The sequence below is a fragment of the Mycolicibacterium pyrenivorans genome (assembly GCF_025821625.1).
GTDB lineage: Bacteria > Actinomycetota > Actinomycetes > Mycobacteriales > Mycobacteriaceae > Mycobacterium > Mycobacterium pyrenivorans.
Map to the genome: position 1 here is coordinate 57,672 of NZ_JACKSH010000089.1, position 57,671 is coordinate 115,342.

General features: G+C 68.6%; 51 protein-coding genes and 1 pseudogene (2 of these 52 cut by a window edge). 24 read left to right on the forward strand and 28 right to left on the reverse strand.

The window, feature by feature from the left end:
• From H7I57_RS11135 to H7I57_RS11145, 3 genes are all read right to left on the reverse strand, one after another.
• Positions 1–275 carry the 5' portion of a beta-class carbonic anhydrase gene (locus H7I57_RS11135; protein WP_264023545.1) on the reverse strand. Its footprint begins 226 nt before the window's first position, so 275 of the gene's 501 nt are visible here — the first part of the coding sequence; its start codon is at positions 273–275; its stop codon lies off the left edge, out of view.
• Positions 276–444: 169 nt separating this feature from the next.
• Positions 445–2,058, reverse strand: a complete 1,614-nt coding sequence (locus H7I57_RS11140) for a sensor histidine kinase (RefSeq protein ID WP_264023546.1) — start codon at positions 2,056–2,058, stop codon at positions 445–447.
• On the reverse strand, positions 2,036–2,740 hold the full coding sequence (locus tag H7I57_RS11145; RefSeq protein WP_264023615.1) for a response regulator transcription factor: 705 nt from the start codon (positions 2,738–2,740) through the stop codon (positions 2,036–2,038). The genes H7I57_RS11140 and H7I57_RS11145 overlap by 23 nt, the downstream gene beginning before the upstream one ends.
• Positions 2,741–3,017: 277 nt before the next feature.
• On the opposite strand from H7I57_RS11145, the gene H7I57_RS11150 reads away from it, so the two are divergent.
• From H7I57_RS11150 to H7I57_RS11170, 5 genes are all read left to right on the forward strand, one after another.
• Entirely contained in the window at positions 3,018–3,191 is a 174-nt protein-coding gene (locus H7I57_RS11150; RefSeq protein WP_264023547.1) for a hypothetical protein, read from the forward strand.
• 81 nt (positions 3,192–3,272) lie between these two features.
• Complete coding sequence (locus tag H7I57_RS11155) at positions 3,273–4,250, forward strand: oligopeptide ABC transporter permease OppB (RefSeq protein WP_264023548.1); 978 nt, start codon at positions 3,273–3,275, stop codon at positions 4,248–4,250.
• Positions 4,247–5,155 (forward strand): oligopeptide ABC transporter permease OppC, encoded by a 909-nt coding sequence (locus tag H7I57_RS11160; RefSeq protein WP_264023549.1) that lies wholly within the window; start codon positions 4,247–4,249, stop codon positions 5,153–5,155. Before H7I57_RS11155 ends, H7I57_RS11160 begins: the two co-directional genes overlap by 4 nt.
• Entirely contained in the window at positions 5,152–6,990 is a 1,839-nt protein-coding gene (locus tag H7I57_RS11165; RefSeq protein WP_264023550.1) for an oligopeptide ABC transporter ATP-binding protein OppD, read from the forward strand. Before H7I57_RS11160 ends, H7I57_RS11165 begins: the two co-directional genes overlap by 4 nt.
• A gap of 11 nt (positions 6,991–7,001) precedes the next feature.
• Positions 7,002–8,726, forward strand: coding sequence for an oligopeptide ABC transporter substrate-binding protein OppA (locus H7I57_RS11170; protein WP_275081149.1), 1,725 nt, complete (start codon positions 7,002–7,004; stop codon positions 8,724–8,726).
• Here H7I57_RS11170 and H7I57_RS11175 read toward each other — a convergent pair.
• The 4 genes from H7I57_RS11175 to H7I57_RS11190 are packed head-to-tail and all read right to left on the reverse strand — an operon-like array spanning position 8,690 to position 15,397.
• Entirely contained in the window at positions 8,690–9,967 is a 1,278-nt protein-coding gene (locus H7I57_RS11175; RefSeq protein WP_264023551.1) for an alpha/beta fold hydrolase, read from the reverse strand. The genes H7I57_RS11170 and H7I57_RS11175 overlap by 37 nt on opposite strands.
• 29 nt (positions 9,968–9,996) lie before the next feature.
• Positions 9,997–11,535: a GMC family oxidoreductase gene (locus H7I57_RS11180; protein ID WP_264023552.1), complete on the reverse strand. Its 1,539-nt coding sequence runs from the start codon at positions 11,533–11,535 to the stop codon at positions 9,997–9,999.
• Between the two features lie 44 nt (positions 11,536–11,579).
• Positions 11,580–14,234 (reverse strand): AAA family ATPase, encoded by a 2,655-nt coding sequence (locus H7I57_RS11185; RefSeq protein WP_264023553.1) that lies wholly within the window; start codon positions 14,232–14,234, stop codon positions 11,580–11,582.
• Complete coding sequence (locus tag H7I57_RS11190) at positions 14,231–15,397, reverse strand: metallophosphoesterase family protein (RefSeq protein ID WP_264023554.1); 1,167 nt, start codon at positions 15,395–15,397, stop codon at positions 14,231–14,233. The genes H7I57_RS11185 and H7I57_RS11190 overlap by 4 nt, the downstream gene beginning before the upstream one ends.
• Positions 15,398–15,500: 103 nt before the next feature.
• Here H7I57_RS11190 and H7I57_RS11195 point away from each other — a divergent pair, with 103 nt between their 5' ends.
• Entirely contained in the window at positions 15,501–16,055 is a 555-nt protein-coding gene (locus H7I57_RS11195) for a SixA phosphatase family protein (RefSeq protein ID WP_264023555.1), read from the forward strand.
• A 63-nt stretch (positions 16,056–16,118) separates the two neighbouring features.
• On the opposite strand, the gene H7I57_RS11200 is transcribed toward H7I57_RS11195, so the two are convergent.
• The gene (locus tag H7I57_RS11200; RefSeq protein ID WP_264023556.1) at positions 16,119–16,667 is read right to left on the reverse strand and encodes a DUF3558 domain-containing protein; all 549 of its coding nucleotides are present in this window, start codon (positions 16,665–16,667) and stop codon (positions 16,119–16,121) included.
• Positions 16,664–17,251, reverse strand: a complete 588-nt coding sequence (locus H7I57_RS11205; protein ID WP_372510187.1) for a DUF3558 domain-containing protein — start codon at positions 17,249–17,251, stop codon at positions 16,664–16,666. The genes H7I57_RS11200 and H7I57_RS11205 overlap by 4 nt, the downstream gene beginning before the upstream one ends.
• Positions 17,252–17,369: 118 nt before the next feature.
• Between H7I57_RS11205 and H7I57_RS11210 the strand changes: the two genes are divergently transcribed.
• From H7I57_RS11210 to H7I57_RS11220, 3 genes are all read left to right on the forward strand, one after another.
• The gene (locus H7I57_RS11210; protein ID WP_264023558.1) at positions 17,370–19,112 is read left to right on the forward strand and encodes an ABC transporter ATP-binding protein; all 1,743 of its coding nucleotides are present in this window, start codon (positions 17,370–17,372) and stop codon (positions 19,110–19,112) included.
• A gap of 26 nt (positions 19,113–19,138) precedes the next feature.
• The gene (locus tag H7I57_RS11215; protein WP_275081150.1) at positions 19,139–21,013 is read left to right on the forward strand and encodes an ABC transporter ATP-binding protein; all 1,875 of its coding nucleotides are present in this window, start codon (positions 19,139–19,141) and stop codon (positions 21,011–21,013) included.
• A gap of 87 nt (positions 21,014–21,100) precedes the next feature.
• Entirely contained in the window at positions 21,101–23,293 is a 2,193-nt protein-coding gene (locus H7I57_RS11220; protein ID WP_264023561.1) for a molybdopterin-containing oxidoreductase family protein, read from the forward strand.
• 7 nt (positions 23,294–23,300) lie between these two features.
• On the opposite strand, the gene abmR is transcribed toward H7I57_RS11220, so the two are convergent.
• Complete coding sequence (gene abmR, locus H7I57_RS11225; protein ID WP_264023562.1) at positions 23,301–23,876, reverse strand: ATP-binding transcription factor AbmR; 576 nt, start codon at positions 23,874–23,876, stop codon at positions 23,301–23,303.
• Between the two features lie 75 nt (positions 23,877–23,951).
• Entirely contained in the window at positions 23,952–24,155 is a 204-nt protein-coding gene (locus H7I57_RS11230) for a hypothetical protein (RefSeq protein WP_264023563.1), read from the reverse strand.
• A gap of 73 nt (positions 24,156–24,228) precedes the next feature.
• Between H7I57_RS11230 and H7I57_RS11235 the strand changes: the two genes are divergently transcribed.
• Complete coding sequence (locus H7I57_RS11235; protein WP_264023564.1) at positions 24,229–25,134, forward strand: AIM24 family protein; 906 nt, start codon at positions 24,229–24,231, stop codon at positions 25,132–25,134.
• Position 25,135: 1 nt separating this feature from the next.
• Here H7I57_RS11235 and dtd read toward each other — a convergent pair whose 3' ends face one another.
• Together dtd and H7I57_RS11245 are read right to left on the reverse strand one after the other, a co-directional pair.
• On the reverse strand, positions 25,136–25,567 hold the full coding sequence (gene dtd / locus H7I57_RS11240; protein WP_264023565.1) for a D-aminoacyl-tRNA deacylase: 432 nt from the start codon (positions 25,565–25,567) through the stop codon (positions 25,136–25,138).
• Between the two features lie 95 nt (positions 25,568–25,662).
• Positions 25,663–26,166, reverse strand: coding sequence for a hemophore-related protein (locus H7I57_RS11245; RefSeq protein WP_264023566.1), 504 nt, complete (start codon positions 26,164–26,166; stop codon positions 25,663–25,665).
• A 778-nt stretch (positions 26,167–26,944) separates the two neighbouring features.
• Here H7I57_RS11245 and H7I57_RS11250 point away from each other — a divergent pair.
• Positions 26,945–27,409, forward strand: a pseudogene (locus H7I57_RS11250) (ATP-binding cassette domain-containing protein); the annotation flags it as partial.
• 233 nt (positions 27,410–27,642) lie between these two features.
• On the opposite strand, the gene H7I57_RS11255 reads toward H7I57_RS11250, so the two are convergent.
• From H7I57_RS11255 to H7I57_RS11285, 7 genes are all read right to left on the reverse strand, one after another.
• Complete coding sequence (locus H7I57_RS11255) at positions 27,643–28,809, reverse strand: beta-propeller fold lactonase family protein (protein ID WP_264023567.1); 1,167 nt, start codon at positions 28,807–28,809, stop codon at positions 27,643–27,645.
• Between the two features lie 185 nt (positions 28,810–28,994).
• The gene (locus tag H7I57_RS11260; protein ID WP_264023568.1) at positions 28,995–29,951 is read right to left on the reverse strand and encodes a M56 family metallopeptidase; all 957 of its coding nucleotides are present in this window, start codon (positions 29,949–29,951) and stop codon (positions 28,995–28,997) included.
• A complete protein-coding gene (locus H7I57_RS11265) occupies positions 29,948–30,334 on the reverse strand; it encodes a BlaI/MecI/CopY family transcriptional regulator (protein ID WP_264023619.1) in 387 nt (128 codons plus the stop codon). Before H7I57_RS11265 ends, H7I57_RS11260 begins: the two co-directional genes overlap by 4 nt.
• Positions 30,335–30,559: 225 nt before the next feature.
• A complete protein-coding gene (locus H7I57_RS11270; protein WP_275081166.1) occupies positions 30,560–32,782 on the reverse strand; it encodes a heavy metal translocating P-type ATPase in 2,223 nt (740 codons plus the stop codon).
• An 85-nt stretch (positions 32,783–32,867) separates the two neighbouring features.
• Positions 32,868–33,800 carry a DUF8832 domain-containing protein gene (locus tag H7I57_RS11275; RefSeq protein ID WP_264023570.1) on the reverse strand — a complete coding sequence of 311 codons (933 nt, stop codon included), beginning with the start codon at positions 33,798–33,800 and terminating at the stop codon, positions 32,868–32,870.
• Between the two features lie 5 nt (positions 33,801–33,805).
• Positions 33,806–34,012 carry a heavy-metal-associated domain-containing protein gene (locus H7I57_RS11280; protein ID WP_264023571.1) on the reverse strand — a complete coding sequence of 69 codons (207 nt, stop codon included), beginning with the start codon at positions 34,010–34,012 and terminating at the stop codon, positions 33,806–33,808.
• Positions 34,013–34,329: 317 nt separating this feature from the next.
• Positions 34,330–35,457, reverse strand: a complete 1,128-nt coding sequence (locus tag H7I57_RS11285) for an adenylate/guanylate cyclase domain-containing protein (protein ID WP_264023572.1) — start codon at positions 35,455–35,457, stop codon at positions 34,330–34,332.
• 36 nt (positions 35,458–35,493) lie between these two features.
• On the opposite strand from H7I57_RS11285, the gene H7I57_RS11290 reads away from it, so the two are divergent.
• Positions 35,494–35,988, forward strand: coding sequence for a DNA-deoxyinosine glycosylase (locus H7I57_RS11290; RefSeq protein ID WP_264023573.1), 495 nt, complete (start codon positions 35,494–35,496; stop codon positions 35,986–35,988).
• Here the strand turns inward: H7I57_RS11290 and H7I57_RS11295 are convergent.
• Positions 35,978–36,817: a helix-turn-helix domain-containing protein gene (locus H7I57_RS11295; RefSeq protein ID WP_264023574.1), complete on the reverse strand. Its 840-nt coding sequence runs from the start codon at positions 36,815–36,817 to the stop codon at positions 35,978–35,980. The genes H7I57_RS11290 and H7I57_RS11295 overlap by 11 nt on opposite strands.
• A 27-nt stretch (positions 36,818–36,844) precedes the next feature.
• On the opposite strand from H7I57_RS11295, the gene H7I57_RS11300 reads away from it, so the two are divergent.
• From H7I57_RS11300 to H7I57_RS11310, 3 genes are read left to right on the forward strand one after another with little or no spacing between them, the layout of a single operon-like run.
• Positions 36,845–37,318, forward strand: coding sequence for a VOC family protein (locus H7I57_RS11300; protein ID WP_264023575.1), 474 nt, complete (start codon positions 36,845–36,847; stop codon positions 37,316–37,318).
• A gap of 10 nt (positions 37,319–37,328) precedes the next feature.
• On the forward strand, positions 37,329–37,766 hold the full coding sequence (locus tag H7I57_RS11305; protein ID WP_264023576.1) for an HIT family protein: 438 nt from the start codon (positions 37,329–37,331) through the stop codon (positions 37,764–37,766).
• A 4-nt stretch (positions 37,767–37,770) separates the two neighbouring features.
• Complete coding sequence (locus tag H7I57_RS11310) at positions 37,771–38,226, forward strand: nitroreductase family deazaflavin-dependent oxidoreductase (RefSeq protein ID WP_264023577.1); 456 nt, start codon at positions 37,771–37,773, stop codon at positions 38,224–38,226.
• On the opposite strand, the gene H7I57_RS11315 is transcribed toward H7I57_RS11310, so the two are convergent.
• Positions 38,223–39,272, reverse strand: a complete 1,050-nt coding sequence (locus H7I57_RS11315; protein WP_264023578.1) for an LLM class flavin-dependent oxidoreductase — start codon at positions 39,270–39,272, stop codon at positions 38,223–38,225. The two genes, H7I57_RS11310 and H7I57_RS11315, sit on opposite strands and share 4 nt — an antisense overlap.
• Before the next feature lie 72 nt (positions 39,273–39,344).
• Complete coding sequence (locus H7I57_RS11320) at positions 39,345–40,178, reverse strand: uracil-DNA glycosylase (RefSeq protein WP_308204346.1); 834 nt, start codon at positions 40,176–40,178, stop codon at positions 39,345–39,347.
• 85 nt (positions 40,179–40,263) lie between these two features.
• Here H7I57_RS11320 and tap point away from each other — a divergent pair, with 85 nt between their 5' ends.
• A complete protein-coding gene (gene tap, locus H7I57_RS11325) occupies positions 40,264–41,532 on the forward strand; it encodes a multidrug efflux MFS transporter Tap (protein WP_264023579.1) in 1,269 nt (422 codons plus the stop codon).
• Between the two features lie 12 nt (positions 41,533–41,544).
• On the opposite strand, the gene H7I57_RS11330 is transcribed toward tap, so the two are convergent.
• Complete coding sequence (locus tag H7I57_RS11330) at positions 41,545–42,189, reverse strand: HxlR-like winged helix-turn-helix transcriptional regulator (protein WP_264023580.1); 645 nt, start codon at positions 42,187–42,189, stop codon at positions 41,545–41,547.
• 97 nt (positions 42,190–42,286) lie between these two features.
• Here H7I57_RS11330 and H7I57_RS11335 point away from each other — a divergent pair, with 97 nt between their 5' ends.
• Genes H7I57_RS11335 through H7I57_RS11350 form a run of 4 tightly spaced genes read left to right on the forward strand, consistent with a single transcriptional unit; the run spans position 42,287 to position 46,027 of the window.
• Positions 42,287–42,766 carry a DUF3237 domain-containing protein gene (locus tag H7I57_RS11335; RefSeq protein ID WP_264023581.1) on the forward strand — a complete coding sequence of 160 codons (480 nt, stop codon included), beginning with the start codon at positions 42,287–42,289 and terminating at the stop codon, positions 42,764–42,766.
• 28 nt (positions 42,767–42,794) lie between these two features.
• Positions 42,795–44,159 carry an FAD-binding oxidoreductase gene (locus H7I57_RS11340; RefSeq protein ID WP_264023582.1) on the forward strand — a complete coding sequence of 455 codons (1,365 nt, stop codon included), beginning with the start codon at positions 42,795–42,797 and terminating at the stop codon, positions 44,157–44,159.
• 45 nt (positions 44,160–44,204) lie between these two features.
• Positions 44,205–45,446 carry a cytochrome P450 gene (locus tag H7I57_RS11345; RefSeq protein ID WP_264023583.1) on the forward strand — a complete coding sequence of 414 codons (1,242 nt, stop codon included), beginning with the start codon at positions 44,205–44,207 and terminating at the stop codon, positions 45,444–45,446.
• Complete coding sequence (locus H7I57_RS11350; RefSeq protein WP_264023584.1) at positions 45,446–46,027, forward strand: TetR/AcrR family transcriptional regulator; 582 nt, start codon at positions 45,446–45,448, stop codon at positions 46,025–46,027. The genes H7I57_RS11345 and H7I57_RS11350 overlap by 1 nt, the downstream gene beginning before the upstream one ends.
• Here H7I57_RS11350 and H7I57_RS11355 read toward each other — a convergent pair.
• The 3 genes from H7I57_RS11355 to H7I57_RS11365 form a co-directional block, all read right to left on the reverse strand.
• Entirely contained in the window at positions 46,012–46,728 is a 717-nt protein-coding gene (locus H7I57_RS11355; protein ID WP_264023585.1) for a siderophore-interacting protein, read from the reverse strand. The two genes, H7I57_RS11350 and H7I57_RS11355, sit on opposite strands and share 16 nt — an antisense overlap.
• A 77-nt stretch (positions 46,729–46,805) precedes the next feature.
• Positions 46,806–47,981, reverse strand: a complete 1,176-nt coding sequence (locus H7I57_RS11360) for an acyltransferase family protein (RefSeq protein ID WP_264023587.1) — start codon at positions 47,979–47,981, stop codon at positions 46,806–46,808.
• 13 nt (positions 47,982–47,994) lie between these two features.
• Positions 47,995–49,686: a DEAD/DEAH box helicase gene (locus tag H7I57_RS11365; RefSeq protein ID WP_264023588.1), complete on the reverse strand. Its 1,692-nt coding sequence runs from the start codon at positions 49,684–49,686 to the stop codon at positions 47,995–47,997.
• 87 nt (positions 49,687–49,773) lie between these two features.
• On the opposite strand from H7I57_RS11365, the gene H7I57_RS11370 reads away from it, so the two are divergent.
• The 4 genes from H7I57_RS11370 to H7I57_RS11385 all read left to right on the forward strand — a co-directional run bounded on the left by H7I57_RS11370 (position 49,774) and on the right by H7I57_RS11385 (position 56,649).
• Positions 49,774–50,358, forward strand: coding sequence for an LppP/LprE family lipoprotein (locus H7I57_RS11370; RefSeq protein ID WP_372510188.1), 585 nt, complete (start codon positions 49,774–49,776; stop codon positions 50,356–50,358).
• A gap of 48 nt (positions 50,359–50,406) precedes the next feature.
• Positions 50,407–53,835, forward strand: coding sequence for a TM0106 family RecB-like putative nuclease (locus H7I57_RS11375; protein ID WP_264023590.1), 3,429 nt, complete (start codon positions 50,407–50,409; stop codon positions 53,833–53,835).
• On the forward strand, positions 53,832–55,190 hold the full coding sequence (locus tag H7I57_RS11380; protein WP_264023591.1) for an FAD-binding oxidoreductase: 1,359 nt from the start codon (positions 53,832–53,834) through the stop codon (positions 55,188–55,190). The genes H7I57_RS11375 and H7I57_RS11380 overlap by 4 nt, the downstream gene beginning before the upstream one ends.
• Positions 55,191–55,284: 94 nt before the next feature.
• Positions 55,285–56,649 (forward strand): NAD(P)/FAD-dependent oxidoreductase, encoded by a 1,365-nt coding sequence (locus H7I57_RS11385; RefSeq protein ID WP_264023621.1) that lies wholly within the window; start codon positions 55,285–55,287, stop codon positions 56,647–56,649.
• A 145-nt stretch (positions 56,650–56,794) separates the two neighbouring features.
• Here the strand turns inward: H7I57_RS11385 and nudC are convergent, their stop codons facing one another.
• Positions 56,795–57,671, reverse strand: the 3' portion of a protein-coding gene (gene nudC / locus H7I57_RS11390; protein ID WP_264023592.1) for an NAD(+) diphosphatase. It continues 56 nt past the right edge of the window; only the last 877 of its 933 coding nucleotides appear in the window; its start codon lies beyond the right edge, outside the window — the gene reads right to left on this strand; it ends in the stop codon at positions 56,795–56,797.

Genomic DNA, 57,671 nt, shown 5'->3' on the forward strand with positions numbered 1-57,671 from the left:
GTGTGATGGATCAGGATGATCTCCCTGGTCCCGAGCAGCCGCTGACTGATCGCGAGCGAGCGGATCTCGTCATCGGTGACGACACCGCCGGCGTTGCGGATGACGTGCGCTTCGCCGTCCCCGAGTCCAAGGATCCGGTACACGTCCATCCGGGCATCCATGCATGCCACGACGGCGACGTGCTTGCTCGGCGGCAGTGGCAACGGCTTTCCCGGCCCCTGGAACGTCTTGGCGTATTCCTCGTTGTTCTTCACGTATTCGTCTGTCACCGACATGTCGACCTCCTGCTTTCCTGCCGAAGCGCTGCGACGATAACAACACCTGGCCGCGTCGTGGCGGATGAGAATCAGCCAGATTCCGGGGCGCCGAAACTGAACTCCTGTGCGAAGTCTGGAGAGTTTCTCGCACAAGCTCAGTCTCGACCGAAGATCAACGGCGTCCGCGCTAGGGGTCCGATTGGCCTCCGCTGTGGCTTGGCTGTGGATCGCCGGGAAGCCGGACCACGAACTCCGTCCTGCCCGGCACGCTGCGCACCTCGATGGTGCCACCGTGCGCCCGCACCACCGCCTCGACGATCGCCAGACCCAGGCCGGTGCTGCCGCCGCGTCGCGAGCGCGACGAATCACCGCGCGCGAACCGCTCGAAGACGTCAGGCTGCAGCCAGGCCGGGACACCGGGGCCGTCGTCGAGGACCGTCAGCGCCACGTCCGCTCCGTCGACGGTCAGCGAGGTGGTGACGGACGTGCCGGGCGGCGTATGGATGCGGGCATTGGCCAGCAGATTGGACAGCACCTGGTGCAGCCGCGCCTCGTCGCCGGGGACCACGACCGGCTCGTCGGGGAGGTCCAGTTCCCACGTGTGCTCCGGGCCCGCGATGTGCGCGTCGCTGACCGCGTCCACCACGAGCCGTGTCAGATCGACCGATTCGCGTTGCAGCGGCCGCCCGGTGTCGAGCCGGGCGAGCAACAACATGTCCTCGACCAGCTGGGTCATCCGCTCGGTCTCGGACTCGACACGGTTCATCGCGTGGGCCACGTCGCCGGGAAGGTCGGCCCGCTTACGCTGCGCCAGCTCGGTGTAGCCACGGATCGCGGCCAACGGTGTGCGCAACTCGTGGCTGGCGTCGGCCACGAACTGCCGCACCCTGGTCTCGCTGGCATGGCGCGCCGACAGCGCCCCGGCGATGCGGTCGAGCATGCGATTCAGCGCACCGGCGAGCTGCCCGATCTCGGTGTGGGCGGCCACCGGATCGACCTTGACGATCGGGGTCGGCAGCCGCACCTCGCCGCGGTCGAGCTCCAGGTCGGCGACCTGCTGCGCGGCCGCGGAAACCCTTGCCAGCGGCGCGAGTTGGCGTCGCACGATGACGATGCCCGCCGTCGCGGCGGCCACCAGTGCGACGGCCGCGACGACACAGAAGATCACGAGCACCCACAGCAGCGTGTCGTCGACGTCGGCGGTGGGCAGACCGGTGACGACGGTCTCGCCCGGGTGGTGGGCGGGTGAACTCACGACGCGGTAGCGCCCGAGGCCGTCCAGGTCGACCGTTCGCGGGCGCATGTCCGCGGGAACGTCGGCGAGTTGGTCGGCTGCGGCGGCCGAGATCTCGGCGCGGGCACCGTCGGCGGTGATGACACCGGCCGCCACCGGTGTGCCTTCCAAAACCACGGCACCGACCGTGCGGATCGCCTGCCCCGGCGCGTTCAGGAAGGCAGGACCCGGTCCCTCGTCGTCGCGGATCACCAAGCGGCGAGTCGACCCCTCCTGCGGCGGCGGGCCCATGATCACGCGGGGCGGTCTCATCACCCGCGGCCCCATGTCCGGTGGCGGCGGGCCGAAGTCGAAGATCACCGCCGAGCGCCTACCGGCCTCGACCACCTGCTCGTCGAGCTGGTTCATCAGGAAGCGCTGCAACGCGAACTCGGTCGCGACGCCGATACCCGCACACACCACCGCGAGCAGGAGCACCTGGGTGACGAGCAGGCGGGTCCGCAGCGACCACCCGCGCGGAGAGCGGACCACGGCCCGCAGGCGCTCAGCGCGCGGGCTTGAGGACATACCCCGCACCACGCAACGTGTGGATCATCGGCTCTCGTCCGTTGTCGATCTTCTTGCGCAGGTAGGACACGTACAGCTCGACGATGTTCGATCGGCCGCCGAAGTCGTAGCTCCACACCCGGTCGAGGATCTGCGCCTTGCTCAACACGCGTTTGGCGTTGCGCATCATGAAGCGCAGCAGTTCGAACTCCGTCGCGGTCAGCGAGATGACCTCGCCGGCGCGCGTCACCTCGTGGCTGTCCTCGTCGAGCACGAGGTCCCCGACGACGATCGTGGCGCCGCCGGTGTCGGTGGCGACCCCGGTGCGCCGCAGCAGGGCCCGCAACCGCAGCACGACCTCTTCGAGGCTGAACGGCTTCGTCACGTAGTCGTCGCCGCCGGCGGTCAGGCCCGCGATGCGATCCTCGACCGAATCCTTGGCGGTGAGCAGCAGCAGAGGCAGGCCGGGAATCTGCTCGCGCAGCTTGCGCAGCACCTCCAGCCCGCTCATGTCCGGCAGCATCACGTCGAGCACCACCACGTCCGGCGGATTCTCCCGGGCCATCGCGATGGCGGTCGCCCCGTCGCCGGCGGTCGCGATGTCCCAGCCCTCGTATCGCAATGCCATCGACACGAGCTCGGCCAGCACCGGTTCGTCGTCGACGACGAGGACGTGGATGGGGCTGCCGTCGGCACGGCGCATCACCACGCGCGCAGTGTCACCACCGCCGCCGGAGGATGCAGGGGTGTCGGCCACCGCCCCATTATGTGTCCGCGTCCTAGGGGTTCCCTGTGCCGTTCCTATGTGCGGACTGTGAATATCCGGGCACACCCGATGCTGAGTCGGCTCACAGCACGCACCCAGCGACCGGGTGCAGGGTGGTCGTCATGAGCACCGACCCCGTGACCTTCGACGATCCGGTTGGGGCAGACCCGGGCCGACTCCACGGCGATGGGGCACGCGGGAGTCCGCGGTCGCCGTGGCCATCGCCGCGGTCATCGCCTGCCTCGGCGGCGCTGCGATCTACGCGGCGACCGACCAACCCACCCCCGCCATCGGCCCTCCCGGCCACCATGCCTTCGACCCGGCAAGCGGCGCCGGACCGGCGGGCCCGGGGCACCCCGGCGGCCCACCCCGCCAGACACCCCCCTAGCCACGCCGGGAGGCATGAACGGGCTGTGTCAACACATTTCTCATAACCTGTGCCCATGCAGCCCCGCCGCGGACCCACCGCATGACCCGCTTTCTTGCGCGTCGGCTGCTCAACTACGTCGTGCTGCTGGGGCTGGCGTCGTTCTTCACGTTCGGCCTGACGTCGCTGACGTTCGAGCCGCTCGACAGCCTGCTCGAACGCAATCCGCGACCACCGCAGTCCGTCATCGACGCGAAGGCCGCCGAACTCGACCTCGACAAACCGATCCCGCTGCGGTACGCGAACTGGCTGTCCGACGCCGTCCGCGGGGACTTCGGGACCACCGTCACCGGGCAGCCGGTCAGCGACGAGCTGTGGCGGCGCATCGGTGTCAGCCTGCGGCTGGTGGTCATCGGCTCGGTGGTCGGCACCGTCGTGGGCGTCGTGGTGGGCGCCTGGGGAGCGATCCGCCAGTACCGGCTCTCCGACCGCGTGATCACGGTGCTGTCGCTGCTGATCATCAGCACGCCGACGTTCGTGGTGGCCAACCTGCTGATCCTGGGAGCGCTGAAGGTCAACTCGGTGCTCGGGCTGCAGGTGTTCGAGTACACCGGCGAGACGTCACCGGATGCGGCCGGCGGTGCCTGGGACCAGTTCGTCGACCGAATGCAGCACCTGGTGCTGCCCACGTTCACCCTCGCGTTGGCGTCCATCGCGGGGTTCAGCCGCTACCAGCGCAACGCGATGCTCGACGTGCTGGGCCAGGACTTCATCCGGACGGCACGGGCCAAGGGCCTGACCCGCCGCCGGGCGTTGTTCAAGCACGGGCTACGTACCGCCCTCATCCCGATGGCCACGTTGTTCGCCTACGGCGTCAGCGCGCTCGTGACCGGCGCGGTGTTCGTCGAGAAGATCTTCGGGTGGCACGGCATGGGTGAATGGGTGGTGCAGGGGGTCACGACGCAGGACACGAACATCATCGCCGCGATCACCGTATTCTCGGGTGCGACGATTCTGCTGGCCGGGTTGCTCTCCGACGTGATCTACGCAGCGCTCGATCCCCGGGTGAGGGTGTCGTGAGCGTCACCGAGTACCAGTTCGTGTCCCGGCGCACCCTGGTGTTGCGCCGGTTCCTGCGCAACAGGGCCGCGGTGGCGTCGCTGGTCGTGTTGGCCGTGCTGTTCATCGGGTGTTACGCGCTGCCGCCGCTGCTGCCGTACTCCTACACCGAACTGGACTACTACGCGCTGCAGCAGCCACCGAGCCCGACACACTGGTTCGGCACCAACGCGTTGGGCCAGGACCTGCTGGCGCAGACGCTGCGCGGTATGCAGAAGTCGCTGCTGATCGGTGTCTGTGTGGCCTTCATCTCGACGGTCATCGCGGCCACCGTGGGTGCGGTCGCCGGCTATTTCGGCGGGTGGCGGGACCGGACGTTGATGTGGATCGTCGACCTGCTGCTGGTCGTACCGAGCTTCATCCTGATCGCGGTCGTCACCCCGCGCACCCGGCAGTCGGGCACCATCCTGTGGCTCATCCTGCTGCTCTCGGCGTTCAGCTGGATGATCAGCTCACGGATCGTGCGCGGGCTGACGATGAGCCTGCGGGAACGCGAATTCGTGGTGGCCGCAAGGTATATGGGCGTCAGTAACCGGCACATCATCGCCCGCCACATCCTGCCCAACGTGGCGTCGATCCTGATCATCGACACCGCGCTGAACGTCGGCGTGGCCATCCTGGCGGAGACGGGCCTGAGCTTCCTCGGCCTGGGCGTGCAACCTCCCGACGTCTCGCTCGGCACCCTGATCGCCGACGGCACCCGATCGGTGACGACCTTCCCGTGGGTGTTCCTGTTCCCCGCCGGGGTTCTGGTGCTGATCGTGTTGTGCGCCAACCTCGTCGGCGACGGGCTGCGCGATGCGCTGGATCCGTCGGCGCGTCCCGCCCCGAGCCGCAGCAAGCGTATGCGGGCGGAGCAGCCATGAGCCTGCTCGAGGTACGCGATCTGACGGTCGCGTTCCCGACCGACACCGAGCGTGTCGCCGCGGTGCGCGGCCTGAACTACCACGTCGCGTCCGGCGAGGTCGTCGCCCTGGTCGGCGAGTCCGGTGCGGGGAAATCGGCGGGCGCCATGGCCGTCGTCGGGCTGCTGCCCGAGTACGCCGAGGTGTCCGGTTCCGTGCGGTTGCACGGCGACGAGCTGCTCGGGCTGTCCGACCAGCAGATGTCACGCATCCGCGGCAACAAGATCGGGACCGTCTTCCAGGATCCGATGTCGGCGCTGACCCCGGTCTACACCGTCGGCGACCAGATCGCCGAGGCGATCGGTGTCCATCGCAGCGACATCGGCAGGCGGGCCGCACGCACCCGCGCGGTGGAGCTACTCGAACTGGTCGGCATCGCCCAGCCGGAGCGACGGGCCCGGGCGTTCCCGCACGAACTGTCCGGCGGTGAGCGTCAGCGTGTGGTCATCGCGATCGCGATCGCCAACGACCCCGATCTGCTGATCTGCGACGAGCCGACGACGGCATTGGATGTGACGGTGCAGGCGCAGATCCTCGACGTGCTGCGCACCGCACGCGACGTCACCGGCGCCGGCGTGCTGATCATCACCCACGACCTCGGGGTCGTCGCCGAGTTCGCCGACCGCGCGCTCGTGATGTATGCCGGCCGGGCGGTCGAGACGGCGCCGGTCGCCGACCTGTACCGCAGCCGCCGGATGCCCTACACCGCAGGACTGCTGGGGTCGGTACCGCGCCTGGATGCGCCCCAGGGGGCACGCCTGGTACCCATCCCCGGCGCTCCCCCGTCGCTGGTGGCGCTGCCGCCGGGATGCCCGTTCGCGCCCAGGTGCCCGCTCGCCGTCGCGGACTGCCACGACGCTGAACCGGAACTGGTATCAGTCGCGCCCGGCCACCAGGTTGCGTGCATCAGGCATGAACACGTCGGGGATCGCACCGCGGCCGAGATCTACGGCGTTTCCACGGCACCACTGCGGGGGGCCGACGTGGCCGCCGGGGAACCCGTGGTGCTGCGGGTCCGCGACCTGGTCAAGACATTCACGTTGACCAAAGGAGTGGTGCTCCGCCGCCGGATCGGGGAGGTGCGGGCCGTCGACGGTGTCAGCTTCGAGCTTTCGCAGGGCCGCACCCTCGGCATCGTCGGTGAGTCGGGTTCGGGCAAATCGACCACGCTGCACCAGATCCTGGACCTCACCACCCCGCAGGCCGGCACCATCGAAGTGCTCGGCGCCGACGTCGCGTCGCTGGACAGGCGCAGCCGCCGGGCACTCCGGGGCGACCTCCAGGTGGTGTTCCAGGATCCCGTCGCGTCACTGGATCCCCGGCTTCCGGTGTTCGACGTGCTCGCAGAACCGTTACGCGCCAACGGGTTCGGCAAGACCGAGACCGATGAGCGGGTCGGCGAGCTGCTCACCGTGGTCGGGATGCGCCGGGAGGACGCGGGACGATACCCCGCGGAGTTCTCCGGAGGGCAGAAGCAGCGCATCGGCATCGCCAGGGCGCTGGCGCTGCAGCCGAAGATCCTGGCCCTCGACGAACCCGTGTCGGCGCTGGACGTGTCGATCCAGGCGGGGATCATCAACCTGCTGCTGGACCTGCAGGAGCGCTTCGGGCTGGCGTACCTGTTCGTCTCTCACGACCTGTCGGTGGTCAAACACCTCGCCCACCGGGTGGCGGTGATGCACAAGGGCAGGATCGTCGAGCTCGGCGACAGCGAGCAGGTGTTCGCCCACCCCGGCGACGCGTACACGCGCAGGTTGCTCTCAGCGGTGCCGCGGCCGCTGGCGGACGGCGGTTAGAGTCAGTCCGCATGACCCACCTGACACCGCGAGCAGTCACGAAGTCGCATGCATGGACGCCGTCGCGTGCGATTTCGCGTCTGCTCGGCATAGGACTGGTTACCTGCCTGGTCGTGACCGGGTGCTCCAGCAGCGACACCGAGGTTCCGTCGGCAGGCGGCAACGCCGAGATCGGCGCGACCGCCGACATCAACCCGCAGGACCCGGCCACGCTGCGTGAGGGCGGCAACCTTCGGCTGGCGCTGTCGGGGTTCCCCCCGAACTTCAACAACCTGCACATCGACGGCAACCTCGGCGAGATCGGCGCCATGTACAAGCCGACGTTGCCGCGGGCGTTCGTCATCAAGCCCGACGGGGAGATGACGGTCAACAGCGACTACTTCACCAGCGTCGAACTGACCGGCACCGACCCGCAGGTCGTCACCTACACGATCAACCCGGAAGCGGTCTGGACCAACGACAGGCCGATCACGTGGGAGGACTTCGCGGCCCAGATCAACGCTCTCAGCGGAAAGGACGACAGGTTCCTGTTCGCCGCCCCCAACGGCAGCGAACGCGTGGCGTCGGTGACCAAGGGCGTCGACGACCGGCAGGCCGTCATCACCTTCGCGAAGCACTACGCCGACTGGCGCGGGATGTTCGCCGGCAACGGGATGCTCTACCCCAAGGAGATCACCCAGGATCCCGAGGCGTTCAACAAGGGCTTCCTCAACGGTCCGGGACCGTCGGCGGGACCGTTCATCGTCACCACCATCGACCGTGCCGCGCAGCGGATCGTGTTGGGCCGCAACCCGAAGTGGTGGGGCGCCCCACCGCTTCTGGACACGATCACCTACACCGTGCTCGACGACGCGGCCAAGATTCCCGCGCTGCAGAACAACGCGCTCGACGCGGTCGGATTGGCGTCGCTGGACGACCTGGAGATCGCCCGACGGACGAATGGCATCTCGATCCGGCGGGCGCCGGCGGCGAGTTGGTATCACTTCACGTTCAACGGCGCGCAAGGGTCGATCCTCGCCGACCCGGCCCTGCGTACCGCGATCACCAAGGGCATCGACCGGCAGGGCATCGCCGCGATCACGCAACGCGGCCTGGTCGACAACCCGGTGCCGCTGAACAACCACATCTTCCTCGCCGGCCAGGAGGGCTACCAGGACAACGGGATCGGCTTCGACCCCGAGGCGGCCAAGCGCGACCTCGATGCGCTGGGCTGGCGCCTGAACGGCCAATTCCGCGAGAAGGACGGCCGCAGGCTGACCATCCGTGATGTGTTCTACGACGCCTCGAGCACTCGGCAGATCGCCCAGGTCGCCCAGAACAACCTGGCCCAGATCGGCGTCAACCTCGAACTGCTGCCCGTTGCCGGCGGCACGCTGTTCAGCGACTACATCACGCCGGGCAACTTCGACATCGCCCAGTTCGCCTGGGGCGGTGACGCCTTCCCGTTGGGCGGACTGACCCAGATCTACGCGTCCAACGGCGAGAGCAACTACGGCAAGATCGGTAGCCCCGAGATCGACGCCAAGATCGAGGAGACGCTCTCGGAGCTGGATCCGGCCACATCGCGCACCCTGGCCAACGAACTCGACACGATGATCTGGGATGTCGGCTTCAGCCTGCCGCTGTTCCAGTCGCCCGGCAACGTCGCGGTGCGCAGCAACCTGGCCAACTACGGGCCCGCCGGGATCGGGGACCTGAACTACACCGCGATCGGCTTCATGAAGGAAGTGGCCTGACGTACCACGCGCGGCACCGCGTCGGGCACCACGGCCTCTGCCCTCGCCGCGATCGCGATTCCCCGGACCAGGAGCCGCATCGTCAGGTTCGCGGGCAACGCATCCAACTCGGCTGAGCGGGAAGACAATTGACCGGCCGCGCCGGTGCTCACCGCCCTGCAGATCTGCAGGGCAGCCTGTTCGCGGGTGTCGAGGATGCTGTGCCCGGCGGTCGGGAGCTCGACGAGCGCCGAGTTGGGTATCAGGTCGGCGATCCGCCGCGCCACCGCGGGCGGCGTCGTCAGATCGCGACCCCCCGAGATCACCGCGGTGTGCCAGGTGAAACCCGGCATGGCCGAGATCAGGTCGTAGGGCTCGGCGGCGAAGTCGACATCTCCGATGGCGATCTCACGCAACGCGAGGGCCGGGTCGATCGGCCCACCGTCCGGCTCGGCACCGTAGTTCAGCTCCCGGTAGGCGATGCGTTCGACGAGATCGGGTTCGTGGTGGTACGGGGTCTCGCGTTCCAGCAGGAGCCGGGTTCCCAGACCCACTGCGGCCCAGAGCCAGTCGTGGCCGGCCAGGAGCAGATCCAGCTGGCGCCGCAGCACCTGTGGGCCCGCGATGCCGTAGATTCCGGCGGCCCGCAACACGGCAGGCGGGTCGAAGAGCCCCTCGGCGACCAGGCGGCGCACCTTTGCCGCGAGTTCGGCGCCGTCGCCGTCGGTGCCGTCCCACAGCACCCGGCGAATCTGCGCCCGGACCTCGCTGATGTCGGCGTCGGCCGACAGCAGGGGTGAGTCCAGCACCATCGCGTGGACCCGCGCCGGGTGGCGCACCCCCACGCCTGCGGCCAGGTAGGTGCCGTACGACGTGCCGTAGATGATGGCCCGGTCCACCTGCGCGTCGTCGAGCACGGCGGCGATGTCGTCGACGACCGCCTCGACGCTCAGCGCCTCCGGTGGCAGGTCACGGCCGGCATCGTCGTGGCGGGACAGGCCCACGCCGCGGTGCTCGACCATGATGACGTCGAGGCCGGCGATCGCGGCGTGCCGGCGAAACGCCCGGTAGAGCGCGATCGATGCCGCACCCGGGCCGCCCGGGATGATGACCAGCGGATGTGCGGACTTGCGACCGGTGCGCACGTAATACAGGTCGAACTGTTCGGCGCCGTCGCGGAGCACCGGCCTCCGGAGCGGCCGCACCCCGGCCAGCGCGGCGAGCTTGTCATGCGCCCGGCGACGTGAGGCGGTCATCGTCATCACGTTCATTGTGCCCCGCGGGCCGGGTGTCAGGCGCGGCGGATGAGGTCGGCGGCCTTCTCCCCGATCAGCACACTCGGCGCGTGGGTGTGGCCGCGGATGATCGTCGGCATCACCGACGCGTCGGCCACCCGCAGCGACCGCACGCCGCGGACCCGCAACTGCGGGTCGACTACGCTGGCGTCGTCGCCGCCCATGCGGCAGGTGCCGACCGGGTGGTAGAGGGTGTGAGACACGGATTCGATTGCCCTGGTGAGGGTTTCGTCGTCGAGCTTGTTGGCGTGCAATGGCCGGGCGATCCGGCCGATGGTGCCCTGCAGCGCAGGGGCCCTGGCGATGTCGGCGCACATGCGCAGTCCCGCCATCAGCGCCTCGCGGTCCGCTCCGTCGGCGTCGGTCAGATACCGGGGATCGATCAGCGGTTTGTCGTGGGGATCGGCGGTCCGCAGCGTGATCGTGCCCCGGCTGCGCGGCTTGAGCAGGATCGGGCCCATCACGACGGCATGGCCGATGTAGGGGTCACCGATGCCCTCGTCGAAATACGGTGCGGGAGCGAAGATCAGCTCCAGATCCGGCAATGCCAGGTCCGGACGGCTCTTGACGAAGCCGTAGGCCTCACCGATGTTCGACGTCAGCATTCCGCGACGCCGGAGGAAGTAGTTGATCAGTTCCAGTGGCTTCTCGGCGGCCGACAGGGAGTCGTACGGGACCTCGAAACCGAGTGGTACGACGAGATGGTCGAGCAGATTGGCGCCCACCTCCGGCGAGTGGGCGACCCCGACGATGCCGTGCCGGGTGAGCTGGTCGCTGTCACCGATCCCGGACAGCATCAGCAGTTGCGGGGTGTTGATCGCCCCCGCGCACAGCACCACCTCGCGGCGGGCGGACACCACCGTTCGACCGTCCTTGCCGTCGTACTCGACGCCGACGGCGCGGTCGCCGGCGAACACCACCTTGGTCGCGGTCGCCTCGGTGAGCACGGTCAAGTTCTTGCGCTTGCGGACCGGCTTGAGATAGGCGTCGGCGCTACTCCAGCGGGAGCCACGCCGCTGCGTGACACGTGTCTCGCAGAACCCTTGCGGCTCAGCGCTGTTCGGCTCCTCGACGCGCTGGCCGCATTGCTGGACCGCGGTCAGCCACGCCGCGGTCGACTCGCGCGGACTGCGCTGGCGCGAGATCACCAGGGGTCCCGATTCGATGGCCCGTAGGTAGGGCTCGAGACGGGCGTGGTTCCAGTCCTCACCGGCGTGCTCGCCCCACTCGTCGTAGTCGGCGGCGAACCCGCGCACCCACATCATCGCGTTCATCGAGGACGAACCGCCGAGCATCTTGCCCCTCGGCCAGTAGATGCGCCGACCGCCGAGTCCCTGCTGCGGCTCGGTCCGGTAATCCCAGTCCAGCGGGCCGCGCATCAACTTGGAGAAGCCGGCGGGAATGCGGACGAACTTGTCCTTGTCGCGCGGGCCAGCCTCGAGCACGACGACCCGCACCGAGGGATCGGCGCTGAGCCGGTTGGCCACGACCGCCCCGGCCGAGCCTGTCCCCACGATGACGTAATCGGCGTCCACCAGCGGAGTGTAGACACGGGGCGACCGCTCAGCGTTCAGCGGGACTACGCACTCACCTCGATGTGCTGGGCACAGCTGATGCCTGCATAACGCTGCGGGCTGCACGTCAGGACGATCACCTGACCGTCGCCGGCGGCCGCGTCGAACACCTCGGCCATCTTGGTGAGCCGTTCGGCGTCGGTGAAGCCGAGCGCGTCGTCGATCACGACCGGCACGCTGTCCTCCTTGGCGACCAGCGCGGCGCCCGCCAGCCGGGCCACGATGCCCAGCTGCTCCTTGGCTCCGCCGGACAGCGACTCGTACGGCACCGTGCGCCCCGACAGCGTGCGGTGACCGATCCGCAACTCGCTGTCGACGTCCACCTCGAAGCTCTCGCCGAACACGATGCGCCCCAACCGTTCCACCTCGCCACGGAACGGGTCGACGTAGCGCAGCCGCATGGCGTCACGGTGCCGCCCCATGACCGTCCTGAGCAGGTCGGCCGCCCGCGCCCGGCGCTGCACGCGCCGGAACTCGCCCTCGGCGCGCTCACGCTCGGTCTCGGCGGCGTCCAGCCGGCCCTTGCGGCCCTCCGTGCCGTACACCTTCAACTGCGTGGCGACCTCGCGCAGTGCCTCGGAGGCCTCGTCGAGACGCGCCTGGACACCGACGGCGGCACGCTCGGCGTCCTCCAGCTCGGCCGCGACCACCTCCGGCTGATGGCCGGCCAGTTCCTCGCCGATGCCGGCCACCAGCGTCTGAGCCCTGGTGGCGACCTCGGCGTCGGCCTCCGCCTTGACGGCGAGCTGCTCGTCGCCGACGGCGGCGCGCTGCTCGGCCAGACGCTGTCCCGTGGCCGCCAGCTCCGTCTGCGCGGCCTGGAGCTTCTCCTTGGCGCGGGCCGCGCGCATGCCTCGCTCGGCGAGCCGCTTGGCCGCCTCCTCGGCGACCTTTCGGTGCGTCTCGCAGTCGCGGACGGCCTGCTGATGTGCCGCCGTGGCGGCCTCGAGTTCGGCGCGCAGCGCCGCAGGATCCTGCGGCCCACCCGCCGCGGAATCCCACAGTCCGTCCTCGGCGGGCATCCCGGCCTGCAGCGCGGACAGCCGTGACCTCAGGTCCTCGACACCGTCGTCGGCGGTCAGCGCATCGAGGATGCCTCGCAGCCGTTCTCCCGCGTTGAGCAGGGCACGGCGCCGCTCGTCGAGGGCGCGCGCGGCGACGACGTCGGCGACACCGGCCCGTGCCAGCGCGGCCTTCAGCGCCGCCTCGGCGGTGTCGAGCGCGGCCTGGGTGGTGGTCGCGGGGGCACCGGGGGTGACCTGCACCGAGAGCACGCCGGGAACGTCGAGCCCGGTCGGGCCGGTGAGCGCCGCCGACCAGGTATCCCCGGCAAGCAGGGTGACCGGTTCACCGCCGATCCGCACGTCGAGGTCCGCCGCGGCCAGCAGTTCGATGTGCGCGGAGGCCTTCTCGGCGGCGGCCGCGGCACGGTCGACGGTGCTCGCAGCGTCGTCGATCGACTTCATCAGCTGATCGGTGAGCGTGATCTCCGCGAGGTCACGCTGCACGGAGTCGAGTTCGCGTTGATGGGACTCGATCGCGCCGATCCGACTGACGAGCCTGTCGACCTGGTCGCGGTCGGCCAGCAATTGCACGGCCCTGCGCGCGGCGTCGACACGGGCCTGGCCGGCCTCCACTGCCGACCGCGCCTGCACCGCGGCCTCCTCGGCTGCGACCTGCACCTCACCGGCTGTGACCAATTCCTGGGCTGCGTCGTCGGACGCGGTTCGCAGCACGGCGATCGACGCGGTCCTCTCGTCGATGTCCGCGCGGGCACGCCGCCGCTCGGTGAGGGCGGCCAGCGTCGCCGCGTGCGTCGACTTGGCGGCGTCGGCGACGACGGTGGCCCGGTCCAGTTCACCGCGCAGCGTCGCGACCGTCTGGGCCGCGGTGCGGGCGGACCCGAGTCGCTCGGCGGCGGCGGCGTTCTCGACACGGAGCGCCGCCAGCTCGGCGGTCAGGGTGGCGTGGCTGCGCACTGCCTCGTCGACCTCGGCGATCGCCGCCGCGCACCTGGCCACCTCCTCATCCGCGGTGCGCAGCCTCGTGGTGGCCGCGGCCCATTCGCCGGTGGGCCGTCCCGTCGAGGTGAAGTAGCGCCGGTACTCCTCGTCGATCCGGTCGATCAGCAGCGCATCCACGCTTCCGGCTGCGCCGGCCGGTGCATTCTCGACCTCACCGGCCGCCACGTCGAGCGCCCGGGACAGGGCGTTGCAGCCCGACAGCTCGGCGGCCGCCGTCGACGCCGACTGCAGCACCCGCTGTGCCCGCCACAGGTCCAGGTCGACGGTCTCGGCGAGCATCGCCCGAACCCTGTCGTGCGCCTCATCCCCGGTGAGCTGCTCGCGCCGCGGCGCGAGCATCGTCAACTCCGTCTCGGCACGCTTGTGAAACCGTTTGCGGTACACGAATCGGTAAGGGCCGGTGGAGATCTCGGCTGTCACCTCGGCACCCACATCGGCGTGGGTCGGCTTGACCTGCTTGACCTCCTTCTTGGTGGAGCGGTCCTTGGCCTCCAGTAGCAGATCGAGCGCCTCCAGCATCGAGGTCTTGCCTGCCTCGTTGGGGCCGCTGACGATGACGACCCCGTGATCGGGGAAGTCGATGTCGCGGTGGGTGACGCCGCGATAGTTCGTCAGGGTGAGCCGGTGCAACTTCATGCCGCACCACCCTCGTGCAGGCGCAGCAGCAGGGCCAGCGCCGCCCGCGCGTCCTCGGCGTCCTCACCCGTGGCGCGCGCGGTGGCGACCAGTTCGTCGACCGCGGCGGCCGCGAACCCACCGATGCCGAGGTCGTCGAACTCTCCGTCGGCGGGCATCACGGCGATGTCGGTCTGCCTGTCCCACGGAACCAACGCGGCGAACAGCCGCGCGTAGCGGTCCAGGCAGGCGTCCAGGGCGGCCCGGTCGGTGACCGTCAGCGAGCCGGTGAGACCCAGTCGGATCACCGTGCGCTCCTTGTCGGGCATCAGGTCGAGATTGATGTCGAGGTCGGCGATGTCCCTGCCGTTGTCCACCGGGCGGCGCAGTGAGACGAATCGCCAGTCACCGATGCGGCGGGCGTCGACCCGCACTGGCCGCAGCGGATCGGTTTCGTCGATGTCGACGACGAGCACCTGCCCGGGGTCCGGCTCGATGTCGTCGTAATTCGTCACCTCGGGCGAGCCCGAATACCAGATGCGGCCGGTGGCGCCGACGCTCATCCGGGAGTGCTTGTCCCCCAACGCGACGTAGTGGACGGCGCCGCGGGCGATGGCGGCCTCCAGCGCCGCGAGCCGGATCAGCGACGCCCTTTCCTTGTCGGGGACGAGGATGTCGACCGCACCGTGGCCGACGACGACGCGGGTGACGCCGTCGGCGGGGAGGTCACCGAGGGACTCGAGGGCACCGACGGCGTCGCCGACGAGATCGGTGGTGGGCGCCTTGGAGTACCACGGCGCCGCGACGAGCTGCAGGCCCGGCCGCACGTCGTGGACGCCCGGCCGGTCCAGGACGATGACGTTGTCGGGTCGTTCGGCGGTGAACAGCGCGCTCGTGTACACCGACGACGCGTCGAGCGGGTCGTGGTTGCCGGGCAGCAGGTAGACGGGCACACCGATGCCTCGCATCGCCTCCAGCGATTGGCTGACGTCACGGGGCGCGAGCTGGTTGTGCTCGAACACGTCGCCGGCGACCACGACGAAATCGGCGCCGACCTCGTCGGCGAGCGGACCGAGCGCGGCGACGGCGGCCCGGCGGGCTGCCGAATACCGCGGCTGCGCTTCGCCGTTGAGGAAATGACGGGTCATGCCGAGTTGCCAGTCGGCAGTGTGCAGAAACCGCATCTCAACCCGTCCTCTCCGTCGGTGGTCATCCAGGCAACGCGAGTGTAGGGCGGGCCGCCGACAACTCCAGGGACGCGCACCGGCATGGCCTACCGTTATTCGGATGAGCCCCACCACTGACCCGAGCGACAGGTACCGCACGCTGTTGCTGCTTCGCCACGCCAAGTCGGACTATCCGTCCGGTATAGCCGACCACGACCGGCCCCTGGCGCCCCGGGGCGTCCGGGAGGCCGCGCTGGCCGGTGACTGGATCAGGGCGAACGTCGGCGACGTCGACGCGGTGCTGTGTTCGACGGCCATGCGCACCCGCCAGACGCTGGAGCGCACCGGGGTCCGCGCGCCGGTGCACTACGTGGATCGCATCTACGAGTCGTCGCCCGGCATCGTCATCGACGAGATCAACGAAGTGCGATCACGGTTCGCAGGCGATATCGGCGGGCACGGCGAACTCGCGATCCTGATGGTGGTCGGCCACGAACCGGTGATGTCGTCGCTGGCGCTGAACCTGGCGAACGACGAGACCAGCAACGGCGCTGTCGCCCAGGAGATCTCGGCGAAGTTCCCCACCTCGGCGATCGCGGTGCTGCGCACCACCGAGCCGTGGGATCAGCTGGCGCTGGGCAGCGCCGAACTCGTCGCGTTTCACATCGCGCGCTGAGCGCGCAATCCAGCGTGGGCGCGCTGAGCGCGCAATCCAGCGTGGGCGCGCTGAGCGCGCAAGCTACGCGCGGGTGGCCAGCGTCAGTTCCATCAGCTTGATCGCCATCCCGCAGGCGTCGATGCCGGGCGTCTGAGGATTGACCCACCAGCCCACCACCCCGGCGGCGTCGCTGGCGACACCGCAGGCGCCATTCGGATCGCTCGGGCGCATCACGATCGATTGGATGCCGGCGATCGACCGACTCTCGATCTGGTACTCCAACTGCTCGGCGACCGTGCGTTCGTTGTCGAGGCTGCCCTGCTCGAACCAGAAGCGGGTGATGTCGACAAGGCCCGCGGGATTGGCCGCCTGCCACCGGCAGACCGCGCCGACGAAGGTGCTCTGGATGTCCAGCGGGTCGGCGCCGACGGTCTCGGCGAGGATGTCCTCGGTCAGCACCTCGCATTCCTTCAACAGGTTCGGGTACTGGCGCTGCGAGTCGTCGTTGCGGGGCACGCTTCCCGTGCCCGACTTCGCCGCGGTGCCCTCGACCGTCTGCGTGCACCCGGTCAGCACGACCAGACCGGCCAGAGCCGCGGCCGCACCTGCCAGTGCGCGGCGGGCGCTCACTTGGAGTTCACAATCGACTGGCGGGTCAGTTCTTTGGCGACGTCGCACGCGTCGGGAAAGGGCTCATCCGCGTAGCTGATCGACCACTCGATGAAGTCGTCTCCGAACTGGACGCCGATCTCGCAGAGGTTCACGCCGACCGTCGGGTCCTCGTTGATCCCTATGAAGCCGTCGTGGCCCTCGATGCTGATGTCCTCGACGCTGGTGCGGGACAGTTCCATGGTCTTGCGTTCCCGGCCGATGGGACTGCCGCGGAACCAGGTGAACGAGAAGTGCGGGCCGAGGATGCTGCCGCCGGCCAGCCACTGACACCCCACCGATGTCTTGGCGGTGTTGACCAGCCCGGGCACCCGCGTCTGCTTGATGACCTCCTCGTCACTGACTCCTCCGCACTGAGGAAAGAAGGGTCCGTGCGAGACCGCCTGCTGCGGCTCCTCGGTTGACGGCACTTCAGGGGACGCGGGCTCCGGTTCGGAGCACGCGGCAAGAACCGGGAGCATGGCCGCGGCCACGACGGCCAGCGCCCTGCGCACGCGAGGAGCAGATGTAGCCTGCGCCGACTTGCTGGGTGTCACGCCATGCACTGTAGCGGCAGCCCACCGGGCGGACCACCGACATGCCGACTGACCTGGTTATTTAGGGAATTCTCAGGCGGGGCAGCCGAACACGCGTCCCGCGGCCAGGGTATGCGACAGTAGCGGGATGCTCTGGAGGCTGCTCCGACAGCACGTGCGGCCGTACCGGTCGCTGCTCGCGGTGGTGGCAGCGCTCCAGGTCATCAGCACTCTGGCGACGCTGTACCTGCCGACCGTCAACGCCGCGATCATCGACGAAGGCGTCGCTCAGGGCGACCTGGCTCGCATCGTCGAGCTCGGGGCGGTGATGCTCGCCGTGACCGCACTTCAGGTGCTGTGCGCCGTGGGGGCGGTCTACTTCGGGTCGCGGGCCAGCATGGGCGTCGGCCGGGACCTGCGCTCGGTGATGTTCCATCATGTGACCGGCTTCTCGGCCGAGGAGACCGCACGGTTCGGCGCCCCGTCGCTGCTGACGCGGACCACCAACGACGTCCAGCAGATCCAGTTGCTGGTGCAACTCACAGCCACGATGCTGATCACCGCCCCGATCATGTCGGTCGGGGGCATCTTCATGGCGATCCACCAGGACGCGGGTCTGTCGTGGCTGCTGGTGGTCAGCGTGCCGGTGCTCGCGCTCGCCAACTACTGGATCGTGTCGCATCTGCTGCCGATCTTCCGGCGGCTGCAACGCCAGATCGACGCGATCAACCGCGTGATGCGCGAGCAGCTCACCGGCCTTCGGGTGGTGCGGGCCTTCGCGCGGGAGCCGTTCGAGCGCAACCGTTTCGCAGAGACCAACAACGCGCTGTCCGGTACGGCGCTGGAGGCGGGCCGGTGGCAGGCGCTGATGCTGCCCGTGACGACGCTGGTGATCAACGTGTCCAGCGTGGCGCTGATCTGGTTCGGCGGCCAGCGCATCGACGCGGGTCAGATGCAGATCGGCTCGTTGATCGCGTTCCTGTCGTACTTCATGCAGATCCTGATGGCGGTGCTGATGGCGACGTTCATCCTGGTGGTCATCCCGCGCGCGTCGGTGTGCGCGGAGCGCATCACCGAGGTGCTCTCCACCCAGCCGGCGATCACCAGCAGCCCGGAGGCGCTGTCGCCGCCGGGCATCAGGGGCGAGATCCGCTTCCAATCAGCGACATTCAGCTACCGTGGCGCCGAACGCCCGGTGCTCCAGGATGTTTCGCTGACGGCACAGCCCGGGACGACGACGGCGATCGTCGGGTCGACGGGGTCGGGCAAGTCCACGCTGCTGTCGTTGGTCTGCCGGATGTACGACGTGACCGGCGGCTCGGTGAGCGTGGACGGGATCGACGTGCGCGACTTCGACATCGAGGCGCTCTGGTCGGCCATCGGGCTGGTCCCGCAGCGCGGCTACCTGTTCTCGGGCACGGTCGCCGACAACCTGCAGCTGGGCGCGGCCCCCGGTCATGTGGCCACCGAGAAGGAGATGTGGGAGGCGCTTCGAGTGGCCGCCGCCGATGATTTCGTCGGCGCGCACCCCGACGGCCTCGACATGCGGGTGGCTCAGGGAGGCATGAACTTCTCCGGGGGGCAGCGCCAGCGGCTGGCGATCGCCCGGGCCGTCATCCGCCGGCCCTCGATCTACCTGTTCGACGATGCGTTCTCGGCGCTCGACGTGCACACCGATGCGCGCGTGCGCACCGCCCTGCGGGAGGTTTCGGCGGCGGCGACGGTGGTGATCGTCTCGCAACGCATCTCGACGGTCGCCGAGGCCGACCACATCGTCGTCATCGACGACGGGCGCGTGGTGGGCGCCGGATCCCATGAACAGCTGCTACGGAGATGTGACCCCTACCGGGAGTTCGCGGACTCCCAGTCGGTGAACGCGGGCCGGCCGTGACCGGACCGATGGCGCGAGGGATTCGCATGTCCGAACCGCCGGAGGTTCGGTCCCGGGACTTCAAGGGCTCGGCGATCCGGCTGCTCAGACGTCTCACCCCGCAGCGCGGCGTGACCGTCGCGGTGATGGTGCTCGGTGTCGGCGGCATCGCGATCGGGGTGGTCGGTCCCCGGATTCTCGGCCATGCCACCGATCTGCTGTTCAACGGCGTGATCGGGCGGCAACTGCCTGCGGGCCTGACCAAGGAGCAGGCCGTCGCGGCCGCGAGGGCCCGCGGCGACGGCACCTTCGCCGACCTGCTGTCGGGCATGAACGTCGTTCCCGGTCAAGGCGTCGACTTCGGCGCCGTCGGCCGCACCCTCGCCCTGGCCCTTGCCCTGTATCTGGTTGCCGCCCTGCTGGTCTGGGTGCAGGCGCGGCTGTTGAACGTCGCCGTGCAGCGGACCATGGTGTCCCTGCGGTCCGATGTCGAGGACAAGGTGCACCGACTGCCCCTGCGGTACTTCGACTCGCGGCAGCGCGGCGAGGTGCTCAGCCGGCTGACCAACGATGTCGACAACGTGCAGACGTCCCTGCAGATGTCGATCACCCAACTGCTGACCTCGGTGCTGACCGTGTTCGCGGTGCTGGTGATGATGTTGACGATCTCCCCGCTGCTGACACTGCTCACCGTGGTGACGGTGCCGCTGTCGCTGTGGATCACGCGCTCGATCGCGCGGCGCTCACAGAAACTGTTCGTCGCCCAGTGGCGCAACACCGGCAGGCTCAACGCCCACATCGAGGAGACCTACAGCGGTTTCACCGTCGTCAAGACCTTCGGGCACCGGGCCCACGCCGAGGAACAGTTCGGCGAGCTCAACGACGACGTCTACCAGGCCAGCTTCGGCGCCCAGTTCCTGTCGGGACTGGTGTCACCGGCGACGATCTTCGTCGGCAACCTGAGCTACGTGGCGGTGGCGGTCCTCGGCGGTGTGCAGGTGGCGACGGGCCAGATCACCCTCGGCAGTATCCAGGCGTTCATCCAGTACGTCCGCCAGTTCAACCAGCCGCTGACCCAGATCGCGGGCATGTACAACACGCTGCAGTCCGGTATAGCGAGCGCCGAGAGGGTCTTCGATCTGCTCGACGCCGACGAGGAACCGCCGGAGCGCGCCGAGGTGCTGCCCGCCGGAGACGAGTCGCGCTCCGGGCGCGTCGAGTTCGACCACGTCTCGTTCGGCTACCAGCCCGGCACCCCGGTCATCGAGGACCTGTCGCTGGTTGCCGAACCCGGCACGACGGTCGCGATCGTGGGTCCGACCGGCGCAGGCAAGACCACGCTGGTGAACCTGCTGATGCGGTTCTACGACGTCGACTCGGGGCGGATCCTGATCGACGGGGTGGACATCTCGTCGGTGAGCCGCAGTTCGTTGCGGTCGCGCATCGGCATGGTGCTGCAGGACACCTGGCTGTTCGCGGGGACGGTCCACGAGAACATCGCCTACGGCCGCCCAGAGGCCACCGAAGAAGAGGTGCGGCAGGCGGCCAGGGCCGCGTACGTCGATCGCTTCGTGCACACGTTGCCCGACGGATACGGCACCCGCATCAACGACGGCGGGACGAACATCAGCGCCGGCGAGAAGCAGCTCATCACGATCGCTCGCGCGGTGCTGGCCCGGCCCCAGCTGTTGATCCTCGACGAAGCCACCAGTTCGGTGGATACGCGCAGCGAGGTGCTCATCCAGCACGCGATGGCGCAACTGCGCCGCGACCGCACGAGTTTCATCATCGCGCACCGGCTTTCGACGATCCGCGACGCCGACGTGATTTTGGTGATGGAGGCGGGCAGGATCGTGGAGCGCGGCAGCCACGCCGAGCTGCTGGCCCGCCGCGGCGAGTACTGGACGATGACGCAGGCCTAAGCTGCGCTGCCCACCGCCGCGGCCGCGAGCGCACGGTTTCTGATGGATTCCGCCGGTGGATTCGTCACAAACCGTACGCTCAGCGTGATGACTTCTCCGGCCACGACATCACGGACCGTTCACACGTTCTGCAGGTACTGCCTGGCCTCGTGCGGAATCGAGGTGACGGTCGAGGGCAACCGGGTCACGAAGATCTCCGCGGACAAGAAGAACCCGCACACCTGGCACGACTTCTGCGCCAAAGGCCGCACCGCCAATCAGCTCGTCGAGCACTCCAGGCGAATCCTCAACCCGATGCGTCGAGTCGGCGATTCCTACGTCGAGGCCACCTGGGAGGAGGCCATCGCCGACATCGCGGCCAGGATGAACGCCGTCATCGACGCCGACTGTCCGGACGCGGTCGGGGTGTACTACGGCAATCCGGCGGGGTTCTCGTCGTCGAACATCATCTTCATGAACGGCTGGCTGGACGCGATCGGCACCCGCAGCCGGTACTTCGTCGGCTCGATCGACCAGAACGCGATGCATGTCGTGGCGGCAGCGATGTACGGGTCGATCCTGATGGCGCCGGTGTCCGACATCGACGACTGCGACTACTTCCTGCTCGTCGGGACCAACCCCGCGGTCAGCGCCTGGAACTGGCTGGAGACCGTGCCGGGCGGATGGCGGCGCGCGCTGGAACGCCAGGCCGGGGGCGCCCGGATCGTCGTCGTGGATCCGTTGCGCACCGAGTCTGCGGAGAAGGCCGACCGCCACCTGGCGGTGCGCCCCGGCCAGGACTGGGCGCTGCTGCTGGCGATGGTCAAGGTGATCCTCGACGAGGGGCTCGAACACCAGCAGGACTGCTCCGAACTGGCCACCGGCATGGACGACCTGCGCACCTTGGTCGCCGAGGCAGACATCGACGACCTGGCACGGCGGTGTGACCTCGACCGCGCTCAGATCCTCACCGTGGCAAGAGAGTTCGCATCCGCAGAACGCGCGATGGTGGTGACGCGCACCGGGGTCTCGATGCACCTGGCCGGCACGGTCGCGGAGTGGCTCGGCCACGTGCTCAACGTGATCACCGGACGGATGGACCGCCCCGGCGGCCGCCGGTACGAGCCGGGTTACGTCGACGCGATCCGGATGTCCGGCATGGTCAAGACGAGCCCGCACCGCAACCGGCTGTCGGGTCGCGAGATGGTGGCGGGAGCGCACGCGCTGTCCGAACTGCCCGAGGAGATCACCACGCCGGGCCGCGGCCAGATCCGCGCGATGGTCATCAACTGCGGCAACCCCGTGGTATCCGGACCCGACGGAGCCAGGCTCGACGAGGCGCTGGCCCAACTGGACCTGTTGGTGGCCGTCGACTTCGTGCAGCGGGAGAGCCACCGCCATGCGCACTGGTTGTTGCCCGCGGTGCACTGGCTGGAGCGCGACGACCTGCTGGCGTTCACCAGCAACATGCACGACGAGCCGTACCTGCAGTACGGGGCCAAGGCCGTCGAACCGCCGCCCGGCGTGCGTCAGGAATGGCGGATCTTCGTCGACCTCGCCATCGCGATGCGCAAACCGCTGTTCCGCGCCAAAGGGCTCAACGGATTCATCAAGGCCACCCGCAGGGCCGCCGGGCTGACGCGAAATCCCCGTCTCGAGTTCACCCCGCACTGGGTCGACCGGCTGGTGGTCGCCACCGGGCGAAAGGTCAACGGCCGCAGGATCAGATGGCGTGACGTCATCGCGCATCCGCACGGCTGGGTGCTGGGACCGCGCGAGTTCGGGCACTTCAGGGAGGCGCTGCGCACCCCCGGCAAACTGGTGCGGGTGGCACCGGACGAATTCGTCGCGCGCACAAGAGAACTCCTTGGTGAGCCGCATCCCGAGGCGCCAGCAGGGTATCCATTCCTGATGGCCAACCGGCGCCACCGGCACTCGATGAACTCCTGGCTCAACGAGCTGCCCGGGCTCCACCCGGCGGGCAAGCGCAACGAGGTCCTCATCCACCCCGACGACGCGGCCGTCCTCGGCGTCGGCGAGGGTGATCGGGTCAGCGTGTTCTCGCCGGTCGGCGCGATCGAGTTGGCGGTGACGTTGAGCGAACGGCCCCGTCGTGGCGTGGTCGTGATCGACCATGGTTGGGGCTCAAGGGTCTTTGACCCGCGCGGAGGCGCCGAGCCGCTGTCTTTCGGCGCGAACCGCAACCTGCTCGTCGACGCAGGCCCTGTGGACCCGCTGTCGCAGACCTCGGCGCTGAACTCGTCCTACGTCGCCGTCGAGCGGGTCGCCCCGGCCGGATGACGGTCCATCAGACCTGCGGACCCTGCGCCCGTAGGTCGTCGACGTTGCGCATGGCGTCGCGCAGCTTGCCGAGCCACTCGTCGGCGTGCTCGCCGACCAGCCGGACCGACCACGCGAGCGCGTCGGACCGGGACCGGGCGACGCCGGCGTCCACCAGGGTGTCGAGCACCTGGCGCTCCGACTGCCGCAGCCGGGTCATCACCGGCACCGAGAGGTGGGTGAACAGGATTCGCTCCGGCTGATCCTCACCGACCGCCGGTATCTCCACGCCCCAGGCGACCTTGCGGCCGTAGCGTGCCTCGGCTTCGTCGGCGATGCGCATCCGTTCGGCGCGCGTCTGCTCACGGAACCGCGCCGCCCGGCCCGACGCCCGGGCCTCGCTCTCGTCGCCGTCGGAATCCGGCAGCCGGCCGATCACGGTGATCTCTTCGCGGTCGACGATGACCTCGGGGTCGCCGTCGAACCAATCTTCGGGTAGTCGGCCGGCGAACCAGTCGGGGGCGTCTGTCGCATCGGGTTGGTCGGCCTGCTGCCAGCCGCCGGAGCGGCCCGGCCGTCGGCTGTGGGGATGATGATGTCGCATAATTACATGCTTACACCGTTGCAAGCCTGCTGGGCGCGTGTTCACCAGCGGCGAAACGATTCGTGACGTCGCCCGTCAGCCGCGCTTCATCAGCACTGCCGCGCCGCCGCCGACGACCGCCGCGATCAGCAGCACCGCCGCCCAGCCCGCACCGAACAACCACCACACGACACCGAACGCCAGCAGGACGGGCGACAGCGCGAACAGCACCATGCCGGGATGCTGCTTGATGACCGCGAGGGCGCCCTGCGCCCGCTGGCGGTCGATTTCCTTTGCCATCTCCCAAGGATGCCAGTCCGGGTGCTGATCCCGGCATACTGTGTGAACCCGGCGCGAGGCCAAGGAGGCAGCGGTGACAGGACCTGGACAAGGTAGTTGGCAGCCCGATCCCGAGGGCCGCTACGAATACCGGTGGTTCGACGGACAGCAGTGGACCGATCAGGTGTCCCAGCACGGACAGGTGAGCCGATCTCCCCTGGGAGGCGCTCCCCCGCCGCAGGCCGCGGCACCGGGTCAGGCCGCGGCACAGGGTCAGGGGCAGTACCAGGGCGGTCAGGCGCAGCCCGCCTCCGGCGCGGGTGACGGATTCGCCGGCATCAGCGGTGACCTGGTCGACGGTCGTTTCAGCGAAAAAGAATCCAAGGCGATCGCGAATCAGAACTCGAGGTTGCTCCGGGTGCGTCTCGGCGAGCCGTTCATGGCCCGGCAGGGCTCGATGGTCGCCTATCAGGGCAACGTGGAGTTCTCCTTCGAAGGCGGCGGGGCGTCGAAGTTCATCAAGAAGGCCCTCACCGGCGAGGGCCTGCCGCTGATGCGCTGCTCCGGCCAGGGGGACGTCTTCCTCGCCGAGCGGTCCTATCACGTGCACCTGCTCAACCTGACCAACTCCGGGCTGTCGATCAGCGGCAAGAATGTGCTGGCGTTCTCGTCGAACCTGGACTGGAACATCGAGCGGGTCAAGGGCGGCAGCATGGTCGCCGGCGGCCTGTTCAACACCACGCTGCGCGGCACCGGCTGGGTCGCCCTGACGACCGACGGCCCCCCGGTGGTGCTCAACGCGGCAGAGGCGCCGACGTTCGCCGACACCAATGCGGTGGTGGCGTGGTCGGCGAACCTGCAGACGCAGCTGAAGACGAGCTTCAAGGCAGGCGCTTTGATCGGGCGCGGTTCCGGCGAGGCCGTGCAGGTGTCGTTCTACGGCAACGGGTTCGTCATCGTGCAGCCGTCCGAGGGCGTGCAGTTCACGGCGGCGCAGTAGGTCACAGCTCGAGCAGGACCGTCACCGGTCCGTCGTTGACGAGTTCGACGGCCATGTCCGCACCGAAGACCCCGGTCTGCACCTCGGCGCCGAGGGCGGACAGGGCTGCGGCGAACGCGTCGACCAACGGCTCGGCGACCGCACCCGGCGCCGCGGCGTTCCACGTCGGGCGTCGCCCCTTGGTCGTGTTCCCGTACAGCGTGAACTGACTCACCACCAGGATCGGCGCACCGACATCGCTTGCGGATTTCTCGTCGTCGAGAATCCTTAGCTGCCAGAGCTTCTCGGCCAGCCGCTGCGCTGTGGCGACGTCGTCGGTGTGGGTGACGCCGACCAGTGCAAGCAGCCCCTGACCTTCGGGCCGGATAGCGCCGACCACCTGACCGCCGACCACTACGGAGGCCGACGTGACTCGCTGCACCAGAACACGCATGGCCGCGGATGCTGCCACGTCGGCGGGCGTCACCGGATCGTGTCCGGTACCAGTGTGGCAGGTGCTTCCACTGAGGCCAGTGTGATGAGCAGGATCTACTGCCCTGGGGCCATGCTTCCGGGCATGATGCCCCCGGGCGCCATTACGCCGGGCGCCATATCCCCAGGCATCAAGCCCCCGGGCCCCATTTCACCGGGCGCCATACCTCCGGGCATCATGCCCTGGTGCATGGGCAGGCCGCATCTGGCGCTGAGGTCCATGACGGGTTGGTGAATGTCTCGGAACGCAGCCGCGACGTCCGGGTGGGTGTCGACATACGCCCTGATCGTGGCGTGCCGCTCCTGGGGCGTGGCCTTGCTCCTGGCATCGATGAACACCTGTTGGACATCCGGACGGGAGTCCAGATAGTCGGCCATCCGGGTCATCGCGCCGGCGTGCGCCCGCATCACCGCTGCCGGAGAACACGGATCCGGCGGCGGCTGCGCAGTCGCTGCGCCGGCTCCCGCGAATGCCACGATTCCCGCCGCCACCCCGACAGCGGCCGCGCCGAACACGCGCCGTGAAACCCGCCCGTCATGCATACCTTTGATCACTGTCATCACTCCCCTCGAACGGCTGCTTCCTATTACCGCGGAACGCCCCAGTTGGGCCGACGCGCTACCCGAACACTCCCTCAGCCGCATGTCAGGGAGCATCGGCTTGGATCTACGTCCACCGCACGATCGTGATCGCGTTTTCGCAACCTATCTGAAATCTACGCAGTTGGTCCGTACTTCGCCGGAATCACCGCGGCGCCATGGGCCGATCATCAGCGTCGCTGACGATGGCGGGAGGTCCCGACTGCGCCGCAGGCCGTGCTCACGTCCCCTTTCAAGGAGCGCCGGAGCGCCATGCGTGGGCTGCGAACTGGGTGCGATTGAAGCGACGCTGCCAGATTTCGCCGACCACCGCTGGTCGAGATCGGTTGCAGCACCGGCTTGCTCGCCGATCAACTGGCCAGTCGGAGTGCCAGGCTGCGGGGCTCGAAAAGGGCGATCTGAACACACTTCAGGATGATGACAAGGGGCTCTGCGTGTCTGGTGGACTTCGCTGACGTTGCGGGAAGAGTGGCATGCCGATCCCACGGGGACTTTGGTCAATCCAGAATTGTGCCCTTTGTCCTACGGACTAGGTACGTAGGACGGTTGGCACGGCCTGCCGGGGAGTGCAGCGTTAGCCGCACTCCATACGGAAGGAACGTGGGATGAAGCGCAAATCCTTGCCGTGGTACGCACTGGCCGTGGCCGTCGCGTTCGTTGCTGGGCCGTTGCCATCGGTGTTCCCGCATCAACGTCACGATTCCTCCGGACGCTCCGAGGTTGCGGAAACTGATCGATCATGAACCGCGCGGCAAGGAGTTCGACAACATCCGCTGAGCGGGCGACCGGATCGTCCCCCGCATCCGTGCTGACGGCCGAGGGCATCGAGAAGACGTTTCGCCGGGGCGTGTGGCCGCTGTCGCACCGCCAGCAGGTGCTGCGGGGCGCCGATCTAACCCTGTACCCGGGCGAAGTCGTCGGACTGGTGGGCGAAAACGGTTCCGGCAAGTCGACGATGATGAAGATCTTGGTCGGCGAATTATCGCCCGACGCGGGCATCGTGACCCACGCCGGTGTGCTGGGGTATTGCCCACAGCAGCCGGTGGTCTATGAACGACTGACGTGCGACGAGCACATCGAACTGTTCGCTCGCGCCTACCGAATGACCCATGATGCCGAGCGGCGCGCGCGACGAGATCTCTACGAAGCGCTGGGCTTTGAACGGTATGCCGGCACCCGGGCGGATCGCCTGTCGGGCGGCACGTGGCGGTACTGGTTCTTGCGCGGGCGCGCAGAGCTACCCGATGACCGGCCTACACTCGAAGCACCTTGTTGTCGAGTGACTTTCGGTGATCGGTCATACAGAATGACAGGGCCCCACCGTGCTGTCGCGAGGTGCGCACCATGTCACCGGCGATACGGTTACCGCAGGTTGACACCTCGGTGCCCAACTCTCGCTACAAGCTCAGGCGGACCTACGCGAGCCGCGAGTTCCCGCTAGTGCCCGTGGCCGTCACTTGGCTGCTGCCCGGAATCGTCTTCGGCGTGCGGGGGCGGTGCGGGCACATCGAGGGTGGCAGTCGCGGCGGTAGGCGCGGCGGGGGGCCGGGGCGAATAGCTGATGCCATTGGGCTCCTTGCCCACAGCCACTGTCGCGGGTGCCGACAGATTCGATAGGTCGATGACAGACACCGTGTCGTCGAAAGTATTGGTCACCCACGCCCGCGCGCCGGAAGTGTCGACGACTACGCCATGCGGCCCTGATCCTGTACTCGCAGTACCGCGGACGGTCATCGCTTCGGTGTCGATCACCGACATCGTGTTTCCGGGGTTGTCGGAGTTACCTTGATCGGCGCTGAGCACCGTTTTCTCGTCCGGCGTCAGATACAACTGCACCGGTGCGGCGGGCACGCGTGCGCTGCCTGTGACGCTGCGCGAGCCCAAGTCTACCTTCACGACTGATGGGGGTTCGGCGACGCCGCTATAGGCGTAGCGACCATCGGCGGTGACCGCGACCTGTAATGGTCCCCGGCCCACAGGTATTGCACCGACGGACCGGTCGGCGGTGGGATCGATCAGATCCAATCTGCCTGCCATGGTGTTGGCGACCACGATCATCCCGCCGCCATCCGCAGACCGCAGTCCGTGCGGCATGCCTCCCAGGTCGATCCGGCCCACGGGTGTCAGTCCGGGCCCCCGGTACACCGAGACGGTGCCATCGCCGGCATTGGTCACGTAAATCTTGCCGTTCGGCGCCTCGATTACGTGCGCCGGGGCTGGTCCGGTCGACGCGACGCCCTTGATCGTGTACGTCGCAGCGTCGATGGCCACCACCTGATTGGTGGCGCCGCTCACGGCGTAGGCACTCACCCCGTCACGGCCCACCTGAACGTTATGGGGCTTCTGGACGCCCTTTACGGTGGTCACCACCGTGTTGGTGGCCGCATCGAGGACGGTCAGGCTATCCGCGCCCTCATCGGCCACCCAGATCGATCCGGCCTCGAATCCCGATGGTTGTGCGTGATCGCGCGAGCTTTCGGTGGCGTCAGAGCAGGCCGGCAGTGCGGCAGTGAGAACCAAAACAGCGGTAACCGCAACGAATCGGATCCGGCCCCGGGCCCAGCCGTCGGCACATCTCCATAGCGGGCCTTCGCCGTCGTACATGATGGACCAACCCCCAGAGTTCGACCGATCTCGTTGCGACACCAGCATGCGCCCGGACTTCCACCGCCTCGTAGGGCCAATGGTCCTTGGCGCGGCCGACATCTCCAGGCAGTTCCGTGACCATCGCGGTCCCTGTCATCAGCTACCGCCGCCGTACGTGGATCGTCGATACCGCACCCGATTGTTCACAGCAGCGACGTTGACCCGCACACGACGCCCGAGATGGCAACGAGCGCGGAGACCACGGGGCCAGCAGCGATAATCGTGACGACAGCGATCATCAGTGCCGTTCGGCCCAGTTCCACACGGGGTGCGGAGGCAAGCCGTTCGGCGCGGGCCAGCACCGCCACCCCCGTGGCACCGAGGGCGCCGGCCGCGACTGGCGCGGCGCCGGTGAGCGCGAGAATGCCACTCAGAAGCGGACCCCGGCCGTGTTCACGGGCCGCACGGTCGTCCGCGCACATCTCGAGAAGTCGCGCGATATGGTCGGCTCCTTCGGTCATCAGCCTCAGTTTCGGAAAGGTGCCTGCGAAGCCGCGCGCGACCGCGACGATCTGAGGATGGTGCCCGTCCAGATGAGCCTGTTCATGGGCGAGGATCGCCGCGAGCTCGGGCTTGCTGAGCGTGTCCAGAGCACCGGTGGTGACGACGACGGCGTGCGGGCGCCCGGCGACACAGTAGGCCGCAGGCTCTGCGACATCGAGCACGAGGGCGTGGAGCCCCCTGACGCGCCGTCCCACAAGATGTACCGCGCGCGCATGGCTGTGGGTTTGGCTGCGCATGCGGCCCAGGGCTCGGAGGAGTCGCACCGCGCTGGCGACCACCGCCATCGTGCCAAGCCCGGCAAGGCCCCATAGCCCGATCTGTATCACCGCGCCCGAGGTTCCGTCCGTCAGACCACCACGCAGAGTCTCCAAACACAGCACGACGACGGCGCCCGGATGATCCCAGTGGTGCGCGAAGTCGGCGATTGCGAAAGCGGCTGCGCCCAACCACGAGGCCACGACACTCGCCATCGCGACACTCCAGGCGGCAGCGCCGAGGCGCGGGTGATGTCCGGTGTCTGTCAGTGGGCTCAACGAAGCCGGCCCGACAAACACAGCGACCAGGCTGTAGAGCAGCAGACAGACCGCGACGCTCACTTTCCCGACCTTCGGGACTTCGCGGTGATCCGCCGCAATGCCGCGCGGAGCCGGGCGGATTCCTCGGGCCCGATCTGTTCGACGAAGTGGTTGAGCACGAGATCCCACCGCCCGCCCGCGTCAAGTGCATCCCTCATCAGACGGGCGCTGTGCTCCTCACGACTCAAGGTCGTCCAGTAGCGGTATGCCTTTCCGTCCTTTTCCCGGGCAAGCCAACCCTTGGTATGCAGGTTGTCCATCGTCGACATCACGGTGGTGTAGGCGATCTCGCGTTCGCCGGCCAGTTCGTCGAACACATCACGAACCGTGGTGGTCTGTTCGCCGCCGTCCCAGATCCGGTCCATGATGACTGCCTCGAGCTCGCCGAACCCGCGCCTGCGCATGTGCTCGCCTTCCGTCAGCCGCAACGGAACGAGCATACGTCCGTGAGGCCGTCAGACCCACTGACCGGCTACGTAAGCAGATAGTAGATCCCGGGCGACGAGAGGCGCATCGCGCAGACCAAATCGCCACAAGTCACGACGCCGATCCCAGATCAGGCAGCATCAGATCTCAGTTTCGGAACTTATTGAGCCAGACACTATTTCGGGGCGGAAGTTCGTCCGGGACTATCCGTCACCAGTCGGCCTCGGCATGAGCGATTTGAACCTCCGCAGCCGCAGGCTGTTGCTGACGACGAACAACGAGGAAAGCGCCATCGCCGCGCCTGCAAGCATCGGGTTGAGCAGGCCGGCCGCGGCCAGCGGCAACGCGGCCACGTTGTACGCAAACGCCCAGAACAGATTGCCCTTGATCGTCGCCAGAGTCTTTCGGGAGAGCCGGATCGCATCGGGCGCCGCGCGCAGATCCCCCCGCACCAACGTCAAGTCGCTGGCCTCGATGGCCACGTCGGTGCCCGTTCCCATCGCCAGGCCGAGGTCGGCCTGCGCGAGCGCGGCCGCGTCGTTCACCCCGTCGCCGACCATGGCGACGACCTTGCCCTCGGCCTGCAACCGCTTGACGGTCTCGACCTTGTCCCGCGGCAATACCTCGGCGATGACATCGTCGATCCCGACCTGCCGAGCGATGGTGCGCGCCGCACCCTCGTTGTCGCCGGTCAGCATGATCGGGGTGAGCCCGAGCGCACGCAACTGCCGGACCGCCTCCGCCGAGGTCGGCTTGACCGCGTCGGCGACCACCAGCGCGCCGCGCGCACGGCCGTCCCAGCCGACCGCAACCACCGTCTTGCCCTCGGCTTCGGCCTGATGGGTGAGCTCCACGAGCTGCTCCGGCAGGCGCTGAGACCAGTCGGCGAGAAGTTGTTGACGACCCACCACCACGGCGCGGCCATCGACGATGCCCTGCACGCCGAGACCCTCCATGTTCGCGAACTCTTCGACGTAGGGCAGTTCCCCGACTTTCTCCCTCGCGCCCTTGGCGATCGCCTTGGCGATCGGATGCTCCGATGAGTCCTCCAGCGCCCCCGCCAATCGCAGGACCTCGTCCGGGCGTTCTCCGTCGGCCGTGATCACGTCGAGCAGGGTCATCGTGCCGGTGGTGACGGTGCCGGTCTTGTCGAGCACGATCGTGTCGACGCGGCGGGTGGACTCGAGCACCTCGGGTCCCTTGATCAGGATGCCGAGTTGCGCCCCGCGACCGGTGCCGACCATCAGGGCGGTCGGCGTGGCCAGCCCGAGCGCGCACGGGCAGGCGATGATCAGCACCGCCACCGCGGCCGTCAGGGCCGCCGCGGCCGATCCTCCGGCGCCGATCCAGAACCCGGCTGTCGCCACCGCCAGCGCGATGACGATCGGCACGAAGATCCCGGAGATCCTGTCGGCCAGCCGTTGCGCCTTCGCCTTGCCGGTCTGAGCTTGTTCGACCAGCTCGGCCATCAGCGAGAGCTGGGTGTCGGAACCGATTCGGTTGGCGCGCACCACAAGCCGGCCGCCGACGTTGATCGTTGCACCGACCACTTGGTCGTCCGGGCCGACCTCCACCGGCACCGATTCGCCGGTGAGCATGGACGCGTCCACCGCCGAGGTGCCCTCGATCACGACGCCGTCGGTGGCGATCTTCTCCCCGGGCCGCACCACGAATTCATCGCCGACCAAGAGTTGGTCGACTGGAATGCGTTGCTCGACACCATTTCTGCGGACCGCCACATCCTTGGCGCCCAACTCGAGCAATGCACGCAACGCGGCGCCCGCACGACGCTTGGCACGGGCCTCGAAGTACCGACCGGCGAGGATGAACGTCGTGACGCCTGCCGCAACCTCGAGATAGATGTTGCCCGTTCCGTCGACGCGCGAGATGGTCAGCTCGAAGGGGTGCGTCATACCGGGCATCCCGGCAGTGCCGAAGAACAGCGCGTAGACGGACCAACCGAACGCGGCGACCGTGCCCATCGAGATCAACGTGTCCATGGTGGCGCTGCCGTGGCGCAGGTTGGCCCACGCGGCTTGGTGGAACGGCCATGCGCCCCACACCACCACGGGCGCCGCCAACGTCAGCGACAGCCACTGCCAGTTGGTGAACTGCAGGGCCGGGATCATGGCCATCGCGATCACCGGCACGCTCAGCACTATCGAGATCAACAGCCGCCGACGCAGCGCGGCCGTCGGATCGTCTGCGACGGGGGTGTCCGAATCGCCTTGACTGGCAGCGACTGCCGGCTTCGGCAGCTCCGCTGTATAGCCCGCCTGCTCGATCGTCGCCACCAGCTCATCCGGCGAGACATCAGCGACGAAGTCGACGCTGGCCTTCTCGGTCGCATAGTTCACCGTTGCCGTGACGCCCTCGATCTTGTTGAGCTTCTTCTCGATTCGGGCGGCGCAGGAAGCACACGTCATTCCGCCAACCAGCAGGTCGACGTGCTCGGTTGAAGGTGTCTCGGTTAGGGAATTCACGCGGTGCTCCTCTGAGCTGATTCGAATTCTAGTGGCCGTGGCCATCGCCCGGTTCGGGCGTGGGAACGGTCACCGCCGGTTCCCGCCCGGGGCGGATGGACACGGTGAACTCGGCGGTTCGCACCACGTTCCCGTGCTTGAAGTCGAGGAACAGCCGGTAGTCCCCATGACTCGGGAACGTGGTGTCGAACCTGATCTCGGGGCCGGCGGGGGTGGCGCCGTCGCCGGGAACGCCCATCGGGTGGACGTGCAGGTAGGCCAGGTCGGACGCCCGAAGCGCCACCAGATGACCGTAGGCGCCGAGGTAGGGCTGAAGATCGTTGACCGGCTTGCCATTCCGGCTGACCGACAGGACAAGCGGAGATGACTCGTCGGCCTTGCCCGCACCGCTCAGCGTCACGGTGTATCCGTCGACGGTGGCAGCTGTCGCCGCAGGCGGCAGCGGCTGAGGGTGATAGTTTCCGGCGACGTGCAGGTCCGCTCCGAGGGTCAGTCCGTCACCGCCCGCCGGAACGAAGTCGGCGAACACGCGGTAGTCACCCGCAGCAAGGTCGACGGGAACGCTCCATGTTCCACTGTCCGCAAGGGTCGGATGGACGTGCTGGAAGCCGGCCATGTCGCGGCGGACCACGATCAGGTGCAGCGGCTTCTCATGACTTTCGACGTACCGTGTCACCGGGGCGCCGCTGGCGTCGGAGATCCGGAAGCGGAGAGGGATCTGGGTGCCTGCGCTGGCACGCGACTCCACGAGGTCCAGCGTGTACCCGTCCTCGGTGGACGACAGCCCTGCCGGAAGGTCAGCAGCCGACGCATCCTGCGCCTCCGTCGGCCCGGCCTGATGGGGTTGTGGTCCAGCGGCGGTGCCACCGGCGCCGCCTACCGTGGAGCCGACGCCGAAGGCTGCCGCGAATACCACCGCGAGGCCGAGGGCGAACCCGGCGATTTTCTGGGGCGCGTTCATGAGGATCAGGCCGCGAGCTGGTAGCCGGCCTCTTCGACCGCATCCCTGATCGCTTCGACCTCGACCTCACGCTCGCCCTCGATGGTGACCATGCCGCTAGCCAGGTCGACGTCGACGGCAGTGACGCCAGGGATGCCGCCTACCTCTTCACGCACTGAGGCGGCGCAATGTCCGCAGGTCATCCCGGTGACGGTGACGGTGACGGTGCTCATGCGGCTTCCTTTCCCTTGATTCCGAAATACTCGACTGATCCGATGTACTCGACGCTTTTCATACCATACCCCCCTAGGGTATTAAAGCCAAGACCGCGATCCGCCGCCACATACCTAAAGGGGTATGCAGCAGAGGTGGCGTCTGCGCGTAACGAGAAGTTGTGCCAATGCACCGACGTTGAGTGGCCCACCCGATCGTGGACAGGCACCGCGGTGAAATCGACGTAGGTTCTGTGAGGATTTGCCCTACACCATCGACCCTACGGGCTCCGCGCCACAGCTGGTGGCGTCGACCGATCGGCGCCGTGATCGTGACGTCAACTCGATTCACCGACAGATCTTCGTGCACGGAACAGCTTCACGTCCGATTTGATCCCCTTGAGGCGCCGGGCGCCGGCGAACGACCATGTGAACCGCTCGTCGTCGCCGATCGCCTCGCGCGCGGTCTCGGCAACGAGCACCGAGCCCGGGCGGGCGGCACCGGTCACCCGTGCGGCGAGGTTGACCGGACTGCCGAACCAGTCTCCCTCCCGACTCACCGCCATCCCGGTGGCGACCCCGGCATGCAGGCGCGGGAAGCCGTCGTCGCTCTCGGTGCCGTCGACAAGCTGAAGTACGGTGTCGAGCAGCGGCACAGGATCCGGACTGACCAACATCACCTCGTCGCCGATCGTCTTGATGAACCGGACGGGCGCGACGGCGACCTCGCGCGTCATGTCCGCGAGTCGCTGGGAAAGCCGCTCGAGATCCTCTGGCGGCACCGCCTCACCCAACCGGGTGAACCCGACGAGGTCGGCGAACGCGATCGTGACCAGCCGCGCGCCCGGAAGGTGTTGGCCCTCTGCCCTTTCGGTGGCGTTGACCGCCTCCGTCTCGATCGCGTGCCGCAGTTGCAGCAGAAGCACATCGTGGATCATCGGCCCCAGGAGGGGCGCCAGAATCCCGACGAGCGTCTCGGATGCCTTGGCGATCTCCAATTCGGTTGCCCCCGGCCGGATCACGGCGGCAAGCGCCGCGGAGCGCATCGCCTCGGCGGCCCGGGACAGGCCGTCCCCGAGGAGGCGGGTGATCTGCACCAGTTCATCGGGGTCGATCCCCGCGTCCAGGAACTCGCGGGTGAACTTGGCCGCCTCGGCGTCCGCGCGCAGGAACACCGCGGCCTCCGGATCCTCGACGCGCGGCAGACCCATGGCTCGTTGAGTCCGTTCGAACAATGTGACGTCTACGCCGAACTTCTCGGCGGCGTCCCGTGCAGACACGTACTCGCCGTCGTCACCGATGACGCGGCGCGACGCCAACAACATCGGAGCTGAGGTGTTGCGGATCTGCTCGATGCTGACACCCCGCTCGATCAGCCAGGTAATCAACTCGGCCCGCTCCTCGCGTGCCCTGCCCTCCAGTCCGTCGAGCAGCCCGGATGCCTCGAGATCGACGTCGTCGCTCACGCGCCCAACGTATACCGGGTGCGGTAGACAGGAACCGTGACGTCGCCGATGCTGCAGAGCTTCCCGCCGCTGATCGCCGAGGGCGCGCACACGCTGATCCTCGGCAACATGCCCGGCGTCGCGTCGCTACGGGCCCATCGGTACTACGCACACCCGCGCAACGCGTTCTGGCGCATCACCGGTGAGATCTTCGGATTCGACCCCGCGGCGCCCTACGACGACCGCGTTGCGGCGCTCACCGATGCCGGGGTCACCGTATGGGATGTGCTGCGGGCGTGCCGCAGGGTGGGCAGCCTGGACGCGGCCGTCGAGCCGGAAAGCATGGTGGCCAACGACTTCGGCCCCCTGTTCGCCTCGCATCCGACGATCGTCCATGTGTGCTTCAACGGGGCCGCGGCGGAGAAGAACTACCGCCGACTCGTCCCCGTCGACCCTGCGCTGCGCTACTCGAGGCTGCCCTCCACCAGCCCCGCACACACCGCGCCGTTCGCAGCCAAGTTGGGGACATGGCGTGAGGCGCTCACTGCCTGACCGTCCCGTACGTCGCGGCGTACTCCCCCGGCGTGGTGCCCAACATCGTCCGGAAATCGTTGATGAAGTGGGCCTGGTCGTACCAGCCGAACCGAACCGCCAGGTCGGCGAAATCGATGTCCGGATCGGTTTCGATCTCCAGGGCGGCGTTCTGGAGGCGATACCGGCACAGCACCCATTTGGCCGGAACCCCCACGTAGCGTCGGAACACCCGTTGTGTGGTGCGCGAACTCCACGGCGAGTGGTCCATCACCTGCTCGACCCGGTGGATACCGGGGTCGTCGCGGATCCGGTCGATGAGCGGCGTCAACGCCGCGAAGGTGGCGTCGGGTCGGCCGCCCTGAGAGATCAACCGGTCGAGGTGGGTGGCGGCCGCGGTGACGTCGTCGTCGAGATGAATCGGCGACCCGAACAGGTCGTCGTCGACGGGTCGCACACGCCCGGTCATCGACGCTGCGTCACCGCCGAATCGGGCGGTGAACCCGCCGGGCCGGAAGCGCGCGCCCACGACCGTGCCGCGCTCGCTGATCGTCGTCCGGAAGACCTGCTCGACGACACCGTGGACCAGGGTGTTCGGCAGCGCAAAGCCGTGCCGTGCACCATCTTCACCCCATTCGTGGGTGATGTGCATCGACGGGAACGTGATGACGGCGCTGTCGAACGGCTGCTGTCTGCGCAGATCCCAGGTGACCGACCAGAAGTGTTCGACGAACCGTGAACTGTCGTCGCCGGCGGCCCACCGCTGCAGGTCGTACACCGAGGAGCTTCCGGCACGTCCGACCACCCCGCGCACCGGCGGGTCGGCTGTCGCGTTTTTCCAAGCGTGCACCCACCCGAGGCTACGAGACTCGCCGGTATGACTGTCGAATTCATCCCCCGCGGATACACCAGCCTGACCCCTTTCCTCTGCGTCGCCGGAGCGTCAGCCGCGATCGACTTCTACACCACGGTGTTCGGGGCGACGCTCGTCGAGAAGATGGACGGGCCCGACGGCACCATCGCCCATGCGGAACTCGACTTCGGCCGCGGCCGCCTGCAGCTCGGCGATCCCTCCGAGGCCTACGGCATCGCAGCACCCGACCCGGGCAGTGGCGTCGTGACGCACTCGACCGCCCTGTATTGCGCGGACGTCGACGCCGTCGTGGCCGCCGCCGAGAAGCACGGCGCCACCGTCCGGGAGGCGCCGCAGGATTTCGCCACGGGTGACCGGTTCGCGTCGATCACCGATCCGTTCGGCCTCCGCTGGACCGTCATGACGCGCGTCGAGGACATCTCCCCTGCCGAGCGGGACCGCCGGTTGGGTGAATGGTCGAAGGAGAACCTCAACTAGCTTGGACGGCATGTCCTGCGTCTTCTGCGCCATCGTCGCCGGCAAGGCCCCCGCCATCCGGATCTACGAGGACGACGACTACCTCGCCGTTCTCGACATCCGGCCGTTCGCCCGGGGCCACACCCTGGTCTTTCCCAAGAGCCATACCGTCGACCTCACCGACACCCCGGCCGACACCGTGGCCGGCATGGCGGCCATCGGCCAGCGCATCGCCCGGGCGGCACGCGCCTCGGGTCTGCACGCCGACGGCAACAACATCGCGATCAATGACGGCAAGCCCGCGTTCCAGTCGGTGTTCCACATCCACCTACACGTGGTGCCGCGCCGCGAGGGCGACAAGTTGTCGTTTGCGAAGGGCTTGTTCCTGCGGCGGGACCCCGACCGCGAGGAATCCGGCCGCTTGTTGCGGGAAGCACTGGCGCGGATCGACTCCGCCGAGAAGGATTGACGCCATGGGCATCGCACTGTGGGTCGAGCAGAACATCGGATACCGACTGCTGATGCTGCACGACAAGCTCTACAAGAGCACGAACGGCCGCGTCGGCCATCACATCCCGCTGCCCGGTGTGGCGCCCAGCCTGTTGCTGCACACTGTCGGCGCGAAGACGGGCAAGCAGCGCACCAACACGTTGTCGTATTTTCCGGACCGCGGCGACTATCTCGTCGTCGCCTCCAAGGGGGGCGATCCCAAGGCGCCCGGCTGGTACCACAACCTCAAGGCCAACCCGCACATCGAGATCAACCTGGGGCCAAGGCGATTGGCCGTGACCGCCACACCCGTGCTCCCGGATGACCCCGACTATGCCCGGATGTGGGAGCTGGTGAACAAGCAGAATTCGAACCGCTACGACGGCTACCAGAAGAGGACGTCGCGGCCGATCCCGATCGTCAGGCTCTCCCCCGCCTAGAACAGTTCCTTGGCCAGCAGTTCCAGTGTGACCTCGCGCGACGGCGCGGTGGCCGGGTCGGTGCCGCGGTACGCCGAGGCGACCGGATGGATCATCACCTCGTCGACACCGAACCGCTCGGCCAGCGCGTGCAGCTGATCGGCGGCTTCCGCGGGTGAACCCACGATCGCCTGACGCAACCCGGCGTCGACGACGGCCTGCGCCTGCGGGCTGATCCGCTGCTTCTCGGCGTCCTCGACCAGGTCCAGCGGACCCAACGGCTGCCCGGTCCGCAGCTTCGCCATCATCTGCAGGTTCGGCAGGATCGAACGCATTGCCTCGTCCTGGGTTTCGGCCACGGCGGCGTTGACGGTCAGGAACGTCACCGGCTCCTGCGCCAGGTCGCTGGGCCGGAAGTCGTCGCGGTAGATCCGCAGCGCCTCCTCGGTGCCCTGCCCGGAGAAGTGGTGGGCGAAGACGTACGGCAGGCCCTTGGCCGCCGCCAGCCGTGCCGAGTACATCGAGGAGCCGAGCAACCACAGCTTCGGCTCGGTCGCCGCGGCTGGCGTCGCCTTGAGGACGTAGTTCTCGCGCATCAGGTCGCGGGGCAGCGACACCCTGACACCCTTGCTGCTCATGAGCGCCACGACGTCGTCGAGATATTCCGGGAACGCCTCGATGTCGCGATCGTCGCGGCCGGCCGCCCCACGCAGCGCCATGGAGGTCACCGGGTCCGAACCCGGTGCCCGCCCGATCCCCAGATCGATGCGCCCCGGATTCGCCGCCTCCAGCAGCGCGAACTGCTCGGCGACGGCCAGCGGCGCATGGTTGGGCAGCATCACGCCGCCCGAGCCGAGGCGCATCGCCGACGTGTGCGCGGCCAGATGGGCGATCAGCACCGGCGGGCTGGTGGCGGCGACCGACGGCATGTTGTGGTGCTCGGCCACCCAGTAGCGGGTGTATCCGAGGCGATCGGCGGTCTGAGCCAGGCGGGTCGTCGCCGCCAGCGCGTCCGCCGAGGTCTGATCGGAGCGCACCGGGACGAGGTCGAGTACAGAAAGACGCATCACCGGTCCAACGCCCGCACGCGAGGTTACGTTCCCGGCTGATCGGGCGCGGTTCACGACGCGGCGTGTCGCCTACCGCGCCGAGATCGCGAGGGCGGTGGCGAAGATGTCGTCCATCATCGCCGGCGTGAGCCTGCCGGTGAAGGTGTTCTGCTGGCTGGGGTGGTAGCAGCCCAGCAGTTGCACCGGACCGTTCGGCGTCGTGAGTGTCGCGACCGTTCCGTGGCCGAACTTCGGGGCGGGTGTCCCGACAGAACCCCCTGCCCTGCGGATCAGTGCCAGCGCGGCCTGCCAGGCGAACCCGCCCAGTGCGACCATCACCCGCACCTCGGCACCGATCAGCCGCCACTCGGCGTCCAGCCACGGGGCGCAGGTACTGCGCTCGGCTGGCGTCGGCGCGTTACCCGGCGGCGCACACCGCACCGCCGCTGCCACGCGAACATCGTTGAGCGCCAACCCGTCTGCGCTGTCGGTGCACGTCTGCTGGTTCGCCAGTCCGCTGCGGTGCAGAGACCCGAACAGGAAGTCTCCCGACCGGTCGCCGGTGAACACCCGGCCGGTGCGGTTGGCGCCGTGCGCGGCCGGCGCCAGCCCCACGACCAGCACCCGCGGACTCGCCGATCCGAAGCCGGGTGCGGGCCTGCCCCAGTACGGCTGGTCGCAGTAGGACTTGCGCTTGACCACCGCGACCTCTTCGCGCCACTGCACCAGCCGCGGGCAGGCGCGGCACATCGACACCTCGGCATCGACCTGTTCGATACTTCTGGCCGCGGCCGCCAAAGTCGTCACCTCGGCGGGCGTCTCGGCGACGGCGGTGCGCCGGGACGCCGGGTCGCCGGGCCACCCGGAACCCGGCCGCACCGGGGAGTCGAACAGGCCTCCGATGCGGGGATGTGGCAGTTTCACACCTCCACCTTGGACCACCGGGCACGGACCGGGAAAACCCGTGGTCGGGGCGCGGTGCACACTGCTACATTCGCCGCGGTATCCCATGACGCAAGATCATGCGCCGACGACCCGGCGCGGCCCGCTGATGCTGATTCTGTTCGCCGCGCTGATGGCCGGGGCGGGCAACGGCATCTCCATCGTCGCGTTTCCGTGGTTGGTGTTGCAGCGCACCGGTTCTGCGCTCGACGCGTCGATCGTCGCGATGGCGGGAACCCTGCCGCTGCTGGCGGCGACGTTGATCGCCGGCGCCGCCGTCGACTTTCTCGGCCGCCGCCGCGTGTCGATGATCTCCGACGCACTGTCCGCGCTTTCCGTGGCCGCCGTGCCGGTCCTGGCGCTGGTGTTCGGCGCCCAGGCCATCAACGTGGCGGTGCTGGCCGGACTGGCGGCACTGGGCGCCCTCTTCGACCCCGCAGGCATGACCGCCCGCGAGACGATGCTGCCCGAGGCAGCGACCAGGGCCGGCTGGACCCTCGACCACGCCAACTCGGTCTTCGAGGCCGTGTTCAATCTGGCCTACATCGTCGGGCCCGGCATCGGTGGCCTGCTGATCGCGACACTCGGCGGAGTCGACACGATGTGGGCGACCGCAGGGGCGTTCGTGCTGTCGATCCTCGCCATCGCGGTGTTGCGCCTGGAGGGCGCGGGCCGACCCGATCCGGCCGCGCTCTCCGGCGGTGTGTGGGCCGGGATCATCGAGGGCTTGAGGTTCGTCTGGAACAACCGGGTGCTGCGCACCCTCGCGTTCGTCGACCTGGCGGCCACCGGCCTGTACATGCCGATGGAGTCGGTTCTCTTCCCGAAGTACTTCACCGATCGCAATGAGCCGGCGCAGCTGGGCTGGGTGCTGATGGCGCTGAGCATCGGCGGGCTCGTCGGCGCCCTCGGCTACGCGGTGATGTCGAAGTACATGCGCAGGCGGACCGTCATGCTGACCGCGGTGATCACCCTCGGGGTGGCGATGACCGTCATCGCGTTCCTGCCGCCGCTGCCCGTCATCCTCGTGCTGTGCGCGGTCGTCGGCTTCGTCTACGGACCGATCGCGCCGATCTACAACTACGTCATGCAGACCCGCGCGCCGCAGCATCTGCGTGGCCGGGTCGTCGGGGTGATGGGATCGCTGGCCTACGCCGCCGGTCCGCTGGGCCTGATCCTGGCGGGCCCGCTGGCCGACGCGTCCGGCCTGCACGTCACGTTCCTGGCGCTGGCGGTGCCGATGCTGCTGCTCGGTGTCGTCGCGGTGTTTCTGCCCGCGCTGCGTGACCTGGACGTCGACCCCGATGACCCGGCCGCGGGCGGCCGGACTCCGTAGTGTGCGCCGCAGTCATCGGCCGGGTCGGGTGAAGAGCTTGGCGACCCGGCGCACCGCACGGGCGTCGCCGGTGATCGTGAGCCGGCCCTCGGCCACGAGGTCACCGACGCGGCCGGGGTCCAGCGCCGCCACCAGGGTCTCCGCGGCCGCGGTGAGCGTGACGTCGGCCGGGATGTCCTCGCCGACGGTGTCGATCCCGTCGGGTCCGATGACGACCGTGGCCGCGCCCTCCGGCATGACCAGGCGGAGCGTGACCGGTGGGCCGGCGCGGTCGTCGCGGACGTAGGCGCGGACCGCGCGGACCAGCCAGGCGGGCCGCACTGCGTCGTCGGGTCGACGTCTGTCCACCAGGTTCCTGCCCCACCGGGCGAGGGCGTTGACGACGTCCTCCAGCGCGTGGCCGTCGTCGGTGAGCTCGTAGACGGTTGCCGCCGCGGGCTTGGGCAGCGTGCGCTTGACCACCAGCCCGTGGTCCTCGAGTTCGCGCAGCCTGCGCGCAAGCATGTCGGTGGCGATCGGGGCCAGGGCGGTCGACAGGTCGCCATAGCGTTGCGGGCCCTCGAGGAGCTCACGCACGATCAGCAGCGCCCACCTGTCGCCGACGACGTCCAGGCTCCTGGCCACCGCACAGTACTGACCGTAGGAGCGTGACGACACGCAGGCGATGCTACCACTGCTTGATTTTTCCAACTATACACTTGTGTTTTCAGAGTAGCGATCGTACTGTTGTGGAAGACCCACCGAAAGGTGCACCGTGACAAGCACTCTGGTTGACATCGACGCCAGCCCCTCGCTGGAGCATCTGCTCGACATCCGCATCGAGTTCGACCCCCCGCAGATCTTCGCCACGCCGATCGGCACCAGGCTCACCTACGTCGTCAAGCGCGGTCGCTGCCACGGCCCGCGCATCACCGGTGACGTCCTGCCCGGAGGCGGCGACTGGATCCTCTACGGCACCGACGGGGTCGCCCGGCTCGACGTGCGCGCGACCGTCCGCACCGATGACGGCGCGCTGCTCCACCTCACCAGCACCGGCCGCGTCCAGATGGGCGCCGAAGCCACCAAGCGCTTCGCCGCTGGAGAGCTCATCCGCCACGACGAGCTGACGGCCCGCTCCAGCCCGCTGTTCGACACCGACGACGAGCGCTACCGCTGGCTCAACGCGATCCACACCGTCGCCATCAACCAACTGTCGCTCACCGAGGTGCACTACCGCGTTTTCGCGGTCCGATGACGAGCCTCGGAGGCATACCATCGGGCGAATGGAGTCCACGCTGGCGAGTCTCATCGCCGAGCTTCCCGACGGCACCGTCGTCACCGATCCCGACATCCTCGAGTCCTACCGACACGACCGTGCCGTCGATCCGAATGCCGGCACCCCGTTGGCGGTGGTGCGGCCGCGGCGCACCGAGGAGGTCCAGACCGTCCTGAGGTGGGCCACCGCCCACAAGATCGCCGTGGTTCCCCGCGGCATGGGCACCGGCCTGTCCGGTGGCGCGACCGCCCTCGACGGCGGCATCGTGCTGAGCACCGAGAAGATGCGCGACATCTCCGTCGACCCCGTCACCCGCACCGCCGTCGTGCAACCCGGACTGCTCAACGCCGAAGTGAAGAAGGCCGTCGCCGAGCACGGCATGTGGTACCCGCCGGACCCGTCGTCGTTCGAGATCTGCAGCATCGGCGGCAACATCGCCACCAACGCCGGCGGCCTGTGCTGCGTCAAGTACGGCGTCACCTCCGATTACGTGCTCGGGCTGCAGGTGGTACTGGCCGACGGCACCGCGGTGCGCCTGGGCGGGCCGCGGCTCAAGGACGTCGCGGGGCTGTCTCTGACCAAGCTGTTCGTCGGCAGCGAGGGCACGCTCGGGGTGGTCACCGAGGTGACGCTGAAGCTGCTGCCCGCTCAGCACCGCGGGTGCACGGTCGTGGCGACGTTCGACTCGGTGTCGGCCGCCTGTGATGCAGTGGCCGCCATCACCGGCAGGATCCGACCGTCCATGCTGGAGTTCATGGACGGCGTCGCGATCAACGCCGTCGAGGACAAACTCAAGATGGGCCTGGACCGCAACGCCGCCGCGATGATGGTCGCCGCGACCGACGACCGCGGACCCGCCGGTGTCGAGGACGCCGAGTACATGGCCGGCGTCTTCACCGAACATGGTGCGACAGAGGTGTTCTCGACCGACGACCCGGACGAGGGTGAGGCGTTCGTCGCCGCGCGCCGGTTCGCGATCCCGGCGGTGGAGGCGAAGGGTTCGCTGCTGCTCGAGGATGTCGGTGTTCCGCTGCCCGCACTGGCCGAACTCGTCAGCGGCGTCGAGAAACTCGCCGAGCAGCACGACCTGATGATCTCGGTGATCGCGCACGCCGGCGACGGCAACACCCATCCGTTGATCGTGTACGACCCCGCCGACGCCGCGATGACCGAACGGGCCAACAAGGCGTTCGGCGAGATCATGGACCTGGCGGTCGGCCTCGGCGGCACGATCACCGGCGAACACGGCGTCGGCAGGCTCAAGCGCCCGTGGCTGGCCGGCTACCTGGGACCCGAGGCGATGGAGCTCAACCGCCGCATCAAGACCGCCCTCGACCCGGACAACATCCTGAACCCGGGCGCGGCAATCTGACGCCAGCTATTGACACAGATAGGGTCTCTGTCGTACCCATAAGACATGACCGCGATTCTGTCTCAGAACTCGCCGGTGAGGTTCACGCCCGCCGACGCCGCGACCTGGCGCGAGCCGTGGCCGATGTACCGCGCCCTGCGCGATCACGATCCGGTCCACCACGTCATCCCAGAGGACAAGCCGGATCACGACTACTACGTGCTGTCCCGCCACGCCGACATCTGGGCCGCCGCCCGCGACCACGAGACGTTCTCATCCGCGCAGGGCCTGACCGTCAACTACGGCGAACTGGACCTGATCGGGCTCGCCGACAACCCGCCGATGGTCATGCAGGACCCGCCCGTGCACACCGAGTTCCGCAAGCTGGTGTCGCGCGGCTTCACCCCCCGGCAGGTCGAGGCGGTCGAGCCCAAGGTTCGCCAGTTCGTCGTCGAACGAATCGAGGCGTTGCGCGCCAACGGCGGCGGCGACATCGTCGCCGAACTCTTCAAACCGCTGCCGTCGATGGTGGTCGCGCACTATCTCGGCGTACCCGAGGAGGACCGCGGCCAGTTCGACGGGTGGACCGACGCGATCGTCGCGGCCAACACCTCCGCGGGCGGCATCGGTGGAGCGCTCGACACTCTCGGCGATGCGCTCGGCGGCATGATGGCCTACTTCACGGCGCTGATCGAGCGGCGGCGGACCGAACCCGAAGATGACACCGTGTCGCATCTCGTGGCCGCAGGCGTCGGCGCCGACGGCGACATCGCGGGGGTGCTGTCGATCCTGGCGTTCACGTTCACGATGGTCACCGGCGGCAACGACACCACCACCGGAATGCTGGGCGGGGCGGTGCAACTGCTGCACCAGCGGCCGGACCAGCGGCGTCTTCTGGTGGCGCAGCCCGAGCTGATACCCGATTCGGTCGACGAGTTCCTGCGGTTGACCTCGCCGGTACAGATGTTGGGCCGCACCGTGACCCGTGACGTCACCATCGGCGACGTCACCATCCCCGAAGGCCGCCGGGCGATGTTCCTCTACGGGTCGGCCAACCGCGACGAACGCCAATACGGGTCCGACGCAGGTGAACTCGACATCACCCGCAGGCCGCGCAACATCCTGACGTTCAGCCACGGCGCCCACCACTGCCTCGGCGCAGCCGCGGCCCGCATGCAGTCTCGGGTGGCACTCACCGAACTGCTCGCCCGGATCCCCGACTTCGAGGTCGACGAGTCCGGAATCGTCTGGGCCGGCGGCAGTTACGTGCGCCGTCCGGTGTCGGTGCCCCTCACGGTGATCACCTGATGGCGGGCGACTGGCTGGCGGCGCGCCGTACCGAGGTGGCCGCCGACCGCATCCTGGACGCGGCTGGCGAGTTGTTCGCCTCGAAGGAGGCGGCGACCGTCGGCATGCACGAGATCGCTTCGGCGGCAGGCTGTTCGCGCGCGACGCTGTACCGCTACTTCGAGAACCGCGAGGCCCTCTACACCGCCTACGTCCACCGGGAGAGCTATCGGCTCTACCGTGAGATGACCGACCAGATCACGTCGATCACCGACCCGCGGGAGCGCCTGATCGAGGGCATGTTGTCGTCCCTGCGCAACGTCCGCGAAAGCCCGGCGCTGTCGTCGTGGTTCGCCACCACGCAGCGGCCGATCGGCGCGGAGATGGCCGAGGAGTCCCAGGTGATCAAGGCGCTCACCGAGGCATTCGTCATCTCACTGGGGCCCGACGACGCCGAACTGGTCGCGCACCGCTCTCGCTGGCTGGTGCGAGTGATGACGTCGCTGATGCTGTTCCCCGGCCACGACGAGGCCGACGAGCGGGCGATGCTCGACGAGTTCGTCGTCCCGATCGTCCTGCCGAGCCGTCAGGCCACCCAGTAGGCCTGCGCCTTGAGCGCCTTGCGGGCGATGTTGTAGTCCTCGCGGAGCAGCTTCGCGACCGCGCGCGTGGTGCGGTTGTCGCTGGCCACCCAGCCGAAATGGTCCGAGGCGTCGAACGCGGCCGACTCCACCGCCTGCACGAGAGCCTCACCGGCGTTCTTGCGATCGACCCATGTCACGCCGCTGGAGCGCGCGACGGGCAGCTGCTTGTCGTCGTCGTGCGCGACCTCCAGGAAGATGCGCGCAGGCGCGTCGCCGATGGCACCGAGCAGCGAGTTGATCGCAGGCAGGGACGCCGTGTCCCCGACGATGACATAACCCGCCGGCCGCGGTTCGGGCAGCGCGAAGTTGCTGCCGAGCACCGTGACCTCGATCGTGTCGCCGGGGGAAGCCTGCTCCGCCCAGCGCGACGCGACGCCGTCGTGCAGCGCGAACTCGATGTCCACCGTGTCATTGGCGGGGTCGGGGTTGACCAGCGTGTAGCCGCGCTGGTGCAGCTTGTCCCCGTCGGAGAACCACATCCTGATCCACATGGTCGGATGCAACGCCCGGTCTGCGAGCAGGCCGCCGGCCGCGAAGCTCAGTCGCAGGTAGTGCGGGCTGACCTCGGTGCGGGCGGTGACGGTCAGTTCGTAGTCTCCGGCGCGCAGCAGTTTCAGAACCGCACCCGCGAACCCGCGCGACTGCCTGGTGTCCGACATGACCCCTCGATCCGGCATAAGAAACAGATACTTAGGTCAGCGTAACCTAAGTATGTCGGGCCGGGGTCCGGCCCGCGTCACGACCGGACGCGGGTGAAGCGGTGCAGCAGCCAGGCCAGTGGGATGGTCGCCAGCAGCGTGCCCGCGAACAGCAACCACACCGAGCCGGTGTAGATGGGGAGCCGCAGGATCTCCACCATCACCAACTCCATGACGATCAGGTGGATCAGGAAGATCTCGTAGGAGATCTCCCCGAGGAACACCATCGGACGGCTGGACAGCACCCGTGCGTACAGACCCTGCTGCTGCCCGCCCAGGGCCAGCGGGGCCACGAGAAGCGTGGCGATCACCGCGTAGAACGCGGTCTTGAACAGGGCGTCGCGCAACTCGGCTGGTGAGGTCGTCGGTTCTCCGCCGATCGGCGTGGACACGATGAAATAGCTGACGAGCGCCAGCGGGACACAGGCCAGCGCGTAGGCGCGCACCCCCAGCGGCTGCAGCACCGCCAGCACCATCCCGCCGACGAACCACACCAGGTATCCCGGTAACCACAGTCGCGCACCGTCGGGCAGCCAGTCGGTGGTGTGCACCAGGATCAGCCACGCCGGCGACACCATCGCCAGCCCGGCCAGCCCGGCCAGCAGCAGCCCCGGCCGCCACCGCCGCCGGCACAACAGCACCAGCAACACGTAGGCCAGAAGCGGCAGCACCACATAGAAGCCGACTTCGACCGCGAGGCTCCACATCTGGGTGAGGCCTTGGTGCAGAAACGAATACAGGTAGTTGTCGGTGTAGATCTGGGTGAGCGTGAGGTTGCGGAACAGCCCCTCCCAGGTGTGCCCGGGGTTGGGGCCCGCCATGCGGAAGTGGTACAGGAGATAGGCCCCGACGACGGTGACGGCGTAGGCCGGCATGATGCGGCGCACCCGATGCCACGCGTAGCGACGCACCGACGGCGCCGGATCGGCGGCGGAGTCGGACCGCCGACGACCATCTGCCGGCGCCGCGGCCTTGACCCACGGCGCGAACAACAGGAACCCCGAAAGCACGAAGAAGATCGGCACGCCGATCTCCATCCGGGAGTACACCAGCCCGACGTAGCCCTGCGGATACTTCCCGGTGGTGTATGCGGCGTGGGTCAGCATCACCAGCAGCGCCGCCACGGCGCGGATCCCGGTGAGCGAGTCGACGCGTCCGGCCGCGGTGATCGACTCGAGGCCGCCCTGCTCTTCGAGGTCCTTGGACACGGTCATGCGGCTGGGCGCCTCAATGCGACTTGCGGTGCCCCTTGGGCCCGCGCTCGGGTTCGAGATGGATCAGCTGTCCCTGGATCCTGGTGTGCTCCAACTTCTTCAGGGTCTCCTTGGACAGCTTCGCCGGCAGTTCCACCAGCGAGTGATCCGGCTTGATCGAGATGTGGCCGAAGTCGCTGCGGTGCAACCCGCCCTCGTTGGCGATGGCGCCCACGATCGCGCCGGGCATGACCTTGTGCCGCTTGCCGACGGCGATGCGGTAGGTCGCGAGGTCGCTGCGGACCTCACGGCGCTTGCCCGGCGCCCGGTCGTCACGGCCGGGCCGGTCGGGGCGCTCGCGACGCTTCTCCGGCGGCGGCTCGGTCATCAGGAACTCGCCGCCGTCGCGGCTCTGCAACGCCAGCGCCGCGGCGATGTCGGCCATCGGCACGTCGTGGTCGCGCTCGTAACCCTCGATCAGCTTGCGGAACATCTCGATTGCCGGAGACGCCAATGCCTCGGTGATCGAGTCGCGGAACTTCTCCACCCGCTGGGCGTTGACGTCGTCGACCGACGGCAGCTGGCCCTCGACGAGCTTCTGCCGGGTGACCCGCTCGATCGAGTTGAGTAGATGTCGCTCCCGCGGGGTGACGAACAGCAGCGCCGTCCCCGACCGCCCGGCCCGCCCGGTGCGGCCGATGCGGTGCACGTACGACTCGGGGTCGTGCGGGATGTCGTAGTTCAGCACATGCGAGATGCGCTCGACGTCGAGCCCGCGTGCGGCCACGTCCGTCGCGATCAGGATGTCGAGCTTGCCGTCCTTGAGCGACGCGATGGTGCGCTCGCGCACGGCCTGCGGGATGTCGCCGTTGATGGCCGCCGCGGAAAAGCCCCGGGCGCGCAACTTCTCGGCGACCTCCTCGGTGGCCTGCTTGGTGCGGACGAACACGATCATCGCCTCGAACGGCTCGACCTCCAGCAGCCGGGTGAGCGCGTCCATCTTGCGCGCGCCGGACACCTGGATGTACCGCTGGGAGATGTTGTCCGCGGTTGCGGACTTGGATTCGACCTTCACCTGCACCGGGTCGTGCAGGTACTTGGAGGTGATCTTGCGGATGGCCGGCGGCATGGTCGCCGAGAACAACGCGACCTGCTTGTACTCGGGGGTGCCCTCGAGAATGCGCTCGACGTCCTCGGCGAAGCCCATCTGAAGCATCTCGTCGGCCTCGTCGAGCACCAGGTAGTCCAGATGCGAGAGGTCGAGGCTGCGCTTCTCGAGGTGGTCGATGACCCGCCCCGGGGTGCCGACGACGATCTGGGCGCCACGCTTGAGCCCGGCCATCTGGGGCCCGTACGGGGAGCCGCCGTAGATCGGCAGGACGTTCACGGGCAGGTGCGCGCCGTAACGGCTGAACGCCTCGGCGACCTGCAGGGCGAGCTCACGGGTCGGTGCCAGGACCAGCGCCTGGGTGGTGCGGCTGGCGGTGTCGATCTTCGAGAGGATCGGGATCGCGAAGGCGGCCGTCTTCCCCGTTCCGGTCTGGGCGAGCCCGACGACGTCGGAGCCGGCAAGCATGGCCGGGATGGTCGCCGCCTGGATGGGCGAGGGCGTCTCATAACCGACATCCCCGACGGCCTGCAGCACCGAAGGGTGAATCTGCAGGTCGGCAAAGCTCAGGTCGCCGGGCAGGTCAACGCTGTCAGGCCCCTCATTGGAAGACGTCATCGAGGTGGGAGTCTAGTGCCAATCGGCCACCTTTCCCGCCGCGCGCCTTCTCCGGCGCCGATGACGGTGCCGGTACGGTGCGCTCTTGTGCAATGGGTGGCGGTGATCGGCATCCGGACAGTCGCCGTCGCGGGCGTCGCGGTGCTGACGCTCGCGGGATGCGGCTCGGGTGACTCGACGGCGTCCAAGACGCCGGGGCCGACTGCTGCGTCGGCGCCGCAGGAGACGTCGGCCGGCCCGGCGCCGCGACCGACGATCGACGGCGGCGCACCGGGATCGTCCGCGGGCGACGATCCGTGCGCGACCAACCTCGCCGCACCGGAGATCGTCAAGGCGGTCTCCGAGCTCCCCCGCGACCCGCGGAGCAACCAGGGCTGGAACCCCGAGCCGATCGCAGGCAACTACAACGAGTGCGCGCAGTTGTCGGCGGTGATCATCAAGGCCAACACGAACTCGGAGAATCCGAACACCCGGGCGCTGCTGTTCCACCGGGGGAAGTTCATCCCCACGGGCGTACCCGACACCTACGGCTTCAACGGGATGGACAGCGCCGAGACCACCGGCGACACCGTCGCGCTCATGTACTCCAGCGATATGCCCGGCCTCGACAGCGTGGTGAAGTTCCGCTGGAACGGCAGCGGGGTGGAGCTGATCGGCAACACGCCCGGCTGAGCATTTGCCGCAGGCCGGGGTGTCGGCGGGCTGGCCTACAGTGGCTGCGTGTTCGTCGGCGAAGACCGCGTCATCTACAGCGCCTCCGATCTCGCCGCCGCCGCGCGCTGCGAGTACGCGCTGCTGCGCTCGTTCGACGCCCGGCTCGGCCGGGGTCCTGCGGTGTCGGCCGACGACGAACTGCTCGCCCGCACCGCCGAACTCGGTGGTGAACACGAACACCGGCATCTCGACGAGCTGCGGCAGTGCCGAGAGGTCGGCGACATCGTCGTCATCGGCCGCCCCGACTACACCGTCGCGGGCCTGTCCGCCGCGGCAGAGCAGACGCTGCGCGCGGTCCGGCGCCGGGCGCCCGTCATCTACCAGGCCGCGATGTTCGACGGCCGCTTCGTCGGCTTCGCCGACTTCCTGCTCCTCGAGGACACCCCCGACGGACCCCGCTACCGGCTGCGGGACACCAAGCTTGCCCGCTCGGTCAAGGTGGAGGCGCTGCTGCAGCTGGCCGCCTACGCCCAGACGCTGTCCGACGCCGGCGTCCCGGTGGCGCCCGAGGTCGACCTCGTGCTGGGCGACGGAACCGCCGTCAGCTACCCGGTCGACGAACTGCTCCCGGTGTACCGGCCGCGGCGGGATGCGTTGCAGCGACTGCTCGACGAGCACCTTGCCTGCGGCGAGCCGGTGGCGTGGGAGAACGAGGACATCCGCGCCTGCTTCCGCTGTTCCGAATGCGAGGTGCAGGTCCGCGCGCACGGCGACCTGCTGCTGGTCGCGGGCATGCGGGTCAGCCAGCGAGCCCGACTGATCGACGCGGGCATCACCACCGTGCACGGCCTTGCCGGGCACAACGGCCCGATTCCCGAGCTGTCGACCCGCACGGTCACGGCACTGACCTCACAGGCCCGGCTGCAGGTCACCGACCGGGTGGACGGCAAGCCGCCGTACGTCGTCGTGGACGCCCAGCCTCTGATGGTGTTGCCCGACGCCGACAAGGGCGATCTGTTCTTCGACTTCGAGGGTGACCCGCTGTGGACGGCCGACGGGCACGAGTGGGGCCTGGAGTACCTGTGGGGCGTGCTCACGATGGCCGACGAGTTCCATCCCTTCTGGGCACACGACCGGGCCGAGGAGCGCCAGGCGCTGACCGACTTCCTCGCGATGGTCCGCAAGCGACGGCGGCGCCACCCCGGCATGCACATCTACCACTACGCCGCCTATGAGAAGAGCACGCTGTTGCGGCTGGCGGGCCGCTACGGCGTCGGCGAGAACGAGGTCGACGAGTTGCTGCGCGAGGGCGTCCTCGTCGACCTCTATCCCTTGGTGCGCAAGAGCATCCGGGTGGGCGCGGAGAACTACAGCATCAAGTCCCTCGAGCCGCTCTACATGGGCAACGAGCTGCGTGCCGGCGAGGTCACCACGGCCACCGCGTCGATCACCGAGTACGCCCGCTTCTGCGAGCTGCGCGACGCCGGACAGGCCGACGACGCCGCGACGGTGCTCAAGGAGATCGAGGAGTACAACCGCTACGACTGCCGGTCGACGCGTCGGCTGCGCGACTGGCTGATGGCCCGGGCCATCGAGTCCGAGGTGCCGCCGCGGGGACCCGTCACCGTGACAGGTGCCGCCGCGGAGGCCGAGGTCGCCGACGCCGTGGAGAAGAAGCTGTCGAAGTTCGCCGGCGACGGTGTCGAGGCGCGGACACGTGAGCAGGTCGCCATCGCGATGTTCGCGGCCGCCAAGGGTTTTCACAAACGCGAGGACAAGCCGTTCTGGTGGGGTCACTTCGACCGCGTCAACAACCCCGTCGACGAATGGGCCGACAACACCGACGTGTTCGTCGCCGAGAAGTCCGCCGTCACGGTGGACTGGCATCAACCGCCAAGGGCCCGCAAGCCGCAGCGGCACATCACGCTGGTCGGTGAACTCGCCAACGGCGCGCTCTCGACGTCGATGTACGCGTTGTACGACCCGCCGTCCCCGCCGGGCCTGGCCGAGGACCCGGATCGTCGCGGATTCGGCACCGTCACGGTGCTCGAGTGTGACGACCCCGAGGTGCCCACCGCGGTGCTGGTGTGCGAGCGGCAACCCAAGAACGGCGGCCCGCACACCCAGGTGCCCTTCGCGCTCACCCCGGGACCGCCGATCAGCACCAAGCCGCTGCAGGAGGCGATCGCCACCATCGCGGCCGCCGTCGCCGACGGACTGCCCGAACTCCGCCAGGACGCGGTGACCGACCTGCTGCTGCGCCGTCCGCCCCGCACCCTCAGCGGTGATCCACTTCCCCGCGGCGGCGACGCCGCCGCGGACATCACCGGCGCGCTGCTGGACCTCGACGCCTCCTATCTCGCCGTTCACGGACCGCCCGGCACCGGCAAGACCTTCACCTCCGCGAAGGTGATCGCCACGCTCGTCAACACCCACCGCTGGCGCATCGGGGTGGTCGCACAGTCGCATGCGGTGGTCGAAAACCTGTTCCGCGACGTCCTCGGTGCCGGTGTGGACGGGGCGCGGGTGGCCAAGAAACTCAACACCGTCAGCAACGGCTGGACCGAGATCGGCAACCCGGAGTTCGCCGGCTTCATCGCCGGCAACGACGGCTGTGTCGTCGGCGGCACCGCGTGGGACTTCGCCAGCGACAACAAGATTCCCGCCGAGAGCCTGGACCTCCTGGTCGTCGAGGAGGCCGGGCAGTTCAGCCTCGCCAACACGATCGCGGTATCCCGCGCGGCGCGCAACCTGCTGCTGCTCGGCGATCCCCAGCAGCTGCCCCAGGTCAGCCAGGGCACCCATCCCGAGCCCGTCGACGGCTCCGCGCTGGCCTGGCTGGTCGACGGCCATCACACGCTGCCACCCGAGCGCGGCTACTTCCTCGACCTCACCTACCGGATGCACCCCGACGTGTGCCGGGCGGTTTCGCGGCTGTCCTACGACGGCCGGCTCCACTCACACGAGGCGAGGACCGGTGCGCGTCGACTCGCCGGGGTCGCGCCCGGAGTGCGGACGCTCACCGTCGACCACCACGGCAACGCCACCGAGAGCCCGGAGGAGGCGGCGGCGATCGTCGCCGAGATCCAGCGTCTGCTGGGTACGGCGTGGACCGACGAAGACGGCACCCGGTCCTTGGCCCAGACCGACGTCCTCGTCGTCACCCCGTACAACGCCCAGGTCGTTCAGGTCCGCCGCCGGCTGGACGAGGCGGGGCTCACCGGGGTGCGGGCAGGCACCGTCGACAAGTTCCAGGGACAGCAGGCGCCGGTGGTGTTCGTCTCGATGACGGCGTCCTCGATCGACGACGTGCCCCGCGGCATCGCGTTCCTGCTGAACCGGAACCGGCTCAACGTCGCGGTGAGCCGGGCCAAGTACCTCGCCGTGATCGTGCGCTCCGCGCAACTGACCGAGTACCTGCCCGGCACGCCGGATCGCCTGGTGGAGTTGGGGGCGTTTCTGGCGCTGAGCACATGTGATACACCCACGGGGTGACCGAAGCGCTTACCGAACGGCTCGCGGTGATCGTCGGGGCCGGCTACGTGAGCACCGATTCCGACGTGCTGGACGGCCGTAGCGTCGACCACACCGGGCGATATCGGGGTCACGCCAGCGCGCTGGTGCGGCCCGGATCCGACGCCGAGGTCGCCGCGGTGCTCGACGTCTGCCGCGACGCCGGTGTCTGCGTCACCGTGCAGGGCGGGCGGACCTCACTGGTGGCGGGCACGGTGCCCGAACACGACGACGTGCTGCTCTCGACCGAACGGCTGCGCGAGGTGGGTGAGGTCGACGTGGCCGAGCGCCGCGTCCACGTCGGCGCCGGGGTGACCCTGGCCGAGGTGCAACGGGTGGCGAGCGCGGCGGGCCTGGTGTTCGGGGTCGACCTGGCGGCCCGGGATTCGGCCACCGTCGGCGGGATGGCGTCGACGAATGCGGGCGGCCTGCGCACCGTCTGTTATGGCAACATGGGCGAGCAGGTGATCGGGCTGGACGTGGTGCTGCCCGACGGCTCGGTGGTGCACCGGCACAGCCGGGTCCGCAGCGACAACACCGGCTATGACCTGGCGTCGCTGTTCGTCGGCGCGGAGGGCACGCTCGGCGTCATCACCGGCCTCGATCTGCGTCTGCACCCCGCACGGCGCCAACGCGTCACCGCCATCTGCGGATTCGCCGACCTGGACGCTCTGGTCGCGACGGGCCGGGTGTTCCGCGACATGGAGGGCATCGCGGCACTGGAGCTCATCGACGCCCGCGCCAGCGCGCTGACCGCCGAGCACGTCGGCGTCGCGGCGCCGGTCAAGGGCGCCTGGCAGCTGCTGATCGAGTTGGCCCACGAGACGGATCTGACGGAGCGCCTCGCGGACGCCCTGGAGGACGCCCAGCTCAGCGGCGAGCCGGCAGTCGGGGTGGACGCAGGTGCGCAGCAGCGGCTCTGGCAGGTGCGTGAGGCGGTCGCGGAAGTGCTTGGTGTCTACGGGCCTCCGCTGAAATTCGATGTCTCGCTTCCGCTTTCCGCCATCCGACGGTTCGCCGACGAATCCGAAGCCCTGGTGGCCGCGCATGCACCGGACGCCATCCCGGTGCTGTTCGGACACATCGGCGAAGGCAACCTGCACCTCAACATCGTGCGCTGCGCGCTCACCGGCGAGCGCGAACGCGCCCTCTACTCGTCGATGATGGAGTTGATCGCCCGCAGCGGCGGCAATGTCAGCTCCGAACACGGTGTGGGCAGCCGCAAGCGCGACTACGTGTCGATGTCGCGCACCGACGCCGACATCGCCGCGATGAGGGCACTCAAGACGGCGTTCGATCCGGACGGCTATCTGAACCGCGCGGTGCTGTTCGGCTGAGGTCACCACACCGTCGGGCGGTGGTCCCCGGGGACCACGTAGCGTCCCTGTCGTGGGGATCGAAGCTGACTACCTCGTCGTCGGAGCGGGCGCCATGGGGATGGCGTTCGTCGACACACTGCTGACCGAGACCCGCGACACCGTCGTGCTGGTCGACGAGAACCACCAGCCCGGCGGGCACTGGAACGCGGTGTACCCGTTCGTGCGGCTGCACCAGCCGTCGGCGTACTACGGCGTGAACTCCCAAGCCCTCGGCAACGAGGACGCCATCGACACCGCAGGCCCCAACGAGGGATTCTTCGAACTGGCGACCGGCCACGAGGTGTGCGCGTACTACGACCAGGTGATGCGCCGTCGGCTGCTGCCCACCGGCCGGCTGTCCTATTTTCCCGCCGCCCGATACCTGGGCGGCACCACATTCCGCACCCTCGACGGCGCCGAGCACACCGTGACGGTGCGCAAGCGGGTGGTCGATGCGACCTACCTGCTGACCGTGGTCCAGTCCATGAGAGCCGGGCCGCCGTTCGCGGTCGGCGACGGCGTCGACGTGGTGACCCCGAACGACCTGCCGCGCCGCGCCGCGGGCCGCCGGCACTACACGATCGTGGGCGGTGGCAAGACAGGCATGGACTGCTGCCTGTGGCTGCTGCGCAACGGCGTCCCGGCCGAGCGGTTGCGCTGGATCATGCCGCGCGACTCCTGGCTGCTGAACCGCGCCAACATCCAACCGGGTCAGGAGTTCGTGAAGCAGCTTCGGGACTCGATCAGCACCCGGATGGTGGCGATCACCGAGGCCGCTTCACTCGAGGATCTCTTCACCCGGCTGGAGGCCGACCAGAACCTGCTCCGCCTCGACACCACCGTGCAGCCCACCATGTACCACTGCGCCATCGTGTCGCTCGGCGAGCTCGAGCAACTGCGCCTCATCGATGACGTGGTGCGGATGGGTCACATCGACAGGGTGGAACCGGACCGGTTGGTGTTGGACGACGGCACGATTCCGGTGCCGGCGCCCTCGCTCTACGTCGACTGCACGACACCGGGCCTGCCGCGGCCCCCCTCGGTGCCGGTGTTCGACGGCGACCGGATCACCCTGCAGAGTGTGCGCGGATGCCAGCAGGTGTTCAGCGCGGCGTTCATCGCCCACGTGGAGGCGGCCTACGGCGACCCCATTCAGAACGACGCCGTCCGCAACGACCTGTGCGAACCCATCCCCCACCCGGATGTGCCCATCGACTGGTTGCGGATCTTGTTTTCCGACAACCGTGCTCAGATAAGGTGGCTGAAGGACCCCGAGCTGATCGACTGGCTGAAGTCGTCGCGCCTCAACGTGCTGCGCGACCTGTTCCCGACGTTCCCGGCGGACCGGCCGCGGGTGCGGGAGAAGGCGGTCGGCGCGCTCACGGTGGCGCTCGACAAGACCAACGAACGGCTCGCCGCGTTGATGCACGCGGGTTAGTCGCGTGTGATCGGGTGTTCCGCGCCTGGGATCGAGATTGACATCACGGCTGCGATCTGACGGCGCTTGGGGGGTTGTCGCGGCCATGGTGTCGATTTCGCTGTGAGAGCGGCGTGCCGAACGACCCCGGACGAAGCGCCTGGCCTTAATCCAGCGCCGCCCAGGACTCGATGATCTCCCGGGCGATGGAGATGGACCCAGGCAGCAGCAGCCGCGACGTGCTGCCGCTGCTCCAGTCCCCCTGCTCCAGTGCTTCGCGTATCTCGCTGCGGGTGAACCAGGCGGCCTCGGCGATCTCACCGTCGTTGAACGAGAACTCCTGCTCCGGGTCACCGATGGCGTGGAAGCCGATCATCAGCGACCGCGGGAACGGCCACGGCTGGCTGCCCAGATACTCGACGTCGGTGACGGTCAGACCGATCTCCTCGGCGATCTCGCGGACCACGCAGGATTCGAACGACTCACCGGCCTCCACGAAGCCGGCGAGGATCGAGAACAGCCGCTGCGGCCACAACGTCTGACGGGCCAGCACCGCGCGGTCGTGACCGTCGTGCACCAGGCAGATCACCGCGGGGTCGATGCGGGGGAACTCCTCGTGACCCGTCACGGGGTTGACCCGCGACCACCCGGCCTTGACCGGCTTGGTCGGTGCCCCGTCGACGGGGCTGAACCGGGAGCTGTCATGCCAGTTCAGCAGCGCGGTGGCGGTCGCCACCAGTTGCGCGCTGACGTCGTCGAAGATCTGGCCGGCGCGTCGCAGGTCGAGCACCTCCGCCGGTGCCCTGGGATCCTCGGGGGCTTCCAGCTCGGCGCGGATCGCCCACGCGTGCCGTCCGTCGTCGAGACGACCCAGGAACACGGCGTCTTCCGGCGGTGCGTCGCCCACCGTGCCGGCCCGGCCGAGAACGACTCTGCCGTCGGAGATCAGCACCTGGTTTCGCCGGTCCACGCGCAGCAGCAGCGCGTCCGGCCATCCGGCGACGGCCGCGTCGACGTCGGTGCGCAGGGTGTCCGCCCGGTCG

Coding starts and splice junctions, on each gene's coding strand:
- H7I57_RS11140 (WP_264023546.1), bottom strand. CDS start 2,058: ATGTCCTCAAGCCCGCGCGCTGAGCGCCTGCGGGCCGTGGTCCGCTCT.
- H7I57_RS11145 (WP_264023615.1), bottom strand. CDS start 2,740: ATGCGCCGTGCCGACGGCAGCCCCATCCACGTCCTCGTCGTCGACGAC.
- H7I57_RS11155 (WP_264023548.1), top strand. CDS start 3,273: ATGACCCGCTTTCTTGCGCGTCGGCTGCTCAACTACGTCGTGCTGCTG.
- H7I57_RS11165 (WP_264023550.1), top strand. CDS start 5,152: ATGAGCCTGCTCGAGGTACGCGATCTGACGGTCGCGTTCCCGACCGAC.
- H7I57_RS11170 (WP_275081149.1), top strand. CDS start 7,002: ATGACCCACCTGACACCGCGAGCAGTCACGAAGTCGCATGCATGGACG.
- H7I57_RS11175 (WP_264023551.1), bottom strand. CDS start 9,967: ATGACGATGACCGCCTCACGTCGCCGGGCGCATGACAAGCTCGCCGCG.
- H7I57_RS11185 (WP_264023553.1), bottom strand. CDS start 14,234: ATGAAGTTGCACCGGCTCACCCTGACGAACTATCGCGGCGTCACCCAC.
- H7I57_RS11190 (WP_264023554.1), bottom strand. CDS start 15,397: ATGCGGTTTCTGCACACTGCCGACTGGCAACTCGGCATGACCCGTCAT.
- H7I57_RS11195 (WP_264023555.1), top strand. CDS start 15,501: ATGAGCCCCACCACTGACCCGAGCGACAGGTACCGCACGCTGTTGCTG.
- H7I57_RS11210 (WP_264023558.1), top strand. CDS start 17,370: ATGCTCTGGAGGCTGCTCCGACAGCACGTGCGGCCGTACCGGTCGCTG.
- H7I57_RS11215 (WP_275081150.1), top strand. CDS start 19,139: ATGTCCGAACCGCCGGAGGTTCGGTCCCGGGACTTCAAGGGCTCGGCG.
- H7I57_RS11220 (WP_264023561.1), top strand. CDS start 21,101: ATGACTTCTCCGGCCACGACATCACGGACCGTTCACACGTTCTGCAGG.
- abmR (WP_264023562.1), bottom strand. CDS start 23,876: ATGCGACATCATCATCCCCACAGCCGACGGCCGGGCCGCTCCGGCGGC.
- H7I57_RS11230 (WP_264023563.1), bottom strand. CDS start 24,155: ATGGCAAAGGAAATCGACCGCCAGCGGGCGCAGGGCGCCCTCGCGGTC.
- dtd (WP_264023565.1), bottom strand. CDS start 25,567: ATGCGTGTTCTGGTGCAGCGAGTCACGTCGGCCTCCGTAGTGGTCGGC.
- H7I57_RS11245 (WP_264023566.1), bottom strand. CDS start 26,166: ATGACAGTGATCAAAGGTATGCATGACGGGCGGGTTTCACGGCGCGTG.
- H7I57_RS11255 (WP_264023567.1), bottom strand. CDS start 28,809: ATGTACGACGGCGAAGGCCCGCTATGGAGATGTGCCGACGGCTGGGCC.
- H7I57_RS11265 (WP_264023619.1), bottom strand. CDS start 30,334: ATGCGCAGGCGCGGGTTCGGCGAGCTCGAGGCAGTCATCATGGACCGG.
- H7I57_RS11270 (WP_275081166.1), bottom strand. CDS start 32,782: ATGACGTGTGCTTCCTGCGCCGCCCGAATCGAGAAGAAGCTCAACAAG.
- H7I57_RS11275 (WP_264023570.1), bottom strand. CDS start 33,800: ATGAACGCGCCCCAGAAAATCGCCGGGTTCGCCCTCGGCCTCGCGGTG.
- H7I57_RS11280 (WP_264023571.1), bottom strand. CDS start 34,012: ATGAGCACCGTCACCGTCACCGTCACCGGGATGACCTGCGGACATTGC.
- H7I57_RS11300 (WP_264023575.1), top strand. CDS start 36,845: ATGACTGTCGAATTCATCCCCCGCGGATACACCAGCCTGACCCCTTTC.
- H7I57_RS11305 (WP_264023576.1), top strand. CDS start 37,329: ATGTCCTGCGTCTTCTGCGCCATCGTCGCCGGCAAGGCCCCCGCCATC.
- H7I57_RS11310 (WP_264023577.1), top strand. CDS start 37,771: ATGGGCATCGCACTGTGGGTCGAGCAGAACATCGGATACCGACTGCTG.
- H7I57_RS11315 (WP_264023578.1), bottom strand. CDS start 39,272: ATGCGTCTTTCTGTACTCGACCTCGTCCCGGTGCGCTCCGATCAGACC.
- tap (WP_264023579.1), top strand. CDS start 40,264: ATGACGCAAGATCATGCGCCGACGACCCGGCGCGGCCCGCTGATGCTG.
- H7I57_RS11340 (WP_264023582.1), top strand. CDS start 42,795: ATGGAGTCCACGCTGGCGAGTCTCATCGCCGAGCTTCCCGACGGCACC.
- H7I57_RS11345 (WP_264023583.1), top strand. CDS start 44,205: ATGACCGCGATTCTGTCTCAGAACTCGCCGGTGAGGTTCACGCCCGCC.
- H7I57_RS11350 (WP_264023584.1), top strand. CDS start 45,446: ATGGCGGGCGACTGGCTGGCGGCGCGCCGTACCGAGGTGGCCGCCGAC.
- H7I57_RS11355 (WP_264023585.1), bottom strand. CDS start 46,728: ATGTCGGACACCAGGCAGTCGCGCGGGTTCGCGGGTGCGGTTCTGAAA.
- H7I57_RS11360 (WP_264023587.1), bottom strand. CDS start 47,981: ATGACCGTGTCCAAGGACCTCGAAGAGCAGGGCGGCCTCGAGTCGATC.
- H7I57_RS11365 (WP_264023588.1), bottom strand. CDS start 49,686: ATGACGTCTTCCAATGAGGGGCCTGACAGCGTTGACCTGCCCGGCGAC.
- H7I57_RS11385 (WP_264023621.1), top strand. CDS start 55,285: ATGGGGATGGCGTTCGTCGACACACTGCTGACCGAGACCCGCGACACC.